Origin of the sequence: Pseudomonas jinjuensis, assembly GCF_900103845.1 — a bacterium.
In the GTDB taxonomy this organism is placed as follows: domain Bacteria; phylum Pseudomonadota; class Gammaproteobacteria; order Pseudomonadales; family Pseudomonadaceae; genus Pseudomonas; species Pseudomonas jinjuensis.
The window spans coordinates 56,950-98,769 of the sequence record NZ_FNIJ01000022.1 but is presented as its reverse complement, the minus strand read 5'-3'; the positions used below and the strand labels follow the sequence as shown (position 1 = coordinate 98,769).

General features: G+C 67.8%; 46 protein-coding genes (1 of these 46 only partly in view). 19 read left to right on the top strand and 27 right to left on the bottom strand.

Translation table 11 applies throughout. The annotated features are described in order from the left end of the window. From BLR75_RS24380 to BLR75_RS24365, 4 genes are all read right to left on the bottom strand, one after another. Positions 1 to 460: transposase domain-containing protein (locus BLR75_RS24380; RefSeq protein ID WP_175469381.1), on the bottom strand; the 460-nt coding region annotated here is incomplete at its 3' end. Between the two features lie 117 nt (positions 461 to 577). Continuing rightward, positions 578 to 865, bottom strand: a complete 288-nt coding sequence (locus tag BLR75_RS24375) for a PA4642 family protein (RefSeq protein WP_084314550.1) — start codon at positions 863 to 865, stop codon at positions 578 to 580. Positions 866 to 955: 90 nt separating this feature from the next. Then, positions 956 to 1,438: a hypothetical protein gene (locus BLR75_RS24370; RefSeq protein WP_084314551.1), complete on the bottom strand. Its 483-nt coding sequence runs from the start codon at positions 1,436 to 1,438 to the stop codon at positions 956 to 958. 68 nt (positions 1,439 to 1,506) lie between these two features. Further along, positions 1,507 to 2,064, bottom strand: a complete 558-nt coding sequence (locus BLR75_RS24365) for a hypoxanthine-guanine phosphoribosyltransferase (RefSeq protein ID WP_084314552.1) — start codon at positions 2,062 to 2,064, stop codon at positions 1,507 to 1,509. A gap of 152 nt (positions 2,065 to 2,216) precedes the next feature. Here BLR75_RS24365 and upp point away from each other — a divergent pair, with 152 nt between their 5' ends. From upp to gpgF, 3 genes are all read left to right on the top strand, one after another. Then, positions 2,217 to 2,855 (top strand): uracil phosphoribosyltransferase, encoded by a 639-nt coding sequence (gene upp / locus BLR75_RS24360; protein ID WP_084314553.1) that lies wholly within the window; start codon positions 2,217 to 2,219, stop codon positions 2,853 to 2,855. Between the two features lie 3 nt (positions 2,856 to 2,858). Further along, positions 2,859 to 4,148: a uracil-xanthine permease family protein gene (locus BLR75_RS24355; RefSeq protein WP_084314554.1), complete on the top strand. Its 1,290-nt coding sequence runs from the start codon at positions 2,859 to 2,861 to the stop codon at positions 4,146 to 4,148. A 142-nt stretch (positions 4,149 to 4,290) separates the two neighbouring features. Further along, positions 4,291 to 5,286: a glucosaminyl phosphatidylglycerol flippase gene (gene gpgF / locus BLR75_RS24350; RefSeq protein WP_084314555.1), complete on the top strand. Its 996-nt coding sequence runs from the start codon at positions 4,291 to 4,293 to the stop codon at positions 5,284 to 5,286. 350 nt (positions 5,287 to 5,636) lie between these two features. On the opposite strand, the gene BLR75_RS26835 is transcribed toward gpgF, so the two are convergent. Both BLR75_RS26835 and purU read right to left on the bottom strand, forming a co-directional pair. Further along, positions 5,637 to 5,810, bottom strand: coding sequence for a hypothetical protein (locus BLR75_RS26835; RefSeq protein ID WP_169720292.1), 174 nt, complete (start codon positions 5,808 to 5,810; stop codon positions 5,637 to 5,639). 37 nt (positions 5,811 to 5,847) lie between these two features. Beyond that, entirely contained in the window at positions 5,848 to 6,699 is an 852-nt protein-coding gene (gene purU / locus BLR75_RS24345; protein WP_084314556.1) for a formyltetrahydrofolate deformylase, read from the bottom strand. A 261-nt stretch (positions 6,700 to 6,960) separates the two neighbouring features. On the opposite strand from purU, the gene mvaT reads away from it, so the two are divergent. Continuing rightward, the gene (mvaT, locus tag BLR75_RS24340) at positions 6,961 to 7,335 is read left to right on the top strand and encodes a histone-like nucleoid-structuring protein MvaT (protein WP_084314557.1); all 375 of its coding nucleotides are present in this window, start codon (positions 6,961 to 6,963) and stop codon (positions 7,333 to 7,335) included. Between the two features lie 192 nt (positions 7,336 to 7,527). Here the strand turns inward: mvaT and sbcB are convergent, their stop codons facing one another. Further along, positions 7,528 to 8,964: an exodeoxyribonuclease I gene (gene sbcB, locus BLR75_RS24335; protein WP_090416161.1), complete on the bottom strand. Its 1,437-nt coding sequence runs from the start codon at positions 8,962 to 8,964 to the stop codon at positions 7,528 to 7,530. 202 nt (positions 8,965 to 9,166) lie between these two features. Between sbcB and BLR75_RS24330 the strand changes: the two genes are divergently transcribed. Genes BLR75_RS24330 through BLR75_RS24305 form a run of 6 tightly spaced genes read left to right on the top strand, consistent with a single transcriptional unit; the run spans position 9,167 to position 16,012 of the window. Then, positions 9,167 to 9,856 (top strand): RDD family protein, encoded by a 690-nt coding sequence (locus BLR75_RS24330; protein ID WP_371858149.1) that lies wholly within the window; start codon positions 9,167 to 9,169, stop codon positions 9,854 to 9,856. Beyond that, positions 9,853 to 10,836 carry a stage II sporulation protein M gene (locus tag BLR75_RS24325; RefSeq protein WP_084314640.1) on the top strand — a complete coding sequence of 328 codons (984 nt, stop codon included), beginning with the start codon at positions 9,853 to 9,855 and terminating at the stop codon, positions 10,834 to 10,836. The genes BLR75_RS24330 and BLR75_RS24325 overlap by 4 nt, the downstream gene beginning before the upstream one ends. Beyond that, positions 10,823 to 12,400 (top strand): DUF4129 domain-containing protein, encoded by a 1,578-nt coding sequence (locus tag BLR75_RS24320; RefSeq protein WP_084314560.1) that lies wholly within the window; start codon positions 10,823 to 10,825, stop codon positions 12,398 to 12,400. The genes BLR75_RS24325 and BLR75_RS24320 overlap by 14 nt, the downstream gene beginning before the upstream one ends. Next, positions 12,397 to 13,656, top strand: coding sequence for a DUF4350 domain-containing protein (locus BLR75_RS24315; RefSeq protein ID WP_084314561.1), 1,260 nt, complete (start codon positions 12,397 to 12,399; stop codon positions 13,654 to 13,656). Before BLR75_RS24320 ends, BLR75_RS24315 begins: the two co-directional genes overlap by 4 nt. Then, entirely contained in the window at positions 13,653 to 14,684 is a 1,032-nt protein-coding gene (locus tag BLR75_RS24310; protein WP_084314562.1) for an AAA family ATPase, read from the top strand. The genes BLR75_RS24315 and BLR75_RS24310 overlap by 4 nt, the downstream gene beginning before the upstream one ends. Continuing rightward, positions 14,681 to 16,012 (top strand): DUF58 domain-containing protein, encoded by a 1,332-nt coding sequence (locus tag BLR75_RS24305; RefSeq protein WP_084314563.1) that lies wholly within the window; start codon positions 14,681 to 14,683, stop codon positions 16,010 to 16,012. The genes BLR75_RS24310 and BLR75_RS24305 overlap by 4 nt, the downstream gene beginning before the upstream one ends. A gap of 78 nt (positions 16,013 to 16,090) precedes the next feature. On the opposite strand, the gene BLR75_RS24300 is transcribed toward BLR75_RS24305, so the two are convergent. The 3 genes from BLR75_RS24300 to BLR75_RS24290 form a co-directional block, all read right to left on the bottom strand. Beyond that, complete coding sequence (locus BLR75_RS24300; protein WP_084314564.1) at positions 16,091 to 16,450, bottom strand: PilZ domain-containing protein; 360 nt, start codon at positions 16,448 to 16,450, stop codon at positions 16,091 to 16,093. A 49-nt stretch (positions 16,451 to 16,499) separates the two neighbouring features. Beyond that, positions 16,500 to 16,922 (bottom strand): DUF4124 domain-containing protein, encoded by a 423-nt coding sequence (locus BLR75_RS24295; RefSeq protein WP_084314565.1) that lies wholly within the window; start codon positions 16,920 to 16,922, stop codon positions 16,500 to 16,502. A gap of 73 nt (positions 16,923 to 16,995) precedes the next feature. Beyond that, positions 16,996 to 17,364, bottom strand: coding sequence for a tetratricopeptide repeat protein (locus BLR75_RS24290; RefSeq protein ID WP_084314566.1), 369 nt, complete (start codon positions 17,362 to 17,364; stop codon positions 16,996 to 16,998). 123 nt (positions 17,365 to 17,487) lie between these two features. Here BLR75_RS24290 and BLR75_RS24285 point away from each other — a divergent pair, with 123 nt between their 5' ends. Continuing rightward, positions 17,488 to 18,396, top strand: a complete 909-nt coding sequence (locus tag BLR75_RS24285) for a universal stress protein (protein WP_084314567.1) — start codon at positions 17,488 to 17,490, stop codon at positions 18,394 to 18,396. A gap of 70 nt (positions 18,397 to 18,466) precedes the next feature. Next, entirely contained in the window at positions 18,467 to 19,918 is a 1,452-nt protein-coding gene (pyk, locus tag BLR75_RS24280) for a pyruvate kinase (protein ID WP_084314568.1), read from the top strand. A 616-nt stretch (positions 19,919 to 20,534) separates the two neighbouring features. On the opposite strand, the gene BLR75_RS24275 is transcribed toward pyk, so the two are convergent. After that, the gene (locus tag BLR75_RS24275) at positions 20,535 to 21,308 is read right to left on the bottom strand and encodes an enoyl-CoA hydratase-related protein (protein ID WP_084314569.1); all 774 of its coding nucleotides are present in this window, start codon (positions 21,306 to 21,308) and stop codon (positions 20,535 to 20,537) included. 14 nt (positions 21,309 to 21,322) lie between these two features. Further along, positions 21,323 to 22,258 carry an iron-sulfur-binding ferredoxin reductase gene (locus BLR75_RS24270; RefSeq protein WP_084314570.1) on the bottom strand — a complete coding sequence of 312 codons (936 nt, stop codon included), beginning with the start codon at positions 22,256 to 22,258 and terminating at the stop codon, positions 21,323 to 21,325. Between the two features lie 222 nt (positions 22,259 to 22,480). Between BLR75_RS24270 and BLR75_RS24265 the strand changes: the two genes are divergently transcribed. Then, positions 22,481 to 24,004 carry a fumarate hydratase gene (locus BLR75_RS24265; protein WP_084314571.1) on the top strand — a complete coding sequence of 508 codons (1,524 nt, stop codon included), beginning with the start codon at positions 22,481 to 22,483 and terminating at the stop codon, positions 24,002 to 24,004. Positions 24,005 to 24,155: 151 nt separating this feature from the next. Here BLR75_RS24265 and BLR75_RS24260 read toward each other — a convergent pair whose 3' ends face one another. From BLR75_RS24260 to BLR75_RS24225, 8 genes are all read right to left on the bottom strand, one after another. Next, a complete protein-coding gene (locus BLR75_RS24260; RefSeq protein WP_084314572.1) occupies positions 24,156 to 24,869 on the bottom strand; it encodes a hypothetical protein in 714 nt (237 codons plus the stop codon). A 237-nt stretch (positions 24,870 to 25,106) separates the two neighbouring features. Then, positions 25,107 to 25,688 carry a DJ-1/PfpI family protein gene (locus BLR75_RS24255; RefSeq protein ID WP_084314573.1) on the bottom strand — a complete coding sequence of 194 codons (582 nt, stop codon included), beginning with the start codon at positions 25,686 to 25,688 and terminating at the stop codon, positions 25,107 to 25,109. Between the two features lie 68 nt (positions 25,689 to 25,756). Further along, entirely contained in the window at positions 25,757 to 26,917 is a 1,161-nt protein-coding gene (locus BLR75_RS24250; RefSeq protein WP_084314574.1) for a phospholipase D-like domain-containing protein, read from the bottom strand. Then, positions 26,914 to 27,489 (bottom strand): YceI family protein, encoded by a 576-nt coding sequence (locus BLR75_RS24245; RefSeq protein ID WP_084314575.1) that lies wholly within the window; start codon positions 27,487 to 27,489, stop codon positions 26,914 to 26,916. Before BLR75_RS24245 ends, BLR75_RS24250 begins: the two co-directional genes overlap by 4 nt. A 79-nt stretch (positions 27,490 to 27,568) precedes the next feature. Continuing rightward, on the bottom strand, positions 27,569 to 28,108 hold the full coding sequence (locus BLR75_RS24240) for a YceI family protein (RefSeq protein ID WP_084314576.1): 540 nt from the start codon (positions 28,106 to 28,108) through the stop codon (positions 27,569 to 27,571). Between the two features lie 39 nt (positions 28,109 to 28,147). Further along, complete coding sequence (locus tag BLR75_RS24235; protein WP_084314577.1) at positions 28,148 to 28,483, bottom strand: amidase; 336 nt, start codon at positions 28,481 to 28,483, stop codon at positions 28,148 to 28,150. Beyond that, the gene (locus BLR75_RS24230) at positions 28,480 to 29,577 is read right to left on the bottom strand and encodes a serine hydrolase domain-containing protein (RefSeq protein ID WP_084314578.1); all 1,098 of its coding nucleotides are present in this window, start codon (positions 29,575 to 29,577) and stop codon (positions 28,480 to 28,482) included. The genes BLR75_RS24235 and BLR75_RS24230 overlap by 4 nt, the downstream gene beginning before the upstream one ends. A gap of 148 nt (positions 29,578 to 29,725) precedes the next feature. Then, positions 29,726 to 30,613 (bottom strand): acyl-CoA dehydrogenase middle domain-containing protein, encoded by an 888-nt coding sequence (locus tag BLR75_RS24225; protein ID WP_084314579.1) that lies wholly within the window; start codon positions 30,611 to 30,613, stop codon positions 29,726 to 29,728. A 141-nt stretch (positions 30,614 to 30,754) separates the two neighbouring features. Here BLR75_RS24225 and olsB point away from each other — a divergent pair, with 141 nt between their 5' ends. Beyond that, on the top strand, positions 30,755 to 31,510 hold the full coding sequence (gene olsB, locus BLR75_RS24220) for an L-ornithine N(alpha)-acyltransferase (RefSeq protein ID WP_084314580.1): 756 nt from the start codon (positions 30,755 to 30,757) through the stop codon (positions 31,508 to 31,510). Further along, complete coding sequence (locus tag BLR75_RS24215) at positions 31,510 to 32,271, top strand: lysophospholipid acyltransferase family protein (protein ID WP_084314581.1); 762 nt, start codon at positions 31,510 to 31,512, stop codon at positions 32,269 to 32,271. The genes olsB and BLR75_RS24215 overlap by 1 nt, the downstream gene beginning before the upstream one ends. A gap of 83 nt (positions 32,272 to 32,354) precedes the next feature. Here the strand turns inward: BLR75_RS24215 and BLR75_RS24210 are convergent, their stop codons facing one another. After that, on the bottom strand, positions 32,355 to 33,206 hold the full coding sequence (locus BLR75_RS24210; RefSeq protein ID WP_084314641.1) for a universal stress protein: 852 nt from the start codon (positions 33,204 to 33,206) through the stop codon (positions 32,355 to 32,357). Between the two features lie 65 nt (positions 33,207 to 33,271). Beyond that, complete coding sequence (locus tag BLR75_RS24205) at positions 33,272 to 33,880, bottom strand: acyl carrier protein phosphodiesterase (protein WP_084314582.1); 609 nt, start codon at positions 33,878 to 33,880, stop codon at positions 33,272 to 33,274. A 133-nt stretch (positions 33,881 to 34,013) separates the two neighbouring features. Here BLR75_RS24205 and BLR75_RS24200 point away from each other — a divergent pair, with 133 nt between their 5' ends. Further along, on the top strand, positions 34,014 to 34,325 hold the full coding sequence (locus BLR75_RS24200) for an ArsR/SmtB family transcription factor (RefSeq protein ID WP_084314583.1): 312 nt from the start codon (positions 34,014 to 34,016) through the stop codon (positions 34,323 to 34,325). Between the two features lie 86 nt (positions 34,326 to 34,411). Then, the gene (locus BLR75_RS24195; protein ID WP_084314584.1) at positions 34,412 to 35,461 is read left to right on the top strand and encodes an alkene reductase; all 1,050 of its coding nucleotides are present in this window, start codon (positions 34,412 to 34,414) and stop codon (positions 35,459 to 35,461) included. A gap of 234 nt (positions 35,462 to 35,695) precedes the next feature. Here BLR75_RS24195 and BLR75_RS24190 read toward each other — a convergent pair whose 3' ends face one another. The 4 genes from BLR75_RS24190 to BLR75_RS24175 all read right to left on the bottom strand — a co-directional run bounded on the left by BLR75_RS24190 (position 35,696) and on the right by BLR75_RS24175 (position 39,633). Next, positions 35,696 to 35,950, bottom strand: coding sequence for a FeoC-like transcriptional regulator (locus BLR75_RS24190; RefSeq protein ID WP_084314585.1), 255 nt, complete (start codon positions 35,948 to 35,950; stop codon positions 35,696 to 35,698). Further along, on the bottom strand, positions 35,947 to 38,238 hold the full coding sequence (feoB, locus tag BLR75_RS24185; protein WP_084314586.1) for a Fe(2+) transporter permease subunit FeoB: 2,292 nt from the start codon (positions 38,236 to 38,238) through the stop codon (positions 35,947 to 35,949). Before feoB ends, BLR75_RS24190 begins: the two co-directional genes overlap by 4 nt. A 6-nt stretch (positions 38,239 to 38,244) precedes the next feature. Continuing rightward, on the bottom strand, positions 38,245 to 38,469 hold the full coding sequence (gene feoA, locus BLR75_RS24180; RefSeq protein ID WP_084314587.1) for a ferrous iron transporter A: 225 nt from the start codon (positions 38,467 to 38,469) through the stop codon (positions 38,245 to 38,247). A 309-nt stretch (positions 38,470 to 38,778) separates the two neighbouring features. Next, the gene (locus tag BLR75_RS24175) at positions 38,779 to 39,633 is read right to left on the bottom strand and encodes a coiled-coil domain-containing protein (protein WP_084314588.1); all 855 of its coding nucleotides are present in this window, start codon (positions 39,631 to 39,633) and stop codon (positions 38,779 to 38,781) included. 228 nt (positions 39,634 to 39,861) lie between these two features. On the opposite strand from BLR75_RS24175, the gene BLR75_RS24170 reads away from it, so the two are divergent. Continuing rightward, positions 39,862 to 40,131 carry a hypothetical protein gene (locus tag BLR75_RS24170; protein WP_245726192.1) on the top strand — a complete coding sequence of 90 codons (270 nt, stop codon included), beginning with the start codon at positions 39,862 to 39,864 and terminating at the stop codon, positions 40,129 to 40,131. A 375-nt stretch (positions 40,132 to 40,506) separates the two neighbouring features. Here the strand turns inward: BLR75_RS24170 and BLR75_RS24165 are convergent, their stop codons facing one another. Then, positions 40,507 to 41,502, bottom strand: a complete 996-nt coding sequence (locus BLR75_RS24165) for an NAD-dependent epimerase/dehydratase family protein (protein ID WP_084314590.1) — start codon at positions 41,500 to 41,502, stop codon at positions 40,507 to 40,509. 106 nt (positions 41,503 to 41,608) lie between these two features. On the opposite strand from BLR75_RS24165, the gene BLR75_RS24160 reads away from it, so the two are divergent. Further along, on the top strand, positions 41,609 to 41,820 hold the start of the coding sequence (locus BLR75_RS24160; protein ID WP_084314591.1) for a saccharopine dehydrogenase family protein. The gene runs 850 nt beyond the window's last position; 212 of the gene's 1,062 nt are visible here — the first part of the coding sequence; its start codon is at positions 41,609 to 41,611; its stop codon lies beyond the right edge, outside the window.

The following is a 41,820-nucleotide window of genomic DNA, read 5'->3' as shown; positions in this document are numbered from 1 at the left end:
AGCCGAAATGCTCGCGCAGCTCGGGGGTATCCGGGGTGCGCAGGAGCGCGCCATCCACCGCCAGGACACGCAGATCCTGCCAGGTATCACCGTCATGGCGTTCGCATCCCCACTGGTTGCCGGTCTTGCGGAACAACCATTCGACCGGATCGGCGCCTAGCCGCTTGCGGGCCTCGCTGACACCACTTCTCGCCAGCAGGTGGTCGGAAGCCAGGCCCTGGGCGCAGATATTCAGGCGCCTGGCCACTTCATGGACGGGCTCATCGCGGAATAGCGCCATGCCCAGTACCAGCCAGAGCACCTGATCGGCAGGCAGGCGCCGCCGCCGCCGGATGGTGGCCTGCGAGGAAAGGTGCAGCGCGGATTCCACCCACTCGACCGGAATGTTCTGGGTGAAGGTGCTCAGATCGGAGAAGTTGAACAGGTCGCCCAATTCGAGCAGATGCTGTTGGAAAGACATAAAAAATCCGATGCCAGAAGTCTGGCATCGGATTTTCAGGGAAGACCCCGCTTAGACTCAAATGCTTAAGTGAACAGCATTACGCGCGGAGCGGGCTCTTTTCGGGCGGCGAAGCGATCAGCCGCGCGCGGCCCTGACCACCTCGATGTAGGGCTCGGCCTGGCGCTGGCCCTGGATCAGGTCGATGAAATCCTGGCCCTTGGCATTCTTCGCGCCGAGATCGTAGCCGGCCTCGACGAAGAAGCGCACGAAACGCTCGAAATCGTCGATGCGCAGGCCGCGGTAGGCCTTGACCAGCTTGTGCAGCGACGGCGGGGTGTCATCGGCCGGCTCGACATCGAGGAACAGCTTGATCGCCTCGTCGCCGATCTCCTCGCCAATCACTTGCTTCTTGTCTTTACGCATCGCTCGCATTTCTCCACGGCTTGTCTCGATGCGCCCAGGCAAGGCCGGGCGCCACGGAGGCGGGAGTTTAACTCCGCCGGGCGGCGTGGCTCAACGCGCACGCACCGCGCCGGTGTGCAGGTCGGCCCAGATGTGGCCGTTGGGATAGCTGAGGAACTGGCAGTAGACGGTGCCGTTGCGCAGCAGGTCGAGCAGCTGTGGATAAGCCGAGAGCGGGTAGTACAGGCTCAGGGTGCGGGTCTTCTCGTCGTAGTTCGGCTTCTTCAGGCTCTTGCCCTCGGCATCGAAACCGACCAGTACCTGGCGGACGTCCGTGCCCTTGCTCAGCGGCTTGCCCTTCAGGCGCAGCAGCGCCGGCGTGGTGATCGGGATCGGCTGCTGGTTGGACTGCCGCTGGGTGCCCAGCACCACGCTGTATTCGGTCACCTGCAGCAGTTGCTGCTGTTCCGCCGCGCCCTCGCGCAGGCCGGCGTCGTCCGGCGGCAGGAACTGGCTGTGCATCGGCGCCTCCGCCGCGGCGGCGGGCAGGCAGATCGCGAGCGCCAGGACGGCGCACAGGCTACGAACGGACATCATCAGGCTCCGCGAAGTGGGGCCGGGCACTCTAGCACGGGCTTCGCGGAGCGGCGACGACGGGCTGCTCAGAGCCCCTTGACCGCGTAGATGCCCGGCGCGTTGCGCCAGTAGCCCTTGTAGTCCATGCCGTAGCCGAAGATGTAGCGGTCGATGCAGGACAGCCCGACGTAGTCGGCCTTCAGGTCCGGACGCGCCTTGCGGTCGTGGTCCTTGTCGATCAGCACCGCGGTGTGCACGCGGCGCGCACCGGCGTGGCGGCAGAAGTCGATGATCGCGGACAGGGTGTGACCCTCGTCGAGAATGTCGTCGATGATCAGCACATCGCGGTCGATGAAGGAAACCTCCGGCTTGGCCTTCCAGAACAGCTCGCCGCCGGTGGTCTCGTTGCGGTAGCGGGTGGCGTGCAGGTAGGAGGCTTCCAGCGGGAAGTTCAGCTTCGGCAGCAGCTTGCCGGAGAAGATCAGGCCGCCGTTCATCACGCAGAAGACTACCGGGTTGCTCTCGGCCAGTTCGCCGTTGATGGCCTCGGCGACGCGGCCGATCGCGGCCTCCACCTCGGCTTCGTTGTACAGGCAATCGGCTTCGGCCATGACTTGGCGGATGTGCGCGAGATCGGCGGACATGGGGGCTCTCCCGAAAAAGTGCGCAAACTTACCGGCATGCCTGCCATGGAGCAAGTGCCGGCGGACGAATGTTCAGCACAATCATCGCCCAACATGACTAGGATGCATTACGCTACCGCACTTTTTTTCCAGCCCGCCGGAGACCCCATCCCATGCCCGTCCTCGAGATTCGTCATCCCCTGATCCGTCACAAGATCGGCCTGATGCGTCGCCATGACATCAGCACCAAGAATTTTCGCGAGCTGGCCCAGGAAATCGGCGCCCTGCTGACCTACGAGGCGACCAAGGACCTGCCGCTGGAAAGCTACGAGATCGAAGGCTGGGCCGGCGCGGTGCAGGTGGAGAAGATCGCCGGCAAGAAGATCACCGTGGTGCCGATCCTGCGCGCCGGCATCGGCATGCTCGACGGCGTGCTCAGCCTGATCCCCGGCGCCAAGGTCAGCGCGGTGGGCGTCGCGCGCAACGAGGAAACCCTCGAAGCGCACACCTACCTGGAGAAACTGGCACCGGAAATCGTCGAGCGGCGGGCGCTGATCATCGACCCGATGCTGGCCACCGGCGGCTCCATGGTCGCCACCATCGACCTGCTGAAGAAGGCCGGCTGCAGGGATATCCGCGCCATGGTGCTGGTCGCCGCGCCGGAAGGCATCAAGGCGGTCACCGGCGCCCACCCGGACGTCACCATCTACACCGCGTCCGTCGACCTGTGCCTGAACGAGCACGGCTACATCATCCCCGGCCTGGGCGATGCCGGCGACAAGATCTTCGGCACCAAGCAGAAGGACAACTGATTCATGGCCGACGAATTCAAGGACCCGCTCTGGCGGCAGGTCATCTCCGGCGCACAGATGCTCTTCGTGGCCTTCGGCGCGCTGGTGCTGATGCCGCTGATCACCGGGCTGGACCCGAACGTCGCACTGTTCACCGCCGGTTTCGGCACCCTCATGTTCCAGCTGGTGACCGGCCGCCAGGTCCCGGTGTTCCTGGCGTCGAGCTTCGCCTTCATCACCCCGATCATCCTCGCCAAGGGCCAGTTCGGCCTGGCCGCGACCATGGGCGGGGTGGTCGCCGCGGGCTTCGTCTACACCTTTCTCGGCCTGGCGGTGAAGATCAAGGGCACCGGCTTCATCGACCGCCTGCTGCCGCCGGTGGTGATCGGCCCGGTGATCATCTCCATCGGCCTGGCGATGGCGCCGATCGCCGCCAACATGGCGATGGGCAAGTCCGGCGACGGCACCGAGCTGATCCCCTACGGCACGGCGATGATGATTTCCATGCCGGCGCTGGTCACCACCCTGATCGTCGCCGTGTTCGCCCGCGGCATGCTGCGCCTGGTGCCGATCATTTCCGGGGTGCTGGTGGGCTACGCGCTGTCCTTCGCCTTCGGCGTGGTCGACACCGCGAAGATCCTCGCCGCGCCCTGGCTGGAACTGCCGGCCTTCACCGCCCCGGAGTTCAACCTGCAGGCGATCCTGTTCATCGTCCCGGTGGCCCTGGCGCCGGCCATCGAGCACATCGGCGGGGTGATCGCCATTGGCGGCGTGACCGGCAAGAACTACCTGAAGACTCCGGGCCTGCACCGCACCCTGCTCGGCGACGGTATCGCCACCTCCGCCGCCGGCCTGTTCGGCGGCCCGCCGAACACCACCTACGCGGAAGTCACCGGCGCGGTGATGCTGACCAAGAACTACAACCCGAAGATCATGACCTGGGCAGCGGTCTTCGCCATCAGCCTGGCCTTCGTCGGCAAGTTCGGCGCCATCCTGCAGAGCATCCCGGTGCCGGTGATGGGCGGCATCCTCTGCCTGCTGTTCGGCACCATCGCCTCGGTGGGCATGAACACCCTGATCCGCCACAAGGTCGACCTGTCCCAGGCGCGCAACCTGTGCATCGTCTCGGTGACCCTGGTGTTCGGCATCGGCGGCGTGCTGATCGGCACCGGCACCGGCCCGGACGACTTCGGCCTGAAGGGCATCGCCCTGTGCGCCATCGTGGCGATCCTGCTCAACTTCATCCTGCCCGGCGAGGACGGCTGGGAAAACAAGGCGCTGAAGGAAGAAGGCGGCGCCGAAGAAGCGGAATGAGCCCGCTCGCGGGCGGCCCGGCAGATGCCGGGGCCGCCGGCGAATGACGGCGAACACCCGCCTGCTGCAACGGTCCACACTGAATGGAAAGCGCAATTTTCCTGCATACCGGCGCCGCCCTGGCGCCACCGGGAGCCCGTCGATGAAGCGTGCCTGGTGGCTGCTCGGCGGACTCCTCGCCGCATCGGCCGTGCCGCTGTTCCTCGGCGGCCGGCAGATGCTGGAACAGCTCGCCCACTTTCCGCCCGACATCCTGCTGCTGATGCTCGGCATGATCCTGCTGTGCTGGATGATCAATGCGCTGAAGCTGCGCGTGCTGCTGGCCGGGCGCGCGGGCCGGATCGGCCCGGCGCATTCGGTCGGCATCGTCATGGCCTCCGAATTCGCCTTCTACGCCACCCCCGGCGGCACCGGCGGGCCGCTGACGCTGATGGCCCTGCTGGCGCGGCGGGGCATGCGCCCGGCGCAGAGCAGCGCGATCTTCGCCATGGACCAGTTGAGCGACCTGCTGTTCTTCCTCTGCGCGCTGATCGGCGTGCTCTGCTACGCGCTGTCCCACGCGGCAAGCCCCGACATGGAAGGTTCGCTGGCGTTCAGCGCGCTGTTCCTCGGCAGCCTGCTGACCGGCGTGATCCTGCTCGCCTGCTTCCAGCGCCAGCTGATCCGCTTCAACGGCCGGCTGCTGCACCGCCTGCAGGTGGCGCCGCACAAACGCCTGCGCTGGAGCCGCAAGCTCCTGCACTTCCGCGACACCCTGGCCGCCGGCCTGCGCCAGCCCAAGCGCACCCTGCTGCTGGTGTTCACCCTGACCAGCTGCCACTGGACACTGCGCTTCAGCGTGCTCTACCTGACCCTGCGCGCCCTGGGGGTGGACCTGCACTGGGCCTGGACCTTCCTCATCCAGCTGCTGTCCCTGGCCGCCGGCCTCGCCACGCTGCTGCCCGGCGGCGCGGGCGGCACCGAACTGACCTCCGCGGCGCTGCTCAGCCCGCTGGTGGGCAAGCCCACCGCGGCGGCAGCGATCCTGATCTGGCGGGTGGTGACCTATTACTTCTACCTGGTCGCCGGCGGACCGGTATTCGCCCTGCTGGCGGGGCGGCCATTGCTGAAGAAGCTGATCGGCGCGCGGCAGGGGTAGCGATTCATCGTCCGCCGGATCGCGGGCATGGCCCGCTCCTACAGGTTTACCCATGCGCACTGAAATAACGGTTGGACCTAGGGCGGGTGAAACCCGCCGGTAATTTCGCACCAGAATCGGCGGGTTGCACCCGCCCTACCGGCTGCGGCCGGGGCCAAGCTTCACCCGTAGGAGCGAGCTTGCTCGCGAACAAAAATGCGCTGAGATACCAAGACAGTTGCTCCTACAGGAAGGCACCGCCCTTGTAGGAGCGGGCCATGCCCGCGACCAGAACCACGTCGACGGCGCAAAACGCAGCCCCGGCGCATGGCTGATCGGCGCATGAAGCGTTCCGCTTCATTCGCCCTGCGTCACTGCTCATCGTCTTCCGCGCCTTCCGGGTGCAACCGCTCCCAGAGCTCGGCGGCACCGGGAAACTCGGTGCCGTCCTCCTCGCCCAGCGCATCGATGTCGTAGCGCGCCGTGCAGCCCTCGCCGAGGGTCGGCGGCGGGATGGCGGTGCCGGGGGATTTCGGGTCGCTCATGGCCGGTTCCTCCTGCGAGATCGACCGACCGCGAGGATCAGTCGAACACCACGGTCTTGTTGTCGTGCACCAGCACGCGGTCTTCCAGGTGGTAGCGCAGGCCGCGGGCCAGCACCATCTTCTCCACGTCCTTGCCGAGGCGCACCATCTCCTCGACGTTGTCGCGATGGGTAACGCGCACCACGTCCTGCTCGATGATGGGGCCGGCGTCGAGTTCCTCGGTCACGTAGTGACAGGTGGCGCCGATCAGCTTCACGCCGCGCAGCGAAGCCTGGTGGTAAGGCTTGGCGCCGATGAACGAGGGCAGGAAGCTGTGGTGGATGTTGATCACCTGGTGGCGGTACTTCTGGCACAGGTCCGGCGGCAGGATTTGCATGTAGCGCGCCAGCACTATGTTGTCGGCCCGGTGCTCGTCGATCAGGCGGGAAACCTCGGCGAAGGCCGGCTGCTTGTCCTTCGGGTCGACCGGCACGTGGAAGTACGGAATGCCATGCCACTCCACCATGCTGCGCAGGTCGTCGTGGTTGGCGATCACGCAGGGAATCTCGCAATCCAGCTCGCCGCTGTGCCAGCGGTGCAGCAGGTCGGCCAGGCAGTGCGATTCGCGGCTGGCCATCAGCACCACGCGCTTCTTCACCGCGGAATCGGTGATGCGCCATTCCATGGAGAATTCGCGGGCGATCGGGGCGAAGGCCTGGCGGAACACGTCGAGGTCGAACGGCAGGGAATCGGCGCGGATTTCATGGCGCATGAAGAACCAGCCGTTGTCGTTATCGGAATGATGACTGGCCTCGGTGATCCAGCCGTTGTAAGTGGCCAGGAAATTACTCACCTTGGCGACGATGCCTACCCCGTCGGGACAGGCGATCACCAGTCGGAAAGTGCGCATGGGGTGTACTCCAGATACTTCGCGAAGGCCGCCATTCTAGCGACTGGCCGGGAAAAGTTCAGCCTTCCGCCACGCTGACCGACGAGTATCCAAATCGCCGGCGGCAAATTTCAGGCAGCGAAACGGCGCTGAATAATTAATTTGCAATGAGCAAAGTGTCGACAAGTCTTGCTCATGTAGTTTACTTGGGGATTCCCGCTGACTATTATTGTTGCTACACAAAAACTATCACTGCGCAACAGCGAGACAAGGTATCCCGACATGTCACTCATCAACGAATACCGCGCTACGGAAGAAGCCATCAAGGAACTTCAACAGCGCCTGAAGTCCCTCGAACAGGACGACAAGCTGAAAAAAGAGCTGGAGTTCGAAGAGAAACTCCGCGCTCTCATGGGCAGCTACTCGAAGTCCCTGCGCGACATCATTGCCCTGCTCGATCCGGACGCGAAACTCAGTAAATCGCCCCGTACCGCAAAAACCACCGGCAGCAAGCGTGCGCGCAAGGTCAAGCAGTACAAGAACCCGCATACCGGCGAAACCATCGAAACCAAGGGCGGCAACCACAAGACGCTCAAGGAATGGAAAGCCAAGTGGGGCGCCGAGGAAGTGGAAAGCTGGGCGACCCTGCTCGGCTGAGCGGCGCGCCAGAGGGTGGAGCGGGACGGCAGAGCGGCCGCAGGCGATCCGGCCGCACGAACGATTGCAAGCCCGATGTTCCCGACGTAGCGAAGCCAGCGCAGTTTTCCAGCAGTACCGGCTCCGCCCCGCCAATAAAAAACGCCAGCCAAAGCTGGCGTTTTTTATTTCCTGCTGAAATATTCCGGCCGGTTACAGCGAATAACGCTGGCGCAATTGCTGCGCATGTCCCCGCCATTCTTCCAGCAAAGCGCGATTTTCCGGCGTGCTCTGCGCCAGCTGCGCCGCCAATGCCTCTTCGAAGTTCGCCAGGGTATTAGGCGCGCCGAATTCCGCGGAACTCAGGCGTTGCCGGCAGAAATTCCGCCACTGCTCCTGTTCCAGTGGGGTCAAAGTTTCCGGAAAATTCCGTGCCCGATATCGGAACAACAGTTCCGGGAGGCGCGGATCATCGAATGGCCATTGCTCTTTGGCCAATCGCTGCGGATCGCTCAGACGAACCTGCTCGCACAAGCGCCGGTCACGGTCGCCAATAAATCCGTCATAAAGCTGCTGTTCGGGATCTTCGCTGGCGGTGAAACTTTCTTCCGCATATATCGGCGCCAGCTTGTCCTGCCAGATCGACTTGCCCTGCACCAGCGCATCCTGGTTGCGCCGGCATTCGTCCAGGTCCAGGCCGATCCGTTCACGATCCTGCGCGCGCAGCACGTTGAGCGGCGCCAGCACCGGGCAGCGGTTGATGTGCACCAGTTTCAGCGGCACCGGCAGCTCGCCTTCGGCCAGTTCGTCGCGCCGGGTGTACAGGCGGCTGCGCAGGCTTTCCGCGTCCAGCTCCAGCAGCGGCGCCGGGTCGGCGCGCAGGTCGCAGACGATCAGCGCGTTGCGGTTGCGCGGATGCCAGGCCAGCGGCAGCACCACCGAGAGATAGTGCCGGGCCGCCGAGAAGCGCCCGGAAACATGCACCAGCGGCTGCAGCAGGCGCACCTGGTCGAGCACGCCCTGTTTGCTGCGCAGGCGGTAGAGGAAGTCGTAGAGCTTCGGCTGGCGCTCGCGGATCAGCCGCGCCAGGGCGATGGTCGCGCGCACGTCGGACAGCGCGTCGTGGGCCTGGCCATGCTCGATGCCGTTGGCCGCGGTGAGGCGCTCCAGCTTCAGCGTCACCTGCTCATCCTGCTGCGGCCAGACGATGCCCTCCGGGCGCAGCGCATAGGCGGTGCGCACCAGGTCGATCAGGTCCCAGCGGCTGTTGCCGCCCTGCCATTCGCGGGCATAGGGGTCGAAGAAGTTGCGGTAGAGGCTGTAGCGCGTCACCTCGTCGTCGAAGCGCAGGGTGTTGTAGCCGGCCACGCAGGTGCCGGGGCGCGCCAGTTCGGCGTGCAGGCGGGTCATGAATTCCGCCTCGCCCAGCCCGCGCTCGGCGAGCAGCCCCGGCCCGATGCCGGTGATCAGGCAGGCCAGCGGATGCGGCAGGATGTCGTCGCTCGGCTGGCAGTAGAGGTTGAGCGGCTCGCCGATCTCGTTGAGCGCCTCATCGGTGCGGATGCCGGCGACCTGCAGCGGCCGGTCGCGGCGCGGATCGATGCCGGTGGTTTCGTAGTCGTACCAGAAGATGCTGGCGTTCATCGCGATCCCTCGTTGCGTGACCGCGGCAGTCTACCATCGGGCCGCTGCGCATCCGCTCCGGCGATGTGCGCCACGCCCGAAGCCACGCGCTGGCCGGTTGCCTCGCCGCAGCCCGCTGGATAGCATCAGACTTTCATCCTATGGATAGCGACCTCCCTTGAGCGCAGCCGTATCTCCACGCCTCGACAGCCCTCCGCACGGAGTCCTGCTGGATACCCGGTATCACGTGGAAACCCCGGAGGGAATCGACCTCCTCCTGCGGCCGGCCGGCATCGTTCCGCGCGCCCTCGCCTACCTCATCGACCTGGGCATCCGCGGCCTGCTGATGCTGGCGATGTTCATGCTGCTGGCCTTCCTCGGCCAGCTCGGCACCGGGCTCGGCCTGCTGCTGACCTTCATCGTCACCTGGTGGTACATGGTGCTGTTCGAAGTGCTCAACCAGGGCCGCTCGCCCGGCAAGCAGGTGATGGGCCTGCGCGTGGTGCACGACGACGGCACCCCGGTGGGCTGGTCGGCCTCGCTGCTGCGCAACCTGCTGCGCTTCGCCGACATCCTGCCGTTCGGCTACACCCTCGGCCTGCTCAGCTGCCTGGCCAACCGCGATTTCAAGCGCCTCGGCGACCTCGCCGCCGGCACCCTGGTGGTCTACCGCGAACCGCCGCCGACGCGCCCGGACCTGCCTGAAGTCCCGCCGCAACTGCCGCCCTGGCCGCTCAACCTGGAAGAACAGCGCGCCCTGATGGGCTTCGCCGAGCGCAGCGCCAGTCTTTCCGCCGCGCGCCGCGCGGAGCTCGCCGGGATTCTCGCCGGAACCCTGGGGGTGCCCGCGGAACAGGCCGAGACGCGGCTCCACGGCATCGCCCGCGGCCTGCTCGGCGGCGGAGCGGCGCAGCCATGAAACAGAGCCTGTTCGAACAGCGCTACCAGGCCGGCTGGAAGCGCTTCGCCCGACGCCTGGAGCAGCTGGAAGGCGGCAAGGGTGACGAATCCGCGTCCAGCGAGGATTTCGCCGCGGACTACCGGCGCATCTGCCAGCAACTGGCGCTGGCCCAGGAGCGCGGCTACAGCAGCCACCTGATCGACCAGCTGCAGCAACTGGCGATGCGCGGCCACCAGCAGTTCTACCGCCACCGCAGCCAGCTCGGCACGCGCCTGCTCGGCTTCCTGGTCGCCGGCTTCCCGCGCCTGGTGCGCGAGGAGTGGCGCAGCATCGCCCTCGCCAGCCTGCTGTTCTACGGCAGCCTGCTGCTGATGGGCGGGCTGGTCTACCACTTCCCCGACCTGGTCTACAGCCTGCTCAGCGCCGAGCGGGTCGCCGAGATGGAATCGATGTACGCGCCGGACAGCTCGCGCCTCGGCCCGCTCGGCCAGCGCGACACCGGCGACGACTGGCAGATGTTCGCCTTCTACGTGATGAACAATATCGGCATCGCCTTCCAGACCTTCGCCAGCGGCCTGCTGTTCTGCCTCGGCAGCCTGTTCTACCTGCTGTTCAACGGGCTGATGATCGGCGCCGTGGCCGGGCATCTGACGCAGATCGGCTACGTGCAGACCTTCTGGCCCTTCGTCATCGGCCACGGCGCCTTCGAGCTGACGGCCGTCACCTTCGCCGGCGCCGCCGGCCTCAAGCTCGGCTGGGCGCTGCTCGCCCCCGGCCGCCTGACCCGCGTCGAAGCCCTGCGCCAGGCGGCGGCGCGCAGCGTGCGGCTGGTCGGCGGGGTGATCCTGCTGCTGTTGGTCGCCGCCTTCGTCGAGGGCTACTGGTCGTCGACCACCAGCACCGGGCCGCAGGTGAAATACGCCGTCGGAGCCCTGCTGTGGATTCTGGTGGCCGCCTATTTCTGCTTCGCCGGACGGACCCGCCATGCGCCTGACTGATGCCAGCGTGGCGATCCGCCCGCGCAACGCCTGGGAAGCCCAGGACCTGGGCATCCGCCTGGCGCGCCAGCATGCCGGGCTGCTGACGGCCTCCTGGGCGCTGGTCAGCCTGCCGGTGTTCGTCCTGCTCAGCGCGCTGCTGTGGAACCAGCCGGACCTCGCCATCCTGCTGTTCTGGTGGCTGAAGCCGGCCTTCGAACGGCTGCCGCTGCACATCCTCTCCCGCGCGCTGTTCGCCGATACGCCGAGCCTCGGCGAAGCCCTGCGCGCCTTCCCCGGACTGCTGCGCCGGCAGTTGCTGCCGAGCCTGCTGTGGCGCCGCTTCAGCCCGACGCGCAGTTTCGACCTGCCGGTGCTGCAGCTCGAAGGCCTGGGCGGCAAGGAACGCCGCCAGCGCCTGGCCGTGCTGCACCGGCGCAACTCCAGCGGCGCCACCTGGCTGACCGTGGCCGGCATGCATTTCGAGGCGGCGCTGTGGCTGGGGCTGATGGCGCTGTTCTACCTGCTGCTGCCGCAGCAATGGCTGTCCGACTGGAAATGGCAGGCGCTGATCCGCGCCGCCGAGGGCGACTGGCTGTGGCTGGAGCACCTGTCCAACCTGTTCTACGCCCTGGTGCTGGTGGTCTGGGAGCCGGTCTACGTCGCCTGCGGCTTCACCCTCTACCTGAACCGGCGCACCGAGCTGGAAGCCTGGGACATCGAGCTGGTGTTCCGCCGTCTGCGCCAGCGCCTGCTCGGCAGCGCCTACGCCCTGCTGCTGGCGGTCGCCGGCTGCCTGGCGCTGTTCCCGGCCGCGCCTTCGCTGGCGGCGGACAGCGCCACCCACAGTTGCCCGCTCCCCAGCCCGGACCCGAACAGCCCGGAAGCGCCGCGTCTGCTCAAGCAGAAGGTCACCAGCGAACAGGCGCGCAAGGATGCGCTGGAAATCCTCACCTCGCCGCCGTTCAAGAACAGCGAGACCGTGACCCGCTGGCGCCTGGGCACAGACCGGGCGGATGAGCCGCAGACCGGGCAGGAAGACGGGCGGCTGAAGCGTTTCCTCGATGCCCTGGAGCACTGGCAGGCGTTCAAGGTCGCCGCCCAGCTGATCGAGGTGCTGCTCTGGGCCGCCCTGTTCAGCCTGGTGTTCCTGCTGCTCTGGCGCTACCGGCGCTGGCTGCGGCTGTTCGCCGGGCGGCTGGGCGTCGCCCCGGCGCCTGCCGCTGCGCCGCCAGCGGTGATGTTCGGTCTCGACCTGGCGCCGGAAAGCCTGCCCGACGACGTCGCCGGCACCGCCGAACGGCTGTGGGACGAACAGCCGCGCGCCGCCCTCGGCCTGCTCTACCGCGCCCTGCTCAGCCGCCTGCTACATGACTTCCACCTGCCGCTGCGCGACTCCAGCACCGAAGGCGAGGTGCTGGAACGGGTGCACTCCATGCAGCGCGCCGAACTGGACCGGTACGCCGGCAGCCTGACCCGGAGCTGGCAGGCGCAGGCCTACGGCCACCTGGCTCCGGAAGCCGGGCTCAAGGCCAGCCTGTGCGACGGCTGGCGCCAGCTGTTCGGCAGCGAGGTGCGGCCATGAAGCGCTCCAGCTTCCGCCTGCTGGGCGGTGGCCTGCTGCTGGCGCTCGTCGCGCTGGGCTGGCTGCTCTATCGCCACCTGGAGCCGTACAGCGAAACCGTCGAACACGGCCCGTCGCCGGAAGCCCGCGCCAACGACTATCTCGCCGCGGAAAGCTTCCTCCGCCGCCGCGGCCTGCAGGTCTCCACCGCCCGCGGCCTGGAGGTGCTGGACCAGTTGCCGAGCCAGGGGCAGACGCTGATCCTGCTCGGCAGCCGGGAGAACGTCACACCCGGGCAGACCGACCGCCTGCTCGCCTGGGCCGACCGCGGCGGCCACCTGATCGTCATCGCCGAGCGCCTGTGGAACGACAGGCAGGGCAAGAGCGGCGACCTGCTGCTCGACCGCCTGGGCGTGCAGCAATACCTCAGCGAAGACCTGGCAAACCGCGGCCCCTCCGAAGAGGACGCGGAGTCCGCCGAGCCCCGTCCGGAAAAACGTCCGGTGGAGCCCGCCGGGGATGCGGACAGCGACGTCGAACAGGCAGAGGCAGAGGCGGAGGAAAACGACTATCCCGCGCTGACCCGCCTGTACCTGGAGAACGAACGCGCACCGGCCTACATCGGCTTCGATACCGACTACCACCTGTTCGACTCGAAGAACCTCGCCTACGCCTGGGCCAACAGCGCCGACGCCACCCACATGCTGCAGATCCAACAGGGCGACGGGCTGGTCACCGTGCTCACCGACAACTGGATCTGGCAGAACCACAAGTTCGACCGCTACGACAACGCCTGGCTGCTCTGGTACCTGACCCAGGACAGCGCCGTCACCCTGGTCTACCGCGCCGACAGCGACAGCCTCTTCGTCCTGCTCGCCCGCTACTTCCCCGAGGCGCTGGCCGGGCTCGCCCTGCTGGTGCTGCTGGTGCTGTGGCGCGCCGGCCTGCGGCATGGCCCGCTGCTGGCCGCGCCCGACCGTGCGCGCCGGCAACTGGAAGAACACCTGCGCGCCGGCGCCGATTTCCTGCTCCGCCAGAATGGCCACGCCGCCCTGCTGCAACGCCTGCAACGCGATATCCTGCGCCGGGCGCGACAGCGCCAGCCCGGTTTCGAACGCCTGCCGGTCGCCGAACAGTGGCAGGTCCTCGGCCGCCTGGCGCGCATGCCCAGCAGCGCCGTCGGCCAGGCCATGCGTCCCTGCACGACGAAGCGCCTTTCCGCCGCCGAATTCACCCGCCAGGTCGCCCACCTGCAAAGCCTCAGGAATTCCCTATGAGCGAACACACGCCCGAACAACCGAGCCTCGCCCCCGCCGCCGCGGGCTCGGCCGCCCTCAGCCCCGCGGCCCAGCGCCAGCGCGCCAGCCAGCTGGCGCAGGCGCTGCGGCATGAACTGCAGAAGGCCCTGATCGGCCAGGTGCGGGTGATCGACGACGTGCTCACCGCCCTGCTCGCCGGCGGCCACGTACTCATCGAAGGCGTCCCCGGCCTCGGCAAGACCCTGCTGGTGCGCGCCCTCGCCCGCTGCTTCGACGGCGGCTTCGCGCGCATCCAGTTCACCCCTGACCTGATGCCCAGCGACGTCACCGGACACGCCGTCTACGACCTCGCCAGCGAGCAGTTCAAGCTGCGCAGGGGGCCGGTGTTCACCCACCTGCTGCTGGCCGACGAGATCAACCGCGCGCCGGCCAAGACCCAGGCGGCGCTGCTGGAAGTCATGCAGGAACGCCAGGTCACCCTCGAAGGCCGCGCCCTCAACGTGCCGCAGCCGTTCATGGTGCTGGCCACGCAGAACCCCATCGAGCAGGAAGGCACCTACCCGCTGCCCGAGGCGGAACTCGACCGCTTCATGCTCAAGCTGCGCATCGACTACCCGGATGAATCCGAGGAACAGACCCTGGTGCGCCAGGTCACCCGCTCGGCGCGCAGCGACATGCTCGACGTCGCCGCCCTGCGTCCGCTGCTGAAGGACAAGGACGTACTGGCCCTGCAGAAGATCGCCAGCGAACTGCCGGTGGACGACCAGGTGCTCGACTACGCCGTGCGCATCGCCCGCACCACGCGCAACTGGCCGGGCCTGGCGCTGGGCGCCGGGCCGCGCGCGTCGATCGCCCTGGTCCGCTGCGCCCGCGCCCGCGCCCTGCTGCGCGGCGGCGAATTCGTCGTCCCCGACGATGTGAAGGGCAGCGCCCTGGCGGTGCTGCGCCATCGCGTGCGGCTGTCGCCGGAGCTGGACATCGAAGGCCTGTCGGTGGACCAGGTGCTGCAACAGCTGCTCGACCAGGTGCCGGCGCCGCGCCTATGAAACCCTCGCGCGCGCTCCTCGCGCTGGTCGGCGCGCTACTGGCGGCGGCGCTGCTGCTGGGCGTCGCCGCGGCGCTCGCATGGCAGCTGCCGGCGCAGCTGTACAGCCTGTGGTGGGCGCTGCTGGTCGCCCTGGGCCTGCTCGCCCTGCTCGACGCCCTCTGGCTGCGCCGCCTGCCCTCGCCACGCCTGGAGCGCCAGCTGCACGGCAACCTGCCGCTGGGGCGCTGGAGCGAGGTGCGCCTGCAGCTGCAGCACAGCTTCGGCCTGCCGCAGCGGGTCACCCTGTTCGACCATCTGCCCGCGGAGATGGATTTCGAGCATCTGCCGCAGGCCGTCGAACTGCGCCCCGGCGAACGCACCCTGCTGGCCTACCGCGTGCGCCCGCTGTCGCGCGGACACTTCGTCTTCCCGCGCTGCGAGATCCAGCTGCGCAGCCCGCTGCGCCTGTGGCAGCAGCGCCGCCACCTGGAGCGGCGCGACGAGACCCGCGTCTACCCCGACTTCGCCCGCCTCTACGGCGCCGAGCTGATGGCCGTCGACCACTGGCTGAACCGCATCGGCGTGCGCGCCGGGCAGCGTCGCGGGCTGGGGCTGGAATTCCACCAACTGCGCGAATTCCGCGACGGCGATACCCTGCGCCAGATCGACTGGAAGGCCACCGCGCGCAAGCGCGTGCCGATCGCCCGCGAATACCAGGACGAGCGCGACCAGCAGATCCTCTTCCTGCTCGACTGCGGCCGGCGCATGCGCAGCAAGGACGGCGACCTCTCGCACTTCGACCACGCGCTGAACGCCAGCCTGCTGCTGGCCTACGTGGCGCTGCGCCAGGGCGACGCGGTGGGGCTGATGACCCTCGCCAGCGACCGCCCGCGCCACCTGCCGCCGGCCAAGGGCAGCGCCCAGCTCGGCGCGCTGCTGAATGCCGTCTACGACCTGCAGGCCAGCCAGCGTCCGGCGGACTTCTCCGCCGCCGTGCAGGCGCTGCTCGGCCGCCAGCGCCGGCGTGCGCTGGTGGTGATAGTCACCAACCTGCGCGACGAGGACGACGAAGACCTGCTCGCCGCGGTCAAGCGCCTCGGCCGCCAGCACCGCGTGCTGGTCGCCAGCCTGCGCGAGGAAGTGCTGGATCGCCTCTGCCAGGAGCCGGTGCAGGGCTACGAGGAAGCCCTCGCCTACTGCGGCACCCTGGACTACCTGAACGCGCGCAACGACCTGCACGACCGGCTGGTCGCCCACGGCGTGCCGGTGCTCGACGCGCGCCCGCGGCAGCTCGGTCCGGAACTGGTCAGCCGCTATCTGGGCTGGAAGAAGGCGGGCGCGATCTGACGCCCCCTGCAGCCGGAGCGGAAATCATCCCTGTTCCCCCTCCGCCACCGTACAGGTCGGCTCAGCGCATCCCGCTGCTCACACCGACTCCACCTGACGGCGAAAACTGAAATAACGGCGCAGCGCATCGACCAGCTCCACGTACTCGCTGGGCGGCGCCACCAGGCTGAAGCCGGAATCGTAATGCCCCGGATTGATGTCCTCGCGGCACCACTGGCAGGTGCCGGCGAACTCGATGAACTGCAGCTTGCCGTCGTGGCCGGGAATCTTCAGGCGCATTTCGAAGCGCCCGCCGACCAGCATCGGCAGCTGGCTGATGAGCATCAGGCCGTCGAGGGACACGTTGCCGATGTACCCCATCGGCTTGTCGGTCACGCAGTTGAACACCTTCAGGTAGTACGGCAACTGATGGCGCTCGATATGTCGTTGCTCACGCATATGGGCTTGATCCGTCAAATTTGCCGATGCCCCGAAAAAGAAGGCCGCACTACGAACAACGCGCCGCCAGACGCGAATTCAACTCGCGGCGGGCGGCATCGACCTGGGCATCGCTTAGGTAAGTACGTTCGCCGTCGGCCGCCTTGAAATAGTAGCGGCCGCCATGGCTGAGCTGTGCGAGTTGGTCCTTCCACTCCCGGCAGCGCGCCGAAACCTCGGCCTGCTGCTGCGCGGCGCGCTGGGCCGCCGCGGCTTTCTCATCCTCGCGCGCCTGGTAGAACTGCTGGATGCGCGCCTCGCGTTCGCGGGTCGCGGCATCGCGCTCCACCACCTGCGGCTTCACCTCGATGCGCTCGGCCCCGGCCGGGGGCGTTTCGCCGAAGTGCACCCGGCCCTCGGCGTCGGTCCAGCGATAGATTTCCGCGGCCGCCACCAGGGGAAACAGACAGGCGCACAGGCACAGGATGCGCATCGAACCCTCCTCCATGAAGTCATCTAGAGCTTAGCGGCAGGGCCGCCCCGCTCAAGCCAGGCACGACCGGCGGTCAGGGCAAGGGTAGCAGGTGGCCATCGCCGCCGGGCAGCCGGCCGTTGGCGCGCAGGGTCTCGATGCGCGCCCTGGCCCGGTAGGCGTATTCGCTGGTCGGATAGCGGGCGATGATGAACCGGTAGGTCTGTGCCGCGTCGACGAAATACTTCTGCCGCTCCAGGCACTGCCCGCGCAGCATCGACATCTCCGGTTGCAGCCAGGGCCGCGCGCGGCTCTTGCGCTCGGCCTGGGACAGTTCGAGCATGACCCTGTCGCAGTCGCCGTTCTGGTACGAGCGGTAGGCATTGTTCAGGTGATGGCCGCCGGACCAGCTGTTGCAGCCGGCCAGCAGCAGCGGCAGGAGCAGGACGAACGTCATGCGCATGGGAAATCTCCTTGGTTGCCCACTGTATCGGCGCCGTCCGTTCCCGCTGAAGGCTGCCCCGGATCAAGTGGCGGGGTCTAGGCTTGGTCTGCAATGAAGCATTCCGCCCCGAGGACAGGCTCCATGAAACTCCAGCACCTGCTCGTCGTCATCGATCCCACCCGCGATGACCAGCCCGCCCTTTCCCGCGCCCGCTGGATCGCCGAGCGCAGCGGCGCGCGCCTGTCGCTGCTGGCCTGCGACTACAGCCCGGCGCTGGACAACGCCCTGCTGGTGGCCCAGCGCGACCTGGAGCGGGCGCGGCAGAACCAGCAGGCCGAGCGCCAGGCCTGGCTGGAACGGATCGCCGGCCCGCTGCGCCACGACGGCATCGACACCAGCTGCCACACCCTCTGGGGCAAGCCGCTGTACCGCCAGATCATCGGCCACGTCGAACAGCACCGGCCCGACCTGTTGCTGAAATCCACCAGCCGCCACGGCCTGCTCAAGCGCCTGTTCCTCACCAACACCGACTGGCAGCTGATCCGCCATTGCCCGCAGCCGCTGTGGCTGGTGCACCAGGGCGAGTGGAGCGGCCAGCGCCTGTGCACCGCCCTCGACCCGCTGCACGAGAGCGACAAGCCGGCCGCCCTCGATCACCGGCTGATCGGCATCAGCCGCGAATTCGAGCAGCGCCTCGGGCTGCAGGCGCACTACCTGCACAGCTACGTGGCCCTGCCGCAGACCCTGGCCTTCGATACCGAACTGCTGACCAACTTCGACGACTACGCGCGGCGCACCCGCGAGCACCATCGCCAGGCCTTCGACAACCTGCTCGCCCAGTACCCGCAGATCGACCGCGCCACGGCCTTCTTCGAGGAAGGCTTCGCCGAGGAGGTGATCCCCGCCTTCGTCCGCAGCCACGCCATCGACCTGCTGCTGATGGGCGCGGTGGCGCGCGGGCAGCTGGACAACGCGCTGATCGGGCAGACCGCCGAGCGCGTGCTGGAAGAGGTGGAATGCGACCTGCTGGTGGTCAAGCCGGGAGAATAAATCGACCATCGGCTCGCCGCTGTCATCATCGGGTGGTAGCCTGCGCGCAGCGTTACACAAGGAGTACAGAATGACACCTCGCCGCACCAAGATCGTCGCCACCCTCGGCCCAGCCAGCAACGCCCCCGAAGTCCTCGAACAGCTCATCCTCGCCGGCATCGATGTCGCCCGCCTCAACTTCTCCCACGGTACTCCCGACGAGCACCGCGCTCGCGCCGCACTGGTCCGCGAACTGGCCGCCAGGCACGGCCGCTTCGTCGCCCTGCTCGGCGACCTGCAGGGTCCGAAGATCCGCATCGCCAAGTTCGCCAACAAGCGCATCGAACTGGCGGTAGGCGACGTCTTCCGCTTCTCCACCAGCCACCCGCGCGACGCCGGTACCCAGGACGTGGTCGGCATCGACTATCCGGACCTGGTCAAGGACTGCGGCGTCGGCGACGAGCTGCTGCTGGACGACGGCCGCGTGGTGATGCGCGTCGAGGAAGTGAAGGCGGACGAACTGGTGTGCAAGGTGCTGATCGGCGGCCCGCTGTCCGACCACAAGGGCATCAACCGCCGCGGCGGCGGCCTCACCGCGCCGGCCCTGACCGAAAAGGACAAGGCCGACATCAAGCTGGCCGCGAGCCTGGACCTGGACTACGTCGCCGTGTCCTTCCCGCGTGACGCCAAGGACATGGAATACGCCCGCAGCCTGCTGCAGGAAGCCGGCGGCACGGCCTGGCTGGTGGCGAAGATCGAACGCGCCGAGGCGGTGGCCGACGACGAGGCGCTGGACGGCCTGATCCGCGCCAGCGACGCAGTGATGGTGGCCCGTGGCGACCTCGGCGTGGAAATCGGCGACGCCGAGCTGGTAGGCATCCAGAAGAAGATCATTCTGCACGCGCGCCGCTACAACAAGGCGGTGATCACCGCGACCCAGATGATGGAGTCGATGATCCACAGCCCGATGCCGACCCGCGCGGAAGTCTCCGACGTGGCCAACGCGGTGCTCGACTACACCGACGCGGTGATGCTCTCCGCCGAAAGCGCCGCCGGCGAATACCCGGTGGAAGCGGTGCAGGCCATGGCGCGCATCTGCCAGGGCGCGGAGAAACACCCGACCACCAAGAAATCCAGCCACCGCCTGGGCCACACCTTCGAACGCTGCGACGAGAGCATCGCCCTGGCGGCGATGTACACCGCCAACCACTTCCCCGGCATCAAGGCGATCATCTGCCTCACCGAAAGCGGCTATACCCCGCTGATCATGTCGCGCATCCGCTCCTCGGTGCCGATCTTCGCCTACTCCCCGCACCGCGAGACCCAGGCCCGCGTGGCGCTGTTCCGCGGCGTCGAGACCATCCCCTTCGACCCGGCCGCGCTGCCGCCGGAGCGGGTCAGCCAGGAAGCCGTCGACGCGCTGCTGCAGCGCGGCGTGGTGACCAAGGGCGACTGGGTGATCCTGACCAAGGGCGACAGCTACACCACCCAGGGCGGCACCAACACCATGAAGGTGCTGCACGTGGGCGACCTGCTGGTGTGAGGTTGCTGCGATGAAAAAGGCCGTCCTTCGGGGCGGTCTTTTCGTTTGTGGTTGCGGAATGGTGGAAATGCTTCGCGATTTCCACCCTACGCCCATCCCGTAGGGCGGGTGCAACCCGCCGATTACACCAATGGCGGGTGATGGAGTGTCGGTCGACGTCATGCATCGCGAGCAAGCTCGCTCCTACGAAGAGCAGCCATGCCCCCATCAATCCACCCCAGACAGAACTGCACGCTTTTTGTAGGAGCGAGCTTGCTCGCGATCCGGGCATCATTCCTGCTCAGGTCAAAACCCGACCAACCTCTGCGAAGCCAGTAGCCATCACCTTCCCGGCGTTCCGCCCCAAGACTACCCACAGCTCTGTCCACAGTTTGTGTGGGCAACTGTGAACTTTCGTAAACGAGCCGCCAGGCGGACCACGCGTAACCCGGTAGCCTCGGCCAAACCGTTAAAAACTCTGGTTTTTTTCCTGGTTGAAGGGCCGCGCGCCGGCATCGCTCAAAAGCCGATCAGCTGGCTCGAGGCCACGCCACATCGGGCTCCGGCGCATCGGCCCCAAGGTTACCCACAGGCTTTTCCATGGTTTATGTGGGCAATGATGGTGTTGTTGATAAATTCAATTGAACGGCGAGAAGTCCGGCTTGCGGCGCTGGGTGAAGGCGCTGAGGGCTTCCACCGCCTCGGGCAGGGGCAGGCGCTGCACGAACAGATCGCCCTCTTCCCGCACCACCCGGCGCAGTTTCTCGATATAGCCGGATTTCATCAGCCGCTTGCTGTCCACCAGCGAGGATTGCGCCAGTTCCAGCAAGCCCAGCGCAGTCTCGCGGGCACGCTCGAGGGTCGCCTCGCCATCGGCCAGCGCCTCGCCGGCGATGCCCCAGGCCGCCGCCTGTTCGCCATCGAAGCCTTCGCCCTGCAGCAGCAGACGGGCCGCATGGGCGTGGCCGAGCAGGCGCGGCAGCAGGAAGCTGGAGCCGAATTCCGGGCACAGGGCGAGGTTGACGAAGGGCATCTTCAGCCTGGCGTCGCGGCTGACATAGACCAGGTCGCAGTGCAGCAGCAGCGTGGTGCCGATGCCCACCGCCGGGCCGGCCACCGCCGCCACCACCGGCTTGCTGAACTCCAGCAGCGCGCGCATGAAGCGGAACACCGGGCTTTCCGGGCCGGTCGGCGGGCGTTCGAGGAAGTCGACGATGTCGTTGCCGGCGGTGAAGCAGTCCGCGCTGCCGGCGATCATCACCACGCGCACGCCGGCGTCCTGTTCCGCCGCTTCCAGCGCATCGGCCAGTGCGGCGTACATCGCCGCGGTGAGGGCGTTCTTCTTGTCCAGGCGGTTCAGGCGCAGGGTCAGCAGGCCCTGTTCGCGCTCGACGAGGATGTGTTCGCTCATGGCAATTCCTTTGTTCAGGCGTGAGGCAGAAAGATGTCGGCCAGCAACTGGCTGCGCGGCACGCCGGCCAGATACAGGCGGCGGGCGAACAGGTCGACGCTGGCGGGGCCGCCGCAGAGTAAGGCGATGGTTCGGCGCGGCACAAGACGCAAACGGGGTAGGAAGTCATCCACTGCCGCGGCGATGACCAGCTCCACTTCCAGCTGCGGGTGCCGGGCAGCCAGCTCCGCCAGTTCCGCGGCGAGGTAATGCCCGTCGCCATCATGGGCGAGGTGAATGAGGCGGATGGGCCCCGGGTGATGCCCGCGCAGGGCCTCGCGCAGCACGCCCCACAGCGGCGCCAGACCGGTGCCGGCGGCCATCAGCAGCAGCGGCCGCTCCTGCCATTCCGGGTCGTAGCGCAGGGCGCCGCCGCGCAGTTCGCCCAGGCGCAGCTCGTCGCCCGGGCGCAACTGGCGGGCGAAATCGCAGAAGGCGCCGGGGGCGCGGCAATCCAGATGGAATTCCAGCCACGCCTCCTCCTCCGGCAGGCTGGCCAGCGAATAGGGCCGCGCCACGCCGCCGCCCCAGAGCAGCAGATGCTGTCCCGCGCGATAGCGCAGCGGCCGCCGGGGCTGCAGGCGCAAGCGGAGGATATCCACAACCGGCCAATCCACTTCCGCCACCGTCGCCGGCAGGCCGTCGCGCAGCGGGTCGAACACCTCGACGGCGAGGTCCTCGATCACCCGGCACTGGCAGGACAGCCGCCAGCCCTCCGCGCGCCGCGCCGGGTCGAGCGCCCCGGGCAGCGCATCGAGCACCTCGCCGTGGCTGCAGCGCACCAGGCAGGCGTGGCAACTGCCGGCGCGGCAGCTGAAGGGCACGGCGATTCCCGCCTCGCGCAAGGCGTCCAGCAGGTTGGCGCCGGCGGGCACCGACCACTGTCGCGCCCCGGCCTGGATTTCCGGCACGTCGTTCTCCTGGGAAATGTCTGCAGGCCACGGTAGAGCCGCCGCCCGGCGCCGCGCAAGGCGGAAATCGGGCGTTTGCCGACCAAAGTCAGGGCGCGGGCGGTGTGCCGGCGGGGTGGTGGCGGTATACTACGGCGCCGTTTTGCGCCGGGGCCTGAGCCGGCGCGCCGTGATCCATCAGCTTTTTAGCCTGAATTTCCCGCCTGAAGAGGACCGTGCTCCATGGCCGTGATCAAGCAAGACGACCTGATCCAGAGCGTCGCCGATGCGCTGCAGTTCATTTCCTACTACCACCCGGTGGACTTCATCGAGGCCATGCATGAGGCCTACCTGCGTGAAGAGTCCCCGGCCGCACGCGACTCCATGGCGCAAATCCTGATCAACTCGCGCATGTGCGCCACCGGCCACCGCCCGATCTGCCAGGACACCGGCATCGTCACCGTGTTCGTCCGCGTGGGCATGGACGTGAGCTGGGCCGGCGCCACCATGAGCGTCGACGACATGATCAACGAAGGCGTGCGCCGCGCCTACAACCTGCCGGAGAACGTCCTGCGCGCTTCCATCCTGGCCGACCCGGCGGGTGCACGGAAGAACACCAGGGACAACACCCCGGCGGTGATCCACTACTCCATCGTCCCGGGCAACACCGTGGAAGTGGACGTCGCGGCCAAGGGCGGCGGTTCCGAGAACAAGTCGAAGATGGCCATGCTCAACCCGTCCGACTCCATCGTCGACTGGGTGCTGAAGACCGTCCCGACCATGGGCGCCGGCTGGTGCCCGCCGGGCATGCTCGGCATCGGCATCGGCGGTACCGCCGAGAAGGCCGCGGTGATGGCCAAGGAAGTCCTGATGGAGCCGATCGACATCCACGAACTGAAGGCCCGCGGCCCACAGAACAGGATCGAGGAAATGCGCCTCGAGCTGTTCGACAAGGTCAACCAGCTGGGCATCGGCGCCCAGGGCCTGGGCGGCCTGACCACCGTGCTCGACGTCAAGATCATGGACTACCCGACCCACGCCGCCTCGCTGCCGGTGTGCATGATCCCCAACTGCGCCGCCACCCGCCACGCACACTTCGTGCTCGACGGCTCCGGCCCGGCCACCCTGGAAGCCCCGCCGCTGGACGCCTACCCGGATATCGTCTGGGAAGCCGGCCCGTCCGCGCGCCGCGTCGACCTGGACAAGATCACCCCGGAAGAAGTGCAGAGCTGGAAGCCGGGCGAGACCCTGCTGCTCAACGGCAAGATGCTCACCGGCCGCGACGCCGCGCACAAGCGCATGGTCGACATGCTGAACAAGGGCGAAGAACTGCCGGTGGACCTGAAGGGCCGCTTCATCTACTACGTCGGCCCGGTCGATCCGGTCGGTGACGAAGTGGTTGGCCCGGCCGGCCCGACCACCGCCACGCGCATGGACAAGTTCACCCGCCAGATCCTCGAAAGCACCGGCCTGCTGGGCATGATCGGCAAGTCCGAGCGCGGCCCGATCGCCATCGAGGCGATCAAGGACAACAAGGCCGTGTACCTGATGGCCGTCGGCGGCGCTGCCTACCTCGTCGCCCAGGCGATCAAGAAGTCGCAGGTCCTGGCCTTCGCTGAACTGGGCATGGAAGCGATCTACGAGTTCGACGTGAAGGACATGCCGGTGACCGTCGCGGTCGACACCAACGGCGAGTCGGTGCACATCACCGGCCCGGCGATCTGGCAGAAGAAGATCGCCGAGAACCTGGCAGTGGAAGTGCAGTAAGACTTCGCTGCTGCATGAAAAAGCCCGACCTTCGCGTCGGGCTTTTTCGTTTGCGCTGTCCCTGTAGGGTGAATAACGCGCCAGCGTTATCCACCATCCAGCGACGCCGCCTGGACGCGGAAGCGTGGGAACGATGAACGCTGGCTGCGCATCAGCCGCCCCAGAGAATCTCCTGCAGGCTCATCCGTCCACGCTGCTTGCTGAGAATTTCCGGCGGGATCTCGTCGACGAAATATTCCCGCTTGATCCAGGCTGCCTTGGGGCTGGCGTTTTCCACCGTCTTGAACAATCCCGGCACACGCTTGCACGCCATGGCCAGATCGCGTTCCACCCGATCTTCCAGCAAGAAGATGGGAGGGCCTTCCCGCATGAACCCGGTTGGGCCCTGACCTTCCGAGGCGACTGCCTGGTAGTTGCCGAGGTAGGTCGTGACTCCGGGGCTCACCATGAAGGTGATGGAGAACGGCTCAGGCGCGGAATAGATGAGAGGTCTGTATGCCCCATACAAATTGGGGTTCGCACGAAAGATGGTGGCATTGAAATTGACGAACTCGTACTCGCCGGGAGCCAGTTTCGCCGTCAGGACCACTCCCTCATCCTTGTCACTCCGATAATCGGGCTTGGCCAAGGGCTGCCACCCCGGGGGATAGTCGAACCGACTGTATTCTTCGAGATTCCCGCTATTCAGCAGCGAGCGCTTGTAGAACAGCGAAACCTTCTCGTACTCGGTTCCAGCCGACTCCCCGAGGCCGATCACTACATAACCGGCATCCGCCCCGCTGTACTCGGTATCGAGGGTTCGTTCATCCAGGGATTTGCAACCAGCCAGTACCAATAGGCACAACAACATGCACGCGTACTTCACGACGTCTCCTTTCCGTCACGTTTTTTCGCTGCGCATGGTAGCCATTTGCCTGTCATGCCGGTACTCCCGGCGAGTGTAAGTTCGCATCGCCGGGGCACCTCCCACCGACGCCCGGCTTTGCATGCAGGAACCAGCTTGCTGGCGATCAGCCGCGGCACAAAGCAAAAGGAAACTCGCCGTAGGGCGGGTGAAACCCGCCATTCAGCGCAGGAAATCGGCGGGTTGCACCCGCCCTACTTACAGTTCGATCTTCGTCCCCAGCACCCCGAGGAACTTCGCCAGCCATGCCGGGTGCGCCGGCCAGGCCGGGGCGGTGACCAGGTTGCCTTCGACGTGGGCCGCGTCCACCGGGATGTCCACATACTCGCCGCCGGCCAGGCGCACTTCCGGGCCGCAGGCCGGGTAGGCGCTGCAGGAGCGGCCCTCGAGCACGCCGGCGGCGGCCAGCAGCTGGGCGCCGTGGCAGACGGTGGCGATGGGTTTCTTCGCCGCGTCGAAGGCCTGCACCAGTTCGAGCACCCTGGCGTTCAGGCGCAGGTATTCCGGCGCTCGGCCGCCGGGGATCAGCAGCGCGTCGTAGTCCTCGGCGCGCACGTCGGCGAAGTCGGCGTTCAGGGCGAAGTTGTGCCCGGGCTTCTCGCTGTAGGTCTGGTCGCCCTCGAAATCGTGGATGGCGGTGCGCACCGTCTGTCCTGCCTTCCGCTCCGGGCACACCGCATGGACGACGTGGCCGACCATCGACAGCGCCTGGAACGGCACCATGGTTTCGTAGTCCTCGGCGTAGTCGCCGACCAGCATCAGGATCTTCTTCGCAGCCATCTCGCTTCTCCGGGCAGGCGGTCCGCTCACCGCGAGCGGGCCATCCCTCCAGAGTAGCCGGTGGGGATTCAGCGGCGGCGGCGGTCGAGGAAGTTCACCACGAAGCGGTCCAGCGCGCCCCACAGGCGCTGGCGCAGGCGCTTCCACCAGGGCCGCGCGTGCCAGGCGGCGAGGTCGATCTCCTGGCTCTGGGCGAAATCCCCGAGCATGCACTCGGCCACAGCCAGGGTGAATTCCGGGTCGTGCACCTCGACGTTGGCTTCCAGGTTGAAGCGCAGGTTCCAGTGGTCGAAGTTGCACGAGCCGACACTGGCCCAGTCGTCCACCAGGACCATCTTCGCGTGCAGGAAACGCGGCTGGTATTCGTAGATGCGGATGCCGGCGCGCAGCAGGCGCGGGTAGTAGCGCTGGCCGGCGTAGCGCACCGGCGCATGGTCGGTGAGACGGCCGGTGAGCAGCAGGCGCACTTCCACGCCGCGGCGGGCGGCCTTGCGCAGGGCCTGGCGGACCTTCCAGGTCGGCAGGAAATACGGCGTCGCCAGCCACACCCGCTGGCGCGCGCCGCGCACCGCGCGGATCAGCGACTGCAGGATGTCGCGGTGCTGGCTGGCGTCGGCATAGGCCACCCGGCCCAGGCCGTGGCCGCTGCTGGGAAAGGGCGGCAGGCGGCGCAGCAGCACCGGTTCCTTCGGCCGCCAGGCCTTGCTGCCGAGGCTGGCGTGCCATTGCCGCTCGAACAGCAGCTGCCAGTCGGCGACCACCGGCCCGTGCATTTCCACCATGGTTTCGCGCCAGGCGCTGCAGTTGTCGTGCACCGACCAGAATTCGTCGGTGGCGCCGGTGCCGCCGACATAGGCGACCTGCTCGTCCACCACCAGGATCTTGCGATGGTCGCGGAACAGATTGCCTATGCCGGCCTTCCAGCGCAGCGGGTTGTAGCGGCGGAACTCGCCGCCGGCCTCGATCAGTTGCTGGCTCCAGCCGTTGCCCAGTTTCAGGCAGCCGAAGCCGTCGAACAGGCAGCGCACCCGCACGCCGCGGGCGCGGGCATCCAGCAGCGCGTGCAGCAGGGCCTCGGCGCAGCTGCCGCTTTCCACCAGATAGAGTTCCAGCTCCACCTGCCGCTCGGCGCGGGCGATGCTGGCGAGCATGCGCGGAAAGAAATTCTCTCCGTCGCAGAGCAGGGCGAAGCGGTTGCCGCTGCGCCAGGGAAAGATCGGTCCGCTCACCGGGAGGCGAAGATCAGCACGGCGCCCACCGGCACCGACAGGCCGATGCTCTTCAGCCCGGCCAGCTTGCGCAGCTTGTCCACTCCGGGAGCCAGGCCGAAATCGGCGGCGTCCAGCACCAGCGGGGACAGCGTCACCACCTGGAAGCGATGGTCGTCGAGGCGGGTCGCCAGCACTTCGGCGACGTAGCGGCGGCTCTTGCCGTGCAGGGTCAGCTCGATCGGCAGGCGCATCTCCAGCTGCACGCCGTCGGCCAGGCCGACGATCGGCCGCAGATCGAGGCGCGCGGAGACCTTCGCCTCGGGGAAGCGCGCGGTGTCGAAGAGCAGCTCGCGGATGCGTTCGTCGCGCAGCGGCACGCCGGAATTCACCGAATCCAGCTCGATGCGCAGGCTGGCCTGGCCCTTGTCGTCGACCGTGCCGTGCATCACCAGGAAGCGGCTCACCTCGGCCACGTCGGCGTTCTTGCTGGTGACGAAGGTCAGCCGCGACGACTCGTAGTCGAGATACCAGGCGGCCTGGGCGGATGCGGCGCAGAGGGCCGCGGCGAGGAAGGCGAACAGCGAGCGCATGGGGTTCCTTGAAGCGCGGGACGGACAGGGCGAAACGATAGCGGCCCCGCGCGCCATTGCAAACCGCCCGATGGAGGCATCAGGGCTGCTGGGTGACCACCTGGCGGAAGCCGAGCACCGCGAATACCGGCACCTCCGGCGTGATGGACGGCAGGCTGGCGAGTTCGGCCAGCGGCTCCAGCATCGCCACCTGCACCCTGCCCTCGTCCAGCCGGCTGACCAGCACGTCGGCCTTGAGCCGGCGCTGCTGGCCGTTCAGTTCCAGGTTCAGGTCCACCTGCTGGGTCCGCGACTGGCCGACCTGCAGATCGTCGAAGCTGGACAGGTCGAGCTGGCTGCTGATGGTCGCCTGCGGATGCTTGGCTACGTCGAAGAAGTTCTGCCGCAGGCGCTCGTCGCGCAGCGCCAGACCGCTATCGATGCTTTCCATGGGGATGAGTATGCGCGCTTCGCCCTTGTCGTCGATCTGGCCGCTGAGACGGTCGAACCGCATCACCTCGGCCATCTCGCCGCGTTTCACCGAGACGAAGCTGATCCGTGAACTGTCCCCGTCCAACTGCCAGTCGGCCAGGACCAGGGGGCTCGACAACAGCGCCAGTGCGCACAACAGATATCGCATGGTTCCTCCTTGGCACGCCGGGAATCCATGCGACGCACCTCATTCGGGCAAGGCATCCGCCTCGGGCAACAGCCGGCATCCTTCGCGCACGCCGAGCCAGGCGGCAGTTGCAGTCGTGCCGAGACCGCGGGCGGTGACCCGTCTGGAATGCGGGTCATCGCGGAAGCCGTCGATCGGCACGTACTGTCTGGTATAGGCCCGGCAATAGTCCGCCGAGTTCCCCATGACGTAGCGGCAGGAACAGTATTCCTTGGCCGTATAGGCGCCGATGATCCCGGGAAAGGCGGCCAGATGGACGCGCTGGCTCCAGCCCAGCGCGGCGAGTCCCAGCACCAGCAGCGCCAGCGCGGCGAGCAGCGGATGGCGGCGGATCATCGCCCGCCCTCCCCGGCGAAGGCGGCGCGGGCCAGGGCGAGGAAGGCGTCGTGGCTGTAGCTGGCGTCGCGGTCGTCGGCGTAGCGGACGATCACCAGCCTGTCGTCGGGCAGCACGTAGAGCGCCTGGCCCCAGTGGCCGAGGGCGGCATAGGTGCTTTCCGGCGCATGCGGCCAGGGCGCCGGCGCGCCGGTCTGGGCGCGGTTCAGCCACCAGTGCGCGCCGGGCACCGCCTCGCCGGGCGGATGCTCCCGGGGCTGATAGTGCGCGGCGGGGGCGAGCACGAAGCGCAGCCAGTCCTGCGGCAGCAGGCGGCGCTCCTGCCAGCGCCCGTCGCGCTGCATCAGCAGGCCGACGCGCGCCAGGTCGCGGGCGCTCATGTACAGGTAGGACGAGGCGACGAAGGTGCCGGCGCCATCGCGTTCCCACACCGCCGAGCGGATGCCCAGCGGCTCGAACAGCGCGGTCCAGGGATAGTCCGCGTAACCGTCGCCGGTCATCCCTTTCAGCGCCGCCGAGAGCAGATTGCTGTCGCCGCTGGAATAGCGCACGCGCCGGCCGGGCAGCGCATCCAGCGGGAAATCCGCGGCGAACGCGGCCATGTCGTCGCGCCCGCGGGTGTAGAGCATCGCCACCACCGAGGAGGTCAGCGGCGCGTATTCGTAGTCCTCTTCCCAGGCGAGACCGGACGACCAGTTCAGCAGATGGCGCAGGGTCACGCCAGGATGCCGGGCGAGCGGCGGGTAATGCTGCGCGGCCGGATCGTCGAGATGGAACCGCCCCTCGCCGTAGGCGACGCCGAGCACGCAGGCCAGCACGCTCTTGCTCACCGACCAGACCAGGTGCGGCGTGTCCACCTGCGTCGGCCCGGCGTAGCGCTCGTAGACCAGGCGGCCATCGCGGACCACCAGCAGCGCGTCGGTGCGCACGCCCAGGCGGCCGTCGTCGTCGCGCGGCGGAAAGGCGTAGGACTCCAGCGCCGCCAGTGCCGCACCGGTGGGCGCCGGGTCGCGCGGCCAGTCGTCAACCGGCCAGTCTTCGGCGCCGGACAGGCCGGAGAAGATCAGCAGCACGCAGAGCAGCAGGCGGAACATCGGTGGGCCTCTTGTCCATTACCACCTGGGATGGTGACGGCCGAATATGAACAGCGTGCTGTCCCGTAGGGTGAATAACACGCCCGCGTTATCCACCGGATGATCGCCGGATTGGCGGATGAAGCGTTCCGCTTCATGCGCCCTACGTTTACTCCAGTCCCAGCCCCGCCAGCGCCTTCTCCAGCCGCTTCGCCCGCGCGCTGCCGGCGATCGCCAGTACACCACGATCGCGCTGCCAAAGCGCCGCCCACTCCGCCGGTCCCTGGGCGAAGGCCGCATCCAGCTCCGCCGACAGCGCCTCGAACTGGGCGAACAGCCCTCCGAGCAGCAGGTGGGTCGCCGGCTTGCTGGTCGGCTGCCGGCCGACCTCGGCGCATCCGCCGAGCAGCCCCGCCAGGCGCAGCGACAGGCTGCGCGGCCAGCCGCACTGCAGCGCCACGCCGTAGAGCCAGGCGGTGATCGCCGCCAGCACGTGCAGGTCTTCGAGGGTGCGGAACGGCTTGCAGTAGGCATCCCAGCCGTCGCCGGGCAGCAGCTCGCAGTGGGCGCCTTCCAGCAGCAGGCGGGCATGCGGGATGTCCGGCATCAGCGGCAGCGGCGGCAGGCTCTCCAGCCTCGCGTTGGGCGTGCCGGCCAGCACCACCGCCAGCGCCAGGCGCGGCGCCTCGCCGTCGGCCTCGTCGCGGGCGGCCACCAGCCACCAGGCGGCGCTCTCGCCGGCGGTGACGAAATCCTTGCACCCGTGCAGCAGCAGGTCGTCTAGGCGGGTGCTGAGGTCGGCCGGGCGCACGCTCCTGTTCTCGGTCACGCACAGCGCCCCCAGGCTCGCCGGCGCGGCCGGCCACAGCGCGCGCAGGGCCGCCTGGTAGCCGGCGAGGAAGGCCAGCCCCGGGGTCGCCGCCAGCCGCCCGCCATGCACGGCGAGGAACAGGCTGTTGGCCGTGCCGGCGGCGCTGAGCAGTTCGGCGTACCAGTCTTCCAGGGAAAGACCGGCGGGCAGCCGGTCCAGCGGACCGAGCAGGCTATTCCAGGGCATCGCGGGTTCCTCGTCGAGGTCTTGTTGTCATACAAGCATCACGCCAGCGTCACCGGGGTGACACCGCGCCTTCCTAGCCTGAGCTTGCCCAACAAGACCGACCGGCCGCAACCCGCTTGGCCGGCCTACGGAGGCAAGCGCATGAGCCAGATCGCCCCAACCCGAGACGTATCGACCGAACGCCGCCTCAAGGCCGTGCGCCTGCGCGGCTCCCGCGCCCTGCGCGAAGCCCAGGCGCTGCGCTACCAGGTCTTCAGAAGCGAGTTCGACGCCCGCCTGCAGGGCGCCGAACTCGGCCTGGACATGGATGACTACGACCGCCACTGCGCGCACATCGGCGTGCGCGACCTGAACAGCGGCGCCCTGGTGGCGACCACCCGCCTGCTCGACCATCGCGCCGCGCGCCGCCTGGGGCGCTTCTACAGCGAGGAGGAATTCGCCCTCGACGGCCTCGCCGAGCTGCAGGGGCCGATCCTGGAAATCGGCCGCACCTGCGTCGACCCGGCCTATCGCAACGGCGCCACCATCGCCGTGCTGTGGAGCGAGCTGGCGGAAATCCTCAACGAAGGCGGCTACCGCTACCTGATGGGCTGCGCCAGCATCCCCATGCGCGACGGCGGCGTGCAGGCCCAGGCGGTGATGCAGCGCCTGCGCGAACGCTACCTGTGCCGGCAGAACCTGCGCGCCGAACCGAAGACGCCGCTGCCGCCGCTGGAAGTGCCGGACAACCTCACCGCCGAGCTGCCGCCGCTGCTCAAGGCCTACATGCGCCTGGGCGCGAAGATCTGCGGCGAGCCCTGCTGGGACCCGGAATTCCAGGTTGCCGACGTGTTCATCCTGCTCAAGCGCGACGAGCTGTGTCCGCGCTACGCCCGCCACTTCAAGGCGGCGGTGTGATGCGCAGGGGCTGGCGGATACTCCGCCTGCTGCTGGTGATCGCCGTCGGCGCGCTGCTGGCGGCGCTGGTCGGCCTGCTGCAACGCCTGTCCCGGCACGACCGGATGGCGCTGCGGCAGCGCCTGGCCTGCTGGTGGCTGGGCCGCCTTTCCGGCGTCCTGCCGCTGCGCATCGAGGTCCACGGCGAACTGCCGGGAACCCCGGCGCTGTGGGTCGCCAACCATGTGTCGTGGATCGACATCCCGCTGCTCGGCGCGCTGCAGCCGCTGTCCTTCCTGTCCAAGGCGGAAGTGCGCCAGTGGCCGCTGGCCGGCTGGCTGGCGGAAAAGGCCGGCACCCTGTTCATCCGCCGCGGCTCGGGCGACAGCCGGGAAGTCGGCGGGCAACTGGCGCGGCATCTCGAACAGGGTCGCTCGCTGCTGCTGTTCCCGGAAGGCACCACCACCGACGGCAGCAGCGTGCGCACCTTCCATGGCCGCCTGCTGACCAGCGCCATCGAAACCGGCGTGCCGCTGCAACCGGTGGCGCTGCGTTATCGGCGCGATGACGGACTGGACCGGCTGGCCCCCTTCATCGGCGACGACGACCTGCTCAGCCATCTGCTGCGGCTGCTGGATGCCGAGGCGGGCACGGTGGAGATTCACCTGCTGGAGCCGCTGCACAGCGCGGGGCGGGACCGCACCCAGCTGGCGCGCATGGCGCGGGAGATGATCCTGGTGCGGTTGAATGGCGAGGCGGTGGCGAGGGAGATGGCGGCCTGAGCCGCGCACGACGTATCGGCGGCGCCGGGGTTTCGCGGGCATGGCCCGCTTCTACGGATGGTCTGGCACTGGGGCAATCGCCCTCAGACCTCATGCTCCGGCGGCACCACCAGCACGTCGCAATCCAGCTCGCGCAGCGCATAGTCCGCCACGCTGCCGATCAGCGCGCGGCGCACGCCGCCGAGGCCGCGGGTGCCCATCACCAGCAGGTCCGGGCGGTGCTTGTCGTTCATCCGCTGCAGCACGCTGGTGGGCAGGCCGACCGCCACCAGTTGCTCGTCGATGTGCGGTTCCAGCTGCTCGGCACGCAGGAAGGTCTTCAGCTCGTCCACCGCCTGGCGCGTCTCGGTGCCGACGAACTCGTCGATGCGCTCGGGATTCACCCCGGAGTACTCCATCATTCCCTTCGCCATCGGGCTGAAGGCGCACACGGCGCGCTTCACCGCGCCGTCGAGCAGACCGAGGCGCGCGGCGGTGCGTACCGCATGGGCGGAGGTCGGCGAGGTGTCCAGCGCCAGCAGCAGGTCGCGGTATTCGCTGCCGGCCAGCTGGCTGACCACCAGCACCGGCAATTCCCCGGAGCGCAGCACGCGCTCCACCGTGGTGCCGACGAAGATGTCACGCAGGATGCCCTTGCGGTGCGCCCCCATGACCAGCAGCTCGGCGCCCTTCTCCTTGGCGACGGCGATGATCCGGTGGTCCGGGTCGCCCCTCTCGACGATGATCTTCGGCGCCGAGCCACCCAGCCCGGTCAGCTCGACCAGCCGCGCCTCGAACAGCATCTTCACCTGGATGGCTTCCTGCTCGACCATCGCTGCCGGCTGGTCCTCGTCGACCACGTAGAGCACGCTCCACGGGCAACCGAAGCGCTTCGCCAGGGCGGCTCCACGCATCAGGGCCTTTTCCGAACGGACGGAAAGATCTGTCGCAACCATCAGCGATTTCATCACGCACCTCCTACGGCATCCTTCAATGGAAACCATTGCACCCGCTGAACCGCTCAGGAAGCTTGATATATATCAAGTCCGTCCCGGACCTCGGGCAGGCCCCCCACGTAATCCTGCAATTCAGGATAGAAGGCGCGGAAATCCGCGCTCAGCGGTTCGTAGAGAAACACCAGTTCGTCCCAGGCGCCATCCAGCAAAGCCGGACGGGACAGGCGCCGCGCCATGCCGGACATAACATCCTGCAACACTTCGAACTCCACGTAGCTGCCCAGCCAGTCCTGCGCCGCCATGCGCGGGGCGATGTGCGCGAGGCGTCCGGGCAGGCTTCCGGTCTCGCCGAGCACGCCATAGACGCGGTGGGTGAAACGCTCCAGCGGCTCGTCGGAGAAGCGCTGCCAGTCGCGCGCCAGGCAGTGGTCGAAGAACACGTCCACCAGCACCCCGGCCAGGCGCCGCCTTTCGGCCGGGAAGCGCAGCTTGGCTTCGTGGATCAGCGGGTGGCTGTCGGTGAAGGCGTCGATGCGCCGGTGCACGCGGATCGCGGCCTCGATGTCCGCCGGGAAGCGCCCGGCCAGCGGCCCCTTGACGAAGTCGCCGTAGAGGCTGCCGAGCAGCTGGGCGGGCCGCGGACCGCCGAGATGGAGGTGGGCGAGGTAGTTCATCGCCTGAGCTTACCCCAGCGCGGCGCGGGGAGCGGAATTATCAGGCCGGTCGATGATCACTATCGGCCCAAACGATCTCGTATCGTCCAAGACCGATATATAGTTCGATCCAACGCGATATGGCGATATCCACATGACCGAACCCGACATCGATCTCGACGAAATCATCAAGGCCCTCTCCCACCCGGTGCGGCGCGAGATGCTGCGCTGGCTGCAGGACCCCGAGCGGCATTTCGTCGAGCAGGACCACCCGTTCGAGATCGGCGTGTGCGCCGGCAAGTTCGACGAGAAATGCGGCCTCTCGCAGTCGACCGTCTCGGCGCACCTGGCGACCCTGCAGCGCGCCGGCCTGGTGACCAGCCGCAAGATCGGCCAGTGGAGCTTCTTCAGGCGCAACGAGGAAACCATCCAGGCATTCCTCCGGCGACTGGGTGAAGAGCTGTAGCGCCACGCAGATTTTTTCGGGCATGCCTCCGCGCTCGCGCAACCCGACATCCCCGCTTCGCTTTCCGACTACCCGGAGACTCCAGCATGACCACGCTTTTCGACCCCATCGTCATCGGCGACCTCGAACTTCCCAACCGCATCATCATGGCGCCGCTGACACGCTGCCGCGCCGACGAGGGCCGCGTGCCCAATGCGCTGATGGCCGAGTACTACGCCCAGCGCGCCTCCGCCGGGCTGATCCTCAGCGAGGCGACCGCGGTGACGCCGATGGGCGTCGGCTACCCGGATACCCCCGGCATCTGGAACGACGCGCAAATCCGTGGCTGGAGCAACATCACCAGCACCGTGCACGCCAACGGCGGGCGCATCTTCCTGCAGCTGTGGCACGTCGGCCGCGTTTCCGACCCGCTCTACCTGGACGGCGAGACGCCGGTCGCGCCGAGCGCCATCGCACCCAGGGGGCATGTCAGCCTGGTGCGTCCGAAGAAGGAGTTCGTCACTCCGCGCGCGCTGGAGACCGAGGAGATCGCCGACATCGTCGAGGCCTACCGCCAGGGTGCGGAGAACGCCAAGGCCGCCGGCTTCGACGGCGTGGAAATCCACGGCGCCAACGGCTACCTGCTCGACCAGTTCCTGCAGGACAGCACCAACCAGCGCACCGACCAGTACGGCGGCTCCATCGAGAACCGCGCGCGCCTGCTGCTGGAAGTGACCGACGCGGTGATTTCCGTGTGGGGCCCGCAGCGCGTCGGCGTACACCTGGCGCCGCGCGGCGATTCCCACGACATGGGCGACAGCGATCCGCTGGCGACCTTCGGCTACGTCGCCCGTGAGCTGGGCAAGCGCGGCATCGCCTTCATCTGCACCCGCGAGACGGCCGGCGACGACAGCATCGGGCCGAAGCTGAAGGAGATCTTCGGCGGCGTGTACATCGCCAACGAACGCTTCGACAAGGCCAGCGCCAACGCCTGGCTGGCCAGCGGCAAGGCCGACGCGGTGGCCTTCGGCATTCCCTTCATCGCCAACCCGGACCTGCCGGCGCGCCTGGCCGCCGACGCAGCATGGAACGAGCCGCACCCGGAGACCTTCTACGCGCAGGGGCCGGTGGGGTATCTGGATTATCCGCGGATGTAAGTCCCAGGATTCGCGAGCAAGCTCGCTCCTACAGGGTGCGCCTCCGTAGGAGCGAGCTTGCTCGCGAATCGTAGGGCGGGTGAAACCCGCCGCATGTACCGAGACTGTAGGATGGGTTGAGCGAAGCGATACCCATCGGACTCAATCGATGGGTTACGCCGCTTCGCGGCTAACCCATCCTACGTCGGACGCAGAAGCATCCTGGATGCGTTCGGTCGCGGGCATGGCCCGTTCCTACAGGCAGCTGACTATCAGGCGTTGCGCGCTGAGCCGATACATCGGCGCCGCACATCCCCGCGCCTCTACACAACCGCGACAACTGCCACACGCAGCCGCCGGCGGTTCCGCCCGCTCCACCTTCCCCAGCGCCACCAGCCGTTCCAGCATCGCCTCCAGCAACGCTTTCGGCGCTCCCAGCAGGCGGCTGAGCTGGTCCACATCGCGCGGCCCTTCCCGCAGGGCGTCGCGCACCTCCATCACGCCGATCATCGGTGGCAGCCTCCGGCATTCGCCGGCGCGGGCATGGCCGCCGGCAGCGGTTGCATTTCATTCCGCCCCAGGCGGCGCAGCAGCAGGATCACGCCGGCGTTGAACGCCAGCACGGCGGCGATGATCAACCCGCTCTGCTGCGGATGCGCGGCGAAGCTGAAACCCTGGTAGCACAGGGTCGCCAGCGAATAGGCGACGTTCAGCCCCCAGAGGATGGAGAAGCCCATCCAGCGCTTGCTGCTCTCGCGGGCGATGGCGCCCATGGTGGTCACGCAGGGCACGTAGAGCAGGACGAAGACCAGGTAGCTGTAGGCCGCCAGCGGGCTGCCGAACTTGCTCGCCATGGTTCCCATGGAGCCGGAATCCATGCTGCCGTCGGCCATGCTCGCCGCCACCGGGTTGGCCAGTACGCCGAGGCTGAAGGTGTCGCGCAGGCCGTCGCGGGTATCCGCCAGCGCCTGGCGCAGTTGCCCGGCGAGGTCGAAGCCTGCGTAGTCGAACGCCTCGCCCTGGATGTGCTCGGCGGTGTACAGGGTGTTCAGGGTACCGACCACCACTTCCTTGGCCATCGCGCCGGTCACCAGGCCGACGGTGGCCTGCCAGTTGTCAGGATGCACGCCCATCGGCGTCAGCAGCGGAGTGATGCGCTGGCTGACGCTGGCCAGCGCCGACACGCCGATATCGCCCTGCACTGGCTTGCCGTCGAGGGTCACGCTGTTCAGCCCACCGATCACCAGGCTGACCAGGATGATCACCTTGCCGGCGCGAGTGACGAAGCCGGCCAGGCGCATCCAGGTCTGCAGCAGCAGGCTCTTCAGGTGCGGCACGTGGTACAGCGGCAGCTCCATGACGAAGGGTGTGGCCTCGCCGCGCATCACGGTGTGCTTGAGCATCAGCCCGGTGAGCACGGCGACGACGATGCCCAGCAGATAGAGGGAGAAGATCGCCAGCGCGCCTTGCTGGCCGAAGAAGGCCCCGGCGAATACCGCGAAGATCGCCAGCCGCGCGCCGCAGGACATGAACGGCGCCATCATGATGGTGATCAGCCGCTCGCGCTGGGCATCCAGGGTGCGGGTGCCCATGATCGACGGCACGTTGCAGCCGAAGCCGACGATCAGCGGCACGAAGGACTTGCCCGGCAGCCCCAGCGCCTGCATCAGGCGGTCCATGACGAAGGCCGCGCGGGCCATGTAGCCGGAGTCTTCCAGCAGCGAGAGGAACAGGTACATCAGGCCGATCTGCGGGATCAGCGGGAACACCGCATTGATCCCGCCGCCGAGGCCCTGGGCGAGCAGCGTGGTGAGCCAGTCCGGCGCGCCGAAATGGATGCCCAGCCACTGGATGCCGTCGATGAAGATCGCCGCCGAGCCCTGGTCGAAGATCGGCTGCAGCGCGCCGCCCAGGTTGATGGCGAAGAAGAACATCAGGTACATGACCAGCAGGAAGATCGGGATGCCCAGCCAGCGGTTGAGCACGATGCGGTCCAGCCACTGGGTCAGGCGGTGCGGCTGCGCCTCGTGGTGGTTGCTGGCCTCGGCGCAGAGTTCCGCGACCAGCCGGTAGCGCGCGTCCACCACCAGCAGTTCGGGCTCCTCGCCGCACTGGTCGAGGATGATCTGCCGCGCCTGGTCCAGCGTCGCCGGCGGCAGGTCGAGCAATTGCAGGCTGAACAGGTCGCCTTCCAGCGCCTGCATGACCAGCCATTCGGATTTTCCGCCCGCCCGCGCCAGTCGCTCCACCTGCGCATTCAGCAGCGCCGGGTACTGCACCCTCAGGGCGCGCTGCGGGGAGATGGCATCGATGGCTTCCTTCAACTGGTCGATGCCCTCGCCACGGGTCGACACCAGCGGCACCACCGGGCAGCCCAGGCGTTTCGCCAGCGCCGCGCAGTCGATGCGCAGGCCCTGGCTGCGGGCGATGTCCAGCATGTTCAGGGCGACGATGCAGGGAATGCCCATCTCGCGCAGCTGCACCGTGAGATAGAGGTTGCGTTCGAGGTTGCTGGCGTCCACCACGTTGACCAGCAGCTCGACCTCGCCGCTGGCGATGCAGCGGCGGGCGATCTGTTCGTCGATGGAGGCCTGGGCGGAAATGGTGGTCAGCGAGTAGGTGCCGGGCAGGTCGATCAGGCGTACCGCCTGGCGCGGCGTGGCGAAGCTGCCTTCCTTGCGCTCGACGGTGACGCCGGCCCAGTTGCCGACGCGCTGGCGGGCGCCGGTGAGCTGGTTGAACAGGGTGGTCTTGCCGCAGTTGGGGTTGCCGATCAGGCCGAGAACGAGGGGTTTCATCGCGGCTCAGTCCAGCGGCGCCAGTTGCAGCAGGGCCAGGTCCTTGCGCCGCAGCACCAGGCTGGTCCGGCGGGTTTCGATCTGCACCGGATCGCCCAGCGGGGCGATGCGCGTAACCTGCAGCGACGCGCCCGGCAGCAGGCCCATGGAAAACAGGCGCTGGCGGAAGGCGGGGCCGATCCCGGCCTGATAGCCGGCGATGCGATAGCGGCTGGAGGGTTGCAGGGTCATCGTGCGGGCTCCTCGACGCGGCGGGCGCCGGTGGGAAAGGAATCGGAAAGACTCTCGTTTCAAGTCAGACGAGGATTATTTTCCTGTGGGAGTCGGGAGAGGCTGACTTGGAGCAAGGCGAGAAGGATTCGCATTTCCTGGCATATGGAGGCAAAGCCGCGTTTGTAGGAGCGAGCTTGCTCGCGAAGCTTTTTCGTCCCGATCGCCAGCAAGCTGGCTCCTACAGGTCCGAGGAACAGGAGATCGATACGACAGGCAAAGAAAAACCCCCAGGCCCGCGAGGGCCTGGGGGTTTGTCCACAGCGCCGGTCAGCGCCGATCGAGTTGCGCCTGCAGGTTCTGGATCTGCGCCTGCAGGGTATTGATGGTCCGCGTGGTCTGCGCCCGGAAGGCGTCGAATTCGGCGGTGTTGCTGCTCGGCGCCGGCTTGTTGTCGAGCTCGCTGCGCAGCACCAGCAGGTCATCCTGCAGGCTCTTGATCGCCTGGCTCTGGTTGCCCTGCTTCTTCAGCGCGGCGACCTCGGCGGTCAGGCTGCCGATCTGGCTGTTCGCCGTGGCGATCTGCGCGCTGGCGGCGGCGATGTCGTTCTGCAGGCTCTTCAGCTTGCCCTGCTCGTCGGCCAGCGACTTGAGCTTGCCGTCCAGCTGGCTGATCAGCTGCGCGGCGCTTTCCTGCTGGGCCTTCAGCGCGGTGCTCAACTGGTCCAGGCGCTTGCCCTGCTGCCCATCGATCTGACTCAGCGAGGCCTGCTGCTGGCGCGCCTGTTCGGCGAGCCTGCCCTGCAGCTGCTTGACCTGCAGACGCAGCTGCTCGCGGTCGGTGGTGACCGAGGATTCGCTCGCCACCACCTTGCCGCGGATGTCGTCGAGGCGACCGGCGGCTTCCTCGCTGATCTTGGCGAAGCTTTCCTGGGTGGCGATCAGTTGCTGTTCCATCAGCAGCAGTTGCTGGTGGCTCCACCAGGCCAGGCCGCCGAGGGCGATGGCCATGGCGCCGACCAGTGCCCACAACGGGCCGGTGCTGGCGCGGCGCGGAGCCGTTGGAACCGGGCGGCCGCTGGGCTCGACGATCCGCCGCGGATGATGGCCGAACTCGCTGCGATCGGCCGCGTCGGTGGAAATGCTGGGGACGTCGTCGAGTTCGTCTAACGTATCGTTACGCATGGAAGGAACCTGTGGAGAAAAGCCGCTGTGCGCTGTGCAGCGCGCAGTATATCGCGCCCCGGCAGGCATCGCGCCATCATGGAGCGCGCGGCACCGCGGCGGAGCAGGCGCGGGCTTCGAAAGACCACCGCCAGGCCCCGTGGTTCCCCAATGGCACGGCCCGCGGCGGCATGGCACAGCGCTTGCTCTGCTCGTCGGCGGGTGTCCACAGGGGGAGGAAAGCGGATGATCGAGTTCAACAAGGCGATCCTGGACTGCATGCGCGAGCTGCGCCGGCGGCTGCGCGCAGAGCAGGCGCTGGATATCCATTTCCAGCAGGACGATGCGATTCCCCGGATGCTCGCGGCCTGCGCCGGATCGGGCGAAACGGAAACCCGCCGGCTTGGCGAACGCCTGAGCGAGCTGAGCGGCGTCACCCTGCCGCGGGTGGTACAGGAACCTTCCTTCATGCCCGATCCGGGCGGTCACCGGCAGTATGCGGGGCCGTTGCGGGGGTGAGGCACGGTATCGCAGCGCTCGAACGTGGATGGCGCTTTTCCATCCACCATTGCGGGGCCGCATGCGCGGCCATGGTGGATCGATGGAGCGTGATCCACCCTACGGTCTGCCCCGCTGACACCGGACCTGTAGGAGCCAGCTTGCTGGCGATCCGGGCGTTATCGGAAAACTCGGTGTAGCCGGATGGCTCGGCTGATCGCCAGCAAGCTGGCTCCTACAAAGAGCGGTACGGCCCTGCTCGATCCGCGTTCAGGACGTAGGGTGGATGGCGCTTTTCCATCCACCATCGGCGGGGCCGGTTGGTGGATCGATGGAGCGTGATCCACCCTACGCACAGCCCGGGCGTAGGAGCGGGCCATGCCCGCGACCCAGCCCTCACAGCCCGCGCAACTTCCACCAGTCGCAGAACTCGTCCAGCGCCGTCCACAGGCTGGTCGTCGGCTCGTAGCCGAGGTATTGCCGCGCGCGGCTGATGTCCAGGGTGAAGTCGTGGGCCATCGCCGAGACCATCAGGCGCATCACCTTCGGCTCGGGCTTGCCCGGCAACAGGCGGCAGATGCCTTCGCCGAGCGCCGCCGCGCCATAGGCCAGCGGGTAGGCGACATGCTTGCGTACCGGCGGCAGGTCGAGGCGGCGGAACACGTAGTTGGCCGCGTCCCACAGCGGCACCGGCTCGCCGTTGCTGATGTTGTAGGCCTGGCCCAGCGCCGCGTCATTGGCCATCAGCGCGGCGAACAGCGCCTCGTTGAGGTTGTGCACGCTGGTGAAATCCGCGCGGTTCAGGCCCTGGCCGACGATGCGCAGGCGGCCCTGGCGCTGCGCCGCGATCAGGCGCGGGAAGATGCTGGTGTCGCCGGCGCCGGCGCCGGTGACGAAGCGCGGGCGCAGCGCCAGCACCTCCAGGCCGAATTCCTGGGCGCCGAGGGCGACGCGCTCGGCCTGGTACCTGGTCGCGCCGCAGTGATCGAAGAATTTCCCCGGCACCTGCTCTTCGCCGATGCCGACGTGCGACCTGCCGTCGAAATAGATGGACGGCGACGACAGGTGCACCAGCCGCCGCACGCGCTGCTTCAGGCAAGCGTCCACCACCGCTTCGGTGAGGCCGACGTTGGCCTGCTGGAAATATTCGCGAGTGCCCCAGGAGCCCACCGCGCCGGCGCAATGCACCACCGCCTCGACGCCATCGCACAGGCGCCGCGCCAGCGCCGGATCGGACAGGTCGCCGGCGACGAACTCGGCACCGCGCTCCACCAGCGGCTGCAGCGCCTCGGCGCGGCGTCCGTTGACCCGTACCGACAGCCCCTCGCCGAGGGCGAAGCGGGCGAAACGCCCGCCTATGAACCCGCTGGCACCGGTCACCAGAATCTTCATGTCGTTCCCCCGGAAAATGGAAAATCCCGGCCACTCCGGCGGCCGGGACGAAAGTCGGGCACATGCGGCTAATCTTTAGCCGATAACCTCGCCAAGAGCCGCCATCATGAGCAAAACCCGCTGGATGATCTACGGCGCCAACGGCTACACCGGCCGGCTGATCGCGGAAGAAGCGCACCGCCAGGGGCTGACGCCGCTGCTCGGCGGGCGCGACCCGGCCGCCGTGCACGCCCTTGGCACCCTGTTCGGGCTGGACTGCCGGGTGTTCGGCCTGGACGACCGCGCCAGCGCCGCCGAAGCCCTGGACGACGTGGCGGT

What these genes read in the sequence shown, in the direction of transcription:
- BLR75_RS24375 (WP_084314550.1), bottom strand. Translation starts at nt 865, where the DNA reads ATGCGTAAAGACAAGAAGCAAGTGATTGGCGAGGAGATCGGCGACGAG.
- BLR75_RS24370 (WP_084314551.1), bottom strand. Translation starts at nt 1,438, where the DNA reads ATGTCCGTTCGTAGCCTGTGCGCCGTCCTGGCGCTCGCGATCTGCCTG.
- BLR75_RS24365 (WP_084314552.1), bottom strand. Translation starts at nt 2,064, where the DNA reads ATGTCCGCCGATCTCGCGCACATCCGCCAAGTCATGGCCGAAGCCGAT.
- upp (WP_084314553.1), top strand. Translation starts at nt 2,217, where the DNA reads ATGCCCGTCCTCGAGATTCGTCATCCCCTGATCCGTCACAAGATCGGC.
- BLR75_RS24355 (WP_084314554.1), top strand. Translation starts at nt 2,859, where the DNA reads ATGGCCGACGAATTCAAGGACCCGCTCTGGCGGCAGGTCATCTCCGGC.
- gpgF (WP_084314555.1), top strand. Translation starts at nt 4,291, where the DNA reads ATGAAGCGTGCCTGGTGGCTGCTCGGCGGACTCCTCGCCGCATCGGCC.
- BLR75_RS26835 (WP_169720292.1), bottom strand. Translation starts at nt 5,810, where the DNA reads ATGAGCGACCCGAAATCCCCCGGCACCGCCATCCCGCCGCCGACCCTC.
- purU (WP_084314556.1), bottom strand. Translation starts at nt 6,699, where the DNA reads ATGCGCACTTTCCGACTGGTGATCGCCTGTCCCGACGGGGTAGGCATC.
- mvaT (WP_084314557.1), top strand. Translation starts at nt 6,961, where the DNA reads ATGTCACTCATCAACGAATACCGCGCTACGGAAGAAGCCATCAAGGAA.
- BLR75_RS24325 (WP_084314640.1), top strand. Translation starts at nt 9,853, where the DNA reads ATGAAACAGAGCCTGTTCGAACAGCGCTACCAGGCCGGCTGGAAGCGC.
- BLR75_RS24320 (WP_084314560.1), top strand. Translation starts at nt 10,823, where the DNA reads ATGCGCCTGACTGATGCCAGCGTGGCGATCCGCCCGCGCAACGCCTGG.
- BLR75_RS24315 (WP_084314561.1), top strand. Translation starts at nt 12,397, where the DNA reads ATGAAGCGCTCCAGCTTCCGCCTGCTGGGCGGTGGCCTGCTGCTGGCG.
- BLR75_RS24310 (WP_084314562.1), top strand. Translation starts at nt 13,653, where the DNA reads ATGAGCGAACACACGCCCGAACAACCGAGCCTCGCCCCCGCCGCCGCG.
- BLR75_RS24305 (WP_084314563.1), top strand. Translation starts at nt 14,681, where the DNA reads ATGAAACCCTCGCGCGCGCTCCTCGCGCTGGTCGGCGCGCTACTGGCG.
- BLR75_RS24300 (WP_084314564.1), bottom strand. Translation starts at nt 16,450, where the DNA reads ATGCGTGAGCAACGACATATCGAGCGCCATCAGTTGCCGTACTACCTG.
- BLR75_RS24295 (WP_084314565.1), bottom strand. Translation starts at nt 16,922, where the DNA reads ATGCGCATCCTGTGCCTGTGCGCCTGTCTGTTTCCCCTGGTGGCGGCC.
- BLR75_RS24290 (WP_084314566.1), bottom strand. Translation starts at nt 17,364, where the DNA reads ATGCGCATGACGTTCGTCCTGCTCCTGCCGCTGCTGCTGGCCGGCTGC.
- BLR75_RS24285 (WP_084314567.1), top strand. Translation starts at nt 17,488, where the DNA reads ATGAAACTCCAGCACCTGCTCGTCGTCATCGATCCCACCCGCGATGAC.
- pyk (WP_084314568.1), top strand. Translation starts at nt 18,467, where the DNA reads ATGACACCTCGCCGCACCAAGATCGTCGCCACCCTCGGCCCAGCCAGC.
- BLR75_RS24275 (WP_084314569.1), bottom strand. Translation starts at nt 21,308, where the DNA reads ATGAGCGAACACATCCTCGTCGAGCGCGAACAGGGCCTGCTGACCCTG.
- BLR75_RS24265 (WP_084314571.1), top strand. Translation starts at nt 22,481, where the DNA reads ATGGCCGTGATCAAGCAAGACGACCTGATCCAGAGCGTCGCCGATGCG.
- BLR75_RS24255 (WP_084314573.1), bottom strand. Translation starts at nt 25,688, where the DNA reads ATGGCTGCGAAGAAGATCCTGATGCTGGTCGGCGACTACGCCGAGGAC.
- BLR75_RS24245 (WP_084314575.1), bottom strand. Translation starts at nt 27,489, where the DNA reads ATGCGCTCGCTGTTCGCCTTCCTCGCCGCGGCCCTCTGCGCCGCATCC.
- BLR75_RS24240 (WP_084314576.1), bottom strand. Translation starts at nt 28,108, where the DNA reads ATGCGATATCTGTTGTGCGCACTGGCGCTGTTGTCGAGCCCCCTGGTC.
- BLR75_RS24235 (WP_084314577.1), bottom strand. Translation starts at nt 28,483, where the DNA reads ATGATCCGCCGCCATCCGCTGCTCGCCGCGCTGGCGCTGCTGGTGCTG.
- BLR75_RS24230 (WP_084314578.1), bottom strand. Translation starts at nt 29,577, where the DNA reads ATGTTCCGCCTGCTGCTCTGCGTGCTGCTGATCTTCTCCGGCCTGTCC.
- BLR75_RS24225 (WP_084314579.1), bottom strand. Translation starts at nt 30,613, where the DNA reads ATGCCCTGGAATAGCCTGCTCGGTCCGCTGGACCGGCTGCCCGCCGGT.
- olsB (WP_084314580.1), top strand. Translation starts at nt 30,755, where the DNA reads ATGAGCCAGATCGCCCCAACCCGAGACGTATCGACCGAACGCCGCCTC.
- BLR75_RS24215 (WP_084314581.1), top strand. Translation starts at nt 31,510, where the DNA reads ATGCGCAGGGGCTGGCGGATACTCCGCCTGCTGCTGGTGATCGCCGTC.
- BLR75_RS24210 (WP_084314641.1), bottom strand. Translation starts at nt 33,206, where the DNA reads ATGGTTGCGACAGATCTTTCCGTCCGTTCGGAAAAGGCCCTGATGCGT.
- BLR75_RS24205 (WP_084314582.1), bottom strand. Translation starts at nt 33,880, where the DNA reads ATGAACTACCTCGCCCACCTCCATCTCGGCGGTCCGCGGCCCGCCCAG.
- BLR75_RS24200 (WP_084314583.1), top strand. Translation starts at nt 34,014, where the DNA reads ATGACCGAACCCGACATCGATCTCGACGAAATCATCAAGGCCCTCTCC.
- BLR75_RS24195 (WP_084314584.1), top strand. Translation starts at nt 34,412, where the DNA reads ATGACCACGCTTTTCGACCCCATCGTCATCGGCGACCTCGAACTTCCC.
- BLR75_RS24190 (WP_084314585.1), bottom strand. Translation starts at nt 35,950, where the DNA reads ATGATCGGCGTGATGGAGGTGCGCGACGCCCTGCGGGAAGGGCCGCGC.
- feoB (WP_084314586.1), bottom strand. Translation starts at nt 38,238, where the DNA reads ATGAAACCCCTCGTTCTCGGCCTGATCGGCAACCCCAACTGCGGCAAG.
- feoA (WP_084314587.1), bottom strand. Translation starts at nt 38,469, where the DNA reads ATGACCCTGCAACCCTCCAGCCGCTATCGCATCGCCGGCTATCAGGCC.
- BLR75_RS24175 (WP_084314588.1), bottom strand. Translation starts at nt 39,633, where the DNA reads ATGCGTAACGATACGTTAGACGAACTCGACGACGTCCCCAGCATTTCC.
- BLR75_RS24165 (WP_084314590.1), bottom strand. Translation starts at nt 41,502, where the DNA reads ATGAAGATTCTGGTGACCGGTGCCAGCGGGTTCATAGGCGGGCGTTTC.